Below are 43,039 nucleotides of genomic sequence, written 5' to 3' on the forward strand. Positions count from 1 at the left end.
TGCATTTGCTGTGAGTGCATCAGCAGTAGGCAAACCGCCCGTAGTCGACAGCCTGAAATGAAGGTTGCCAGGGCAGGTTGGTCATCAAGCGGGTTTGGATCTGGATTCGTATGCGCATTGCTTACTTCATCAATCAGTACCCGAAAGTCAGTCACAGTTTCATCCGTCGCGAAATCCTGGCGCTGGAGCGTCAGGGGGTAGAGGTGCAACGCATGGCGCTGCGCGGGTGGGACGCCGAGGTGCAGGATGCCGAGGACGCAACCGAACGGGACAAGACCCGCTACGTGCTGAAAGACGGGCTGAAGGGGTTGCTAGGGCCGACCTGGCAGGTGCTGCGCGCGCAGCCACGGCGCTTTGGCCAGGCTCTGTGGCTGGCGCTACGCCTGGGCCTGCGTGCCGACCGCCCCTGGCCCTACCACCTGGTCTACCTGGCTGAGGCCTGCCAGCTACTGCAGTGGCTGCAGGTCGCCCAGGCGGAGCACGTGCACGCGCACTTCGGCACCAATTCTACCGAAGTGGTCATGCTGGCCAACGTCCTGGGCGGGCCGGCGTACAGCTTTACCGTGCACGGGCCGGAGGAGTTCGACAAGCCGCAGTTCCTGCACATGGGGGAGAAGGTGCGGCGAGCCGCCTTTGTCGTCGCGGTAAGTTCGTACGGGCGCAGCCAGCTGTTTCGCTGGGTTGCGCACGAGCACTGGACCAAGGTGAAGGTAGTGCACTGCGGCCTGGAGCGGGGTTTTCATGAGGTGGCGCCGGTTGACGTGCCGTCGGTGCCAAGGCTGGTATGCGTCGGGCGCCTGTGCGAGCAGAAAGGCCAGCTTTTGTTGGTGGAAGCCGCGCGCCGCCTTGCTGCCCAGTCGGTTGGCTTCGAGCTGGTGCTGGCCGGTGATGGCGAAATGCGCGGGCAGATCGAGGCCCTGGTCGCCCGGCACGGTCTGCAGCAATGGGTGCGCATTACCGGCTGGATCAGCAGCGCGCAGGTACGCGAGGAAATCCTGGCGGCCCGCGCCCTGGTACTGCCTAGTTTTGCCGAAGGCCTGCCGGTGGTCATCATGGAGGCCATGGCCTTGCGCCGACCGGTACTCACCACGTATGTGGCAGGCATTCCTGAGCTGGTAAGGCCTGGTGAGAATGGCTGGCTGTTTCCCGCCGGGGCGGTCGACGAGCTGGTGACCGCCATGGCCGACTGCCTGGCGCAACCGGCCGAGGTGCTGCAACGCATGGGTGATGCGGCGTGCCAGCGGGTATTGCAACGGCACGATATAGACACCGAGGCGGCCAGGCTGGCCGACTACTTCAAGGCATTCGCATGATTAGTGTATTGGGTTGGCTATTGGGCCTGTTGACGGTCATCGTCCTGGTACCGGTGTTGGTGTTTTCGCTTCAGGTGCTAATGGCCTGTCTGCCTGCACGGGCGCCGCTGCCGGGCAGCGGTGCCCGGCCTCGGGTTGCGGTGCTGGTACCTGCTCACGATGAGGCCTCGATCATCCAGGCCACCTTGGCGACCATTACCCCGCAACTGCTCGAAGGCGACCGCCTGCTGGTGGTCGCCGACAACTGTTCTGACAACACGGCACAACTGGCGCGCGAGTCAGGCGCCGAGGTGGTCGAGCGGTACGATGCACAGTTGCGCGGCAAAGGCTACGCACTGGACTTCGGTGTACGCCACCTGGCGCGTCAGCCACCCGAGGTGGTGATCGTGGTGGATGCCGATTGCCAGGTGGGCGAGGGCGCGATCGACACCCTGGCACGCCGTTGCCATGCTGCCCAGCGCCCGGTGCAGTCGCTGTACCTGATGCGCGCACCCGCCGGTGCCGGGCTGAAAGTACAGGTTGCCGAGTTTGCCTGGCGGGTCAAGAACCTGGTGCGTCCACGGGGCTGGTCGCGGCTGGGCCTGCCTTGCCAGTTGATGGGGGCGGGCATGGCGTTCGGCTGGCACGATCTGAGCCTGATCAACCTCGCCAACGGCCACCTCGTAGAGGACGTAAAGCTGGGGCTGGACCTCTGTCAGCAGGGCAAGCCCCCGCTGTTCTGCCCCGAAGCGCTGGTTACCAGCCAGTTCCCGCTGAGCCAGCAAGGCCTTAACAGCCAGCGCACCCGCTGGGAGCATGGTCACCTGGGCCTGATGCTGGGCGATGCACCCAAGCGCGTACTGGCCGCCATTACCCAGCGCAACGGCAGCCTCGCGGCCATGACCCTGGACCTGGTGGTATCTCCCCTGGCATTGCTGACGTTGACCTTGCTCGGGCTCAACCTGGTGACGTGGCTGGCATTCCTGCTGTTCGACCTGTCGGCGCCTGCGTGGCTGGCCCTTGCCGGGCTGGCCTTGCTGGGCTCTGCGGTGGTGCTGGCCTGGGCGCGGTTCTGCCGTGAGCTGATACCGTTTTCGGTGTTGCTGTATGCGCCGTTCTACGCCGCGAGGAAGATTCCTTTGTACCTGGGCTTCCTGATCAGGCGCCAGGTCGAATGGGTGCGGTCAAAACGGGATGACGACTGATGGCTCAGTGGCTATGGCAGCAACGCTGGACGCGGATTATCGAGCAAATGGCAGTCGTCGAGAACGGCAGCGCAGCACAGCACCTGCTCGAACGCCTGGCCACTCCGGAAACAGCCACCGTACTGGGCTTTGTCAATGCCCATGCGATGAACCTGGTGGTGCGCGATGGTGCCTATTGCCAGGCACTGTCGGCCGCCGATGTGCTGCTGCGTGATGGCTCCGGCATGGCGATTCTCTATCGCCGCCTGGGCCTCGAACCTGGGTTGAACATGAACGGCACCGACTTCATTCCCCGGCTGTTGGCGGCCTACCGTGGGCGCAAGGTTGCTTTCTGGGGGACCCGGCAACCCTACCTGAACCACGCAGTCCGACGCTGTGAAAGCGCGTTCGGGGTAGTGCCAGTGTCCGTTCACGACGGTTTTGCCCGTGTCGAAACCTACCTGCAGCTGGCGCGCGAGCAGCAACCTGAGCTGATCGTGCTGGGCATGGGCATGCCCAAGCAGGAAGCCGTTGCGGCACAGCTTGCAGCCATAGGCGGGCCATGCCTGATCGTGTGTGGCGGGGCGATTCTCGACTTTCTGGGTGGCAAAGTCAGCCGCGCACCTGGCTGGTTGCGGCGTCTGGGAGGGGAGTGGTTGTACCGTCTGCTGCGTGAGCCCAAGCGCTTGTTCATACGGTACATCGTTGGCAATCCGTTATTCCTGCTGCGCACGCTGCTGTTACGGCGAGCGGCCGTTTCCACCAGCCGTACGGTGTGAATCGGCCAAAATCGCCGAGTGGAGTGATTGCGGGCACGTCGCTGGCGGGTGGCTGCTACAGTGATATCAACGGCTTGGGGGCTGAACGATTCTGCAGCACGGGCTTTGCATAAGCTTTTTCAAGACGTGTTGTTTGCTGGATGGCACTGGCTACGCTCTAACTGATGAGGCCTGAAATGGTTTTCGAACCCAGAAGCAGTCGTTCCTTGCTCCAGAGACGAAGCAGTGTCAGCAACGCCATCCAGGCCGGCCTCGATGGCATTGCCGTGACCGGTATCGCCTGGTACCTGATCTACGACCAGTTTGGCTACATCACCGCCGATTACGTGATCATGCTGCTGTTGCTGATTGGCGCACTGGCGGTCATTTACGATCATTACGCGATCTACCGCACCAACGTCGGGCTTTCGATCAAGGCCTTCCGCCTGTTCAAGGCTTGGTCGGCCACCTTCTGCTTCCTGGTGGTCATGGCCTTTCTGACCAAGCAAAGCGAAACCTATTCGCGCTTGCTGATGGGGCAGTTGTTCGTCATTGGTTATGTCGCGCAGTTGTTCTTGCACTTTGCCGTGCGTGAACTGCAAAAACGCTTTACCGCACACGCGCGGCTGGACAATGCCCTCATCATCGGCAACGGTGACCTGGCCAACTTCCTGTATCAGAAAATCAGCAACAACCCGTGGTTTGGCGAGCGGGTGCTTGGGTGCGTGCTGCTCGACAAGGATGATGAGCAGGGGCTGGAGACTGCCGAGGGCAAACAGCGCCTGCCGGTGCTCGGGCATATTGGCGACCTTGACGAGCTTGTCGCCCGGCACGCTATTCGCACGGTGTACCTGGTGACCCCGCTGGGGGGGTCCGAAGTCATCAACGATGTGTATTTCAAGTTGCTCGACAAGTGCATTGCCGTCAACTGGGTGCCTGACATCTTCTCCTTGCGCCTGATCAACCACAGTGTCCGGGAAATTGCCGGTATTCCAGTGCTGACCTTGTCGGAGACGCCGCTGACGGGCATGAGCCTGTTCCTGAAAAACCTTGAGGACCGGGTACTGGCAGCGTTGATCCTGCTCTGTGCGTCACCTGTGCTGTTGGCAGTGGCCTTGGCCATCAAGATCGACAGCCGTGGCCCGGTATTCTTCCGCCAGGAACGCACGGGCTGGACTGGCGAATCGTTTCGCATCTGGAAATTCCGCAGCATGCATGTGCACCAGCCGGAGCATGGCGTGGTGGTTCAGGCGCAGAAGAATGACCCGCGGTTGACCCGGGTTGGCGCCTTTATCCGGCGTACCAGCCTCGATGAGTTGCCACAGTTGTTCAATGTGCTGACGGGGGAGATGTCGCTGGTCGGGCCGCGGCCCCATGCCCTGCAACATGACACTTTGTATTCCCAGGACATCGTTGACTACTTTGCCCGCCACAATATCAAGCCGGGCATGACCGGTCTGGCCCAGGTACGCGGGTTCCGGGGCGAGACCAAGGACATCGAGCAGATGATCCAGCGGGTGGACTCGGATATCGAGTACATCAACAATTGGTCGCTGTGGCTGGACTTCGTGATCCTGGTGCGGACGCTGAATGCGTTTACCGGCAAGCAAGCCTATTGAAGATGCCTCGGCGCTGCGGGGCCTGTAGGCGAGTCCTTGATCAAAGGATGCAACTCCCTGAACCCGCGCGCTTCCTCCACCAGCCAGTCATGCACTGCTCGCGCCCCTGGCTGGTTCAGGCCACCCGGCGGGTAATGCACCACATAGCGTTTGTGGTTGGCGATGGGCACACCAAACGGCACGATCAGGGCGCCACGCTCCAGTTCGTCATTGAGCAGCGTGCGCCGGGCAATCGCCACGCCAATACCGGCAATCGCCGCCTCGATGGTCAGGTGGTTACGGTTGAAGGTGTGCCCACGGCGTACATCCAGCCCGGTGGCGCCGATGCCGTCCAGGTAGAATTCCCACTCGGCATACTCCGAACTGCCACGCCAGGCGGTGATGTCGTGCAGCAACGGGTAGTGCACCAGATCGCCTGGCCCGTGCAGGGGTGGGCGCCCACGTAGCAAGGCAGGGGAGCACACGGGGAAAATCTGCTCGTCCAGCAGCGGCGTCGAGAGCATGCCTGGGTAGCTGCCATCGTTCAGGTCGATGGCCAGGTCGAAGTCGCCCGGCGTCAGCGCCTGGGCACTGTCTTCAGCCACCAGGCGCAACTCGATGTCCGGGTAGCGTTGCTGAAAGCGCGGCAAGCGCGGCGTGAGCCATTTGGCCAGGAACGAGGGGATCGAGCGCACACGCAAGGTGCCGCGGATTTCACCGGCGTCCAGGCGCAGCAGTTCGGCTTCGATACTGCCGTAGGCCTCGGCCACCGTCTGCGCCAGGCGTTGGCCCTCGGCACTCAGCTCGACGCCGCGCGCCCGGCGCAGGAACAGCCGATAGCCCAGGCGTTCTTCCAGCTGGCGCATCTGTTGGCTGACTGCGCCCGGGGTAATGTGCAGCTCTTCGGCGCAGCGGGTAAAGGACAGGTGCCGGGCTGCACAGGCAAATACATGCAGCCAGACGAACATCTGCCCATTCAATTGTCGTCGCATCGTTTAGTACCGCTAAAGCCTTGCTTAGGAAGTTTCGTTGGTCATTCATGAGTCTGCGCGTCAGTATCGCGCAGAATCGCATCAGCGCTCAATTTCTTCAGATAACCGTGTGGCAGCGGTATTGCTGCTCACGGTCAGGCATTAGTATGGCTATCAGTGTTTTCGACCTTTTCAAAATCGGCATCGGCCCTTCGAGCTCCCACACCGTCGGCCCCATGCGGGCCGCTGCGAGCTTTGCCCAGGCCCTGCGCGAGCAAGGCCTGCTGGCGCGGGTAACACGTGTGGAGGTGCGGCTGTACGGCTCGTTGTCCGCTACCGGGGTAGGCCATGCCACTGACCGTGCTTGCCTGCTCGGGCTGATGGGCCAGTGGCCGGACCGTATCGACCCGGCCACCATTGAGTCGCGCATTGGCCAGGTGCTGCAGGAGCACTGCCTGATGCTCGATGGCAGCCACCCGCTGGCATTCGAATATACCCGTGACGTGCTGTTCCTCGACGAGAACCTGGCCTATCACCCTAATGCCATGAGCCTGGAAGCCATGGACGGGCAAGGTAGCCTGTTGTGCCAGACCTACTATTCGGTTGGCGGTGGCTTCATCGTCGAGCAAGCGCAGATCGATACGCCGACCCGTAGCGTGGATGAGGTGGTGCTGCCCTATGAGTTCGACAGTGGCGCCCAGTTGCTGGGCTTGTGCAAGGCCCACGGCTTGAGCGTGGCCCAACTGATGATGGCCAACGAATGTGCCTGGCGACCGGAGGCCGAGGTGCGTGAAGGTTTGCTGCGCATCTGGGCTGCTATGCGTGAGTGCGTGGAGAACGGTCTGCGCAACGAAGGCATTCTGCCTGGCGGCCTGCATGTCAAGCGACGCGCTGCGCGGCTGCACCGGAGCCTGCAGGAGTTGGGCAAGCCCAACGTGATCGGCTCAACCCTCAGCGCCATGGAGTGGGTGAACCTGTTCGCCCTGGCGGTCAACGAGGAGAACGCGGCGGGCGGGCGTATGGTCACCGCCCCTACCAACGGCGCTGCTGGCATTATCCCGGCTGTGCTGCATTACTACATGAAGTTCAACCCCACCGTTTGCGATGCCGATGTAGTCGATTTCCTGCTGGCGGCAGCGGCGGTGGGTATTCTGTGCAAAAAGAATGCGTCGATTTCGGGGGCTGAGGTAGGCTGCCAGGGCGAGGTGGGATCGGCCTGTTCGATGGCTGCCGCCGGCTTGGCTCAGGTGCTGGGAGCGACGCCGCCGCAACTGGAGAACGCGGCCGAGATTGCCCTGGAGCACAACCTCGGGCTCACTTGCGACCCCGTAGGCGGCCTGGTGCAGGTGCCCTGCATCGAGCGCAACGCCATTGCTGCGGTGAAAGCGATCAACGCCGTGCAAATGGCGTTGCGAGGGGATGGTGAGCACTTCATCTCGCTGGACCGGGTGATCCGCACCATGCGTGATACCGGAGCAGACATGCATGCCAACTACAAGGAAACCTCGCGCGGCGGTTTGGCAGTCGCTTTTGTCGAGTGCTGATGTTCAACGCGGTCAACTGGAGCGGCCTTGTGTCTCGATGGGCCGCTCCTTACCCAGGTTGCGTTGACCTGTTGGGTCAGCTGTGACTCAGCGGCCTTTCTGCTTCGCTGCCAGGAAGCTCGCACGCATGTCCTTGGCCCAGCCATCCAGCACCGGCTTGACGTCGTTCAAGGTCAGCTTCTGGGTGTCGTTCTCCAGTTCCTGACCAGCGCCTTTGCGCACCACCTGGGCCAGTACCTTCTGGTTGGCACCATCGAGGAAGGCCGCTTCCACGCCCACATCCACGTCCTGATCACGGCCGCCCGTGGCCGTGTTCACACCCGCAGCGATCAACGCGATGGGGATCACCTCATAGGGTTTGAGCCCCTCGTTACTGGTAGACACCGCCGTAATCGCCGGGCGCACCACGATCACGCCGGGGCCAGGCCCCTTGGCCAGCGGCATCACACCACCCATTTCACGCCGCAGCGCTTCGTTGAAGTAGCGGGTGATTTCCCCCAGGGTCTGCGCGGAGATGACCGGGGTCGGCTGCGGTTTGGGGTAGAACTGGCTGGGCTCGATGAACACCTGGCTGTACTGGTTGATGTTGACCTTGGGGTCGATCCAGCGCATTACCGGGTCGCCCGACGGGCTTTTCGCTTCTTGTAGCCGGCTGTAGTCCTTGAGGAAACCGGAATAGTCCTTAGGGTCCACGCGGTTGCTGGAGCAGGCGGCTACGGCCAGTAGCGCAGCGCACAACAAGGTAATGCGAGGCAATGATTTCATGATGGAGAGGCATCCATGATTGATCGGCTACAACAACGCTAGCAGCTGCGGGGCCATTGGCCAGTGGGTGAGTCGATCTGTCAAACGGATGGGCCAAGATTTCTACAGACTTGCTGGGTCTCGCCGAAAGCGCTCAACTGCAGCCCGCCCGTTTTTGCGGTCCACCTGCTTACCCGTGCGGCCACGGTACGTCAGTGGGAGTAGGGCGAAACCAGCCCTTCAGGTCCTGCGCTAAATCTGATAAACGCCATAAAATCCATAGCTTTGAGTGTTCTTCTTCAACCCGATTGTCAGGTTGCAAAAAGCAGCCGAGGGGCTGCTTTATACGCTGGGATCATCAGCTATCAATGTGTTCGCCCCGCTAGCCCAGCGCCTCACGCAACCGGTACCACAGCATCCCCAGCGCGAGCAGCGGTGAGCGCAGGGCCTTGCCGCCGGGGAAGGTCAGGTGGGGTACGGCGCTGAACACGTCCAGGCCTTGGCTGTGGCCGAGGGCGATGCTCTCGGCCAGCAGTTTCGCCGTCCAGTGCGTCACGTTCAGGCCATGGCCGGAATAGCCCTGGGCGTAATACACATTGGGGTGCTGGCTAAGGCGCCCCACCTGGGGGAAGCGATTGGCAGTGATGCCGATCATGCCGCCCCATTGGTAGTCGATGCGCACATTGGCCAGTTGTGGGAATACCTTCAGTACCTTGGGCCGCATGTAGCCGGCGATATCCTTGGGGTCGCGCCCGGAATAGTGGCAGGCACCGCCGAACAGCAGGCGTCGGTCGGCCGTGAGGCGATAGTAGTCCAGGCCGACCTTCTGGTCGCACAGCGCCATGTTCTGCGGGATCAGGCTGCTGGCCAGTGCTTCGGGCAAAGGCTCGGTGGCTACCACATAGCTGCCGGCCGGGAGCACCTTGCCGCTCAGCCGCGGCTCCAGTTCGTCGAGGTGGGCATTGCAGCCCAGTACCAGGCTGCTGGCGCGTACCTTGCCGCGCGCGGTGTGCAGCGTCACGCTGGGGCCGTGCTCGATGCGCAGTACCGGGCTTTGCTCGAAAATCCGCACGCCCAGGCTGTGGGCGGCGCGGGCTTCGCCCTGGACCAGGTCGAGCGGGTGCAGGTGGCCGGAGCCCATGTCGACCAAGCCGCCGGCATACTGGTCGCTGGCAACAATCTCATGCAGCTGCGCGGCGCCGACCAGGCGCGTTTCATGGCGATAGCCCAACGCTGCCAGGTCATCCTGTTCATCCTTGAAGGCGGCGAACTGGGCTGGCGTATTGGCCAGTTCACAGAAGCCCCAGCGCAGGTCGCAGGCAATGTCATGGCGGGCAATGCGGTTGGCCACCAGCGCCACTGAATCGATGCCGGCCTGTTTGAGGTAGCGCACGCCGTCCTGGCCGACATGCCGGGCGAAGCCGCTGACATCATGGCCAATGCCGCGTATCAGCTGGCCGCCGTTGCGACCGCTGGCACCCCAGCCAATGCGTCGGCCTTCCAGCAGGACCACCGACAAACCGCGCTCGGCCAGTTCCAGCGCGGTATTGACCCCGGTCAGCCCGCCGCCGACCACGCATACGTCGGCCGTCAGGTCGCCGTCCAGGCTGGGGTAGGGGGCTGCGTCGCGTGCCGTGGCGGCGTAGTACGAGGCGGTGTGTTGGGTATTCAAAGGCATGGGCGCTCTCGACTCAGCGGTTGGACTTGATCTTGCTCCAGGAGCGGGTCATGACGCGCATGATCTTCGGGCTCGGGGTGCTGGAGATGTACAGTTTGTCCAGCACGTCCTGGGGCGGGTAGATCTCGGGGTTGTTCACCAGTGATGCATCCATGTAGGCCTTGGCGTCCGGGTTGGCGTTGGCATAGCCGACCGTAGCGCTGACCTTGGCGATCACCTTGGGGTCGAGCAGGTAGTTGATGAACGCCAGGGCCTGCTCGGGGTTGTTGGCGTCCTTGGGGATGGCCAGCAGGTCGAACCACAGGTTGCTGCCTTCCTTGGGAATGCTGTAGGCGACCTTTACCCCGTTCTTCGCTTCCACGGCGCGATTGGCCGCCTGGAACACGTCGCCGGAGTAGCCGAAGGCCACGCAGACATCGCCGTTGGCAAGGTCGGAGACGTACTTGGAGGAGTGGAAGTAAGTGATATAGGGACGGAGCTCCAGCATGCGGGCCTCGGCCTTGGCGTAGTCGGCGGCTTTTTCGCTGCGCGGGTCCAGGCCCAGGTAGTTGAGCACGGCCGGGAACAGCTCATCTGGCGAGTCCATGAAGGCCACGCCGCATTGCTTGAGCTTTTTCAGGTTCTCGGGCTCGAACAGCACGGCCCAGGAATCGATATGGTCCACGCCCAGTGCCGCCTTGACCTTGTCGACGTTGTAGCCGATGCCATTGGTACCCCACAGGTAGGGCACGGCGTACCGGTTGCCGGGGTCGTTCTGTTCCAGCTGCTTGAGCAGCTTGGGGTCCAGATGCTGCCAGTTCGGCAGCTTGCTGCGGTCCAGCGGCAGGAACGCACCGGCCTGGGCCTGGCGGGCGAGGAAATGGTTGGAGGGCACCACCACGTCATAGCCGGTGCGCCCGGCCAGTAGCTTGCCTTCAAGGGTTTCGTTGGAGTCGAAAACGTCATAGACCACCTTGATGCCGCTGCTGGCCTGGAAGTCGGCCAGGGTGGTGTCACCGATGTAGTCGGTCCAGTTGTACACGCTGACAGTGGGGCTGGCGTGGCTTGTGGTGGCGAACAGCAGGGTGAATGCAGCGGGGATCAGGGCTTGCAGATGACGCATGGGGACACCTCGTTGGTCTTGTTCTTCGAGTTGGGTGCAGGCTTGCCTGTGCAGGGGGTGCAAAGCACCCCCGCGGTGGTTCAGACACTCAGCATCAGGAATTCACGCTCCCACGAGCTGATGACGCGCTTGTAGTTCTCGTGCTCGGCGCGCTTGACCGCCACGTAGCCCTGGACGAATTGCTTGCCCAGGTACTGCTGCACGGTTTCGCAGTCTTCCATGTGCTGCAACGCATCTTCGATGGTGATCGGCAGGCGCAGGTTGCGTCGTTCATAGGCGCGGCCCTGTACCGGTGCGCTAGGGTCGATCTCCTCGACCATGCCCAGGTAGCCGCACAACAGGCTGGCAGCGATGGCCAGGTACGGGTTGGCATCGGCACCCGGCAAGCGGTTTTCCACGCGCATGGCCTCCGGGCCGGAGGTGGGCACGCGCAGCCCGGCCGTGCGGTTCTCCTCACCCCACTCGACGTTGACCGGGGCCGAGGTGTCCGGCAGGAAACGGCGGAACGAGTTGACGTTGGGCGCGAACATCGGCAACAGCTTGGGGATGTACTTCTGCAAACCACCGATGTGGTGCAGGAACAGCTGGCTCATGCTGCCGTCTTCGTTGGCGAAGATTGGCTTGCCGGTGGCGATGTCGACCACGCTCTGGTGCAGGTGCATGGCACTGCCAGGTTCGTCGGTGATCGGCTTGGCCATGAACGTGGCGGCCACGTTGTGCTTGAGCGCGGCCTCACGCATGGTGCGCTTGAACACCGTGATCTGGTCGGCCAGGTCCAGCGCGTCGCCGTGACGGAAGTTGATTTCCATCTGCGCCGGGCCGTCTTCGTGGATCAGCGTATCCAGGTCCAGGCCCTGGATTTCGCACCAGTCATAGACGTCTTCGAACAACGGGTCGAATTCGTTGGCGGCATCGATCGAAAACGACTGACGGCCACTTTCGGCACGGCCGGAGCGCCCCAGCGGCACTTGCAGTGGCAAGTCCGGGTCTTCGCAGCGCTTGGTCAGGTAGAACTCCATCTCGGGCGCCACGATCGGCTGCCAGCCCTTGTCGGCGTAAAGCTTGAGCACCTTTTTCAGGACGTTGCGCGGCGACAGTTCGATGGGGTTGCCTTGCTTGTCGAAGGTATCGTGGATCACGATCGCGGTTGGCTCGATGGCCCACGGGATCTGGTACACCGCCGTGGGGTCAGGGCGGCAGACCATGTCGATGTCGGCGGCATCGAGCAGGTTGTAGTAGATGTCGTCGTCAACGTAGTCGCCGGTGACCGTCTGGAGTAGCACACTCTCGGGCAGGCGCATGCCACGCTCGTGGAGGAACTTGGCAGTCGGCGCGATCTTGCCGCGGGCGATGCCGGTCAGGTCGCTGATCACGCATTCGACTTCGGTGATCCGGTGTTCTTTCAGCCAGGTGGACAGCTGATCGAAGGGGGCGTTCATACAGACCTCTTGGTTGGGTTTTTGTGTGCGCGGCAGGTGCCGGTGACTTCCCAGGTGACGCGCTGGAGACTATCTTGGTCCGAGGCGAGCAACGCCATCTATCCACTTTCTTCGGCAAGCAATGCACCAAAAGAGTGCAACTAGGACACAGCGTGACAACGCCCAATGCCTTGCAGGTTCAGGCTTTCCACACGTCGGATGTAACCGAGCAAGTCCGCGCCACCCCGGGTTGGCAACAGCAATACCGGCAGATGTCGCCCGGGCACTTCAGTGGCCAGCTGCGCTGCCTGGGGCTTGGGGGGGTGGATGTTTACGAGGAACGGCTCAATACCCGCGTCGAGCAGTTCTTTCGCGCGCCCAGCGGTTCGCTGGCATTCTGCTTCGACCAGAGCGAGAACAGCCTTTATCTGCTGAATGAGCAGAGCCGCAACATCTGGATCACCCCAGAGAACTACCAGGAAGTGGCGGTCGTGTTCGACCAGGCCTTTCTCGCCAGCCATGGCCTGGACCCTCAGCGCCTTGAGGGGCTGTTCATGGTGCCACTGGGTAGCGGCCAGAATGCGCTGTTCGGCAGCTGGCTCAGCGCCACCTTGACCCGCCTGGGCGAGGCGGGTAGCCCATTGCAAGGGCAAGCCCTGGCTGAGCAACTGCTGGAGGACTGCCTGTTCATCCTCGACAACGCCAGCCAGCGTTTGCAAGGCGTGGCCCTGGGGCGGCGGGACGAGGAAAGGGCGATCATGCACCGGGTCAGCGAATGGGCGGCCGATTGCCCGGAAGAGACGCTGAACCTGCTTGAGCTGGCAGACGTGGCCGGGGTTTCCTTGCGCCAGTTGCAGCAGGCGTTCAAGGCGTTTACCGGCATGCCGCCGGCGCACTGGCTGCGCCTGCGCCGGCTCAACGGTGCCCGGCGTGATCTGCTGCGGGGTGGCGAGGTGACCGTGGCCGAGGTAGCGATGCGCTGGTCTTTCTGGCATTTGGGAAGGTTTTCAGAGAGTTACCGTCAGTTGTTCAAGGAGTTTCCTAGTGAAACGTTGAAGCGTCGCAAAGGGTGAGGTGCGAGCGCGCCAGCGCGTGAACAGAGCAGCCCAGGTCACACTGACCCCAGCATTGCACGCCAAAAGTTGCTATCGTGCCGCCCTGTTTCCACCCGAGGTGACGATGTTCTACCTGCCTTTGCCCAGCGACCAGGCCGACCGCCTCGCCAGCGCGCCCACCACCGACTTTTTCAGCAGCGCCAGCCTCCTCGAAGCCGCCGCCGTGCTGTTCGTGCAAAACCTGCCACGCCAGCCGGCAACGGCTTCGGCCGACGCGCAAGAACGCCGCTTCGCCGAAATCGTGCGCATCGCAACCGACGTTGAAAACGCCGCCCCGGGGCGCTTCCAGGGCCAGGTGGCACAGCATTTCGACCATGAAGCCTTCGCCATGGGCCTGGGTATGCTCGGCGAAAACGGTATCGCCTTGTTGACCAGCGAAGTGGAATACCAGGCCGATGAACTGCGGGATGCCGAAGGCCAGTGGAATTTCCAGTTTGCCGAAACCTACCGCCAGCGGGCCACGCCACTGCACCCGGTGTACCTGCCAGCGCTGGCCAGTGACCTGATGCTCAGCGACCAGCAGAACCGCCTGCTGCGCGAATTCCTCAGTGGCATTGACGAGTCGGTGGCCGTGCAGGGCTTCGCCGGCACTGGCAAGACTTTCCTGATTCACCAGTTCGCCCGCCTGCTGGAGCCCCAGCGCACCTTGCTGCTGGCCTTGACCGAAGGCCAGTTGCGCGCGTTGCAGGCGCGCGTGAAGGACGCAGCCGCCTACACCGCGCTGACGTTCGGCCAACTGGCGGACGAGCTGCTCAACCTCGACCTCACCAGCAATGGCTGGCGCCTGCGCGACGCGTACCGCACCAAACGTTCATGGCGCCCGCAAGATGCGCAGGTAGTGCGCTGGTTGGCGATCCCGGACATCGGCCCGCTTGCCGCCCGTGACGTGGTTGGCTTGTGCATCCGCGCTGTGCGTACCTTTTGCCACACTGCCGACACCCAACTGCAGCTGCACCACCTGCCCTGGGCCGGGCCTGGCACTTCGCCGCTCGACCAGGAAGTACTGCTGGAAAAGGCGCGACTGTACTGGCAAGAGCTGATTCGCCCGTCAGCACGGGAAATCCAGCTTCCGGTGCGCGATTACCACCGGGTCAAGTTGCTGTCGCTGACAGACTACGTGATCGGCAACCGCTACACCCATGTCATCGTCGACGAGGCGCACGAGCTGTCGGCACCGATGCTTGCCGTGCTCGACCGCAGCCCGCAATCGATCATTGCCCTGGGTGACGAGTTGCAGAACCTCAACGGTCTCAGCCCGCACCACGGCAGCTTCATCCGCCAGCGTTGCATCGACCATTCGTTGCGCGCCGGGCCAGCGATGGACAACGTGCTCAATCCGTTGATCCAGGCGCACCCGGCGTCGATCCAGGCAGCCTTCAGTGGCAGCGCCGAGCATTACACCCGGGTCAGCTTCTTCGATGCGGTCACGGTACCGGAACAGCCCACGGCGCTGATCGTCGATGACGAATGGGGGCTCTTCGGCTGGTTCCAGCGCCTGACGCACCAAGGTGTACCCTTCATATTGCTGAAAAGTGCACGCAAGGATTTCGAACTGTTCGTCGAGGACTGTATCGAGCTGTACCGCTACGGCACCCGGGCACGCCATCCGATGCTGTTTCGTTATGGCAGTTGGCAGGCGCTGGAGCAGGACAAGGGTGACGACAAGGCATTCCTCGCGGTGGCCAGCATGCTGCGCAAGGGCTACACGCCGGAGCATTTTGCCAAGGCCAAGAGCCGTTATCGCTGGGACAAGGCGCCGAAGCTGTTCCTCGGGCGGGTGCGGGATGTGAAGAACATGGAGTTCGCCCGGGTAATGGTTTCGCCGGAGCTGATGGTGGCGCCGCAGGTGGCGGGTAACCGCAATGAGCGGGCGCGCATGCTGGCGGGGTTGTACACCGCCTGTTCGCGGGCGCGGCATGAACTGATCGTGCCGGGGGGCATGCTCGACTGGGTCAAGGACCAGGTTCGGGATTGATCGTTGGGGGCTGCTTTGCAGCCCCTGGGCATCGGATCAGTTACGGTCCAGCCACACGGTCTGGGCATTGGTGAACTCACGCACACCAAAGTGCGACAGCTCACGGCCGAAGCCGCTCTTCTTCACGCCGCCGAACGCCACGCGGGGGTCGGAAGCGCAGTAGCCGTTGATGAACACGCCACCGGTATCCAGCGCTGCAGTCATGCGTTCGGCCAGCGCGTAGTCGGCCGTGTAGATGGTCGAGGCCAGGCCGAATTCGCTGTCGTTGGCCAGCTCTACCGCATGCTCGGCGTCACGTGCAGTGATGATTGCCGCTACCGGCCCGAACAGTTCCTGCTTGAACGCGGTCATGTCCGGGGTCACATTGGCGAACACAGTCGGCGCGTAGACGTTGGCCACGCCTTCAACCTTGTGGCCGCCCAGCAGCAGGGTAGCGCCTTCGGCCAGGGTTGCCTGAACCTGGCCGTCCAGCTCGTCCCGCAGGTCGTAGCGGGCCATCGGGCCGATGTAGGTGTCGTCTTCCAGCGGGTTGCCCACTTTCAGCTGGCGCGTGGCTTCGACGAACTTGCGGGTGAATTCATCGGCAATGCTTGCTTCCACGATCAGGCGCTTGGCGGCGGCGCAGACCTGACCGGTGTTCTGGTAACGGCCGATGACGGCAGCCTTGACGGCGGCGTCCAGGTCGGCGTCAGCCAGCACGATGAACGGGTCGGACCCCCCCAGTTCCAGCACGCATTTCTTCAGCGCGGCACCCGCCTGGGCACCAATGGCCATGCCGGCACGCACGCTGCCAGTCAGGGTGACGGCGGCGATGCGCGGGTCGTTGATGGCGCGGGTGACACCGTCCGGGGTCACGTTCAGGACTTCGAACACGCCTTCCGGCAGGCCGGCATCCTTGAACAGTTCAGCCATCAGGTAAGCACTGCCCATCACGTTCGGCGCGTGCTTGAGCACATAGGTGTTACCCGCCAGGATCGCCGGCACGGCGCCGCGCAATACCTGCCAAACCGGGAAGTTCCACGGCATCACCGCCAGGATCGGGCCCAGCGGGCGGTATTCGATGCGGGCTTTTTCCACCTGTGTCGGCTCGGCGGCGAGCATGGCCGGGCCGTGCTCGGCGTACCAGCGGCACAGGCCAACGCATTTGGCAACTTCACCACGGGCCTGGGCGATCGGCTTGCCGATTTCACGGCTGATCATGTGCGCGAAAGCTTCAGCCTTGGCTTCGAGGGTCCCGGCCAGGGCCAGCAGGTACTCGCTGCGCTGACCCAGCGACACCTGGCGCCACTGGCGGTAGCCAACCTTGGCGCGTTGCAGCGCCGCTTCCAGTGCGGCGTCGGTGTCGAACGGGTAGGCGCCGATCTGCTCGCCGCTGTACGGGTCGAGGGAGATGGCGTGTGTCAGGCTGCTGATCGCACTCATGGCGGGGCACTCTCGTCGTTGTTAGTCAGTCACGCCAGACTAGTGGGCTATGGCTTTAATGAAAACTGAATAATAATGAGCGAAACATTCACGTTTGGAGAAAGGCTGTGGACTTGGTGCAACTGGAGATCTTCAAGGCCGTGGCAGAGCAGGGCAGCATCAGTGCCGCTGCCCAGCACATCCATCGGGTGCCTTCGAACCTGACCACGCGTATCAAACAGCTGGAAGAAGACTTGGGCGTCGAGCTGTTCATCCGCGAGAAAAGCCGCCTGCGTCTGTCGCCGGCCGGCTGGAATTTTCTCGAGTACACACGGCGTATCCTCGAGCTGGTGCACGAAGCGCGGTTGACCGTGGCCGGGGAAGACCCCCAGGGCACTTTTGCCCTCGGGTCGCTGGAAAGCACGGCAGCGGTACGCATTCCGGCACTGCTGGCGGCCTACAACCAGCGCTACCCCAAGGTTGACCTGGACCTGTCCACTGGCCCCTCGGGCACCATGCTGGAAGGCGTGCTGGCCGGCCGCCTTGTCGCTGCGTTCGTCGATGGGCCGGTGCTGCACCCGACGCTGGAAGGCATGCCCGTGTTCGAGGAAGAGATGATGGTCATCGCGCCGCTGAACCACGCGCCGGTTACCCGTGCCCAGGACGTCAATGGCGAGAGCATCTACGCCTTCCGCGCCAACTGCTCGTACCGCCATCACTTCGAGCGCTGGTTCGTGCAGGACCAGGCAGTGCCCGGCAAGATCCACGAAATGGAGTCGTATCACGGCATGCTGGCCTGCGTCAGCGCCGGTGCCGGCCTGGCCATGCTGCCACGCAGCATGCTCGACAACATGCCAGGTTGCAGCACAGTCAGCGCCTGGCCCATGTCGGAGGATTTCCGCTACCTGAAAACCTGGCTGGTATGGCGCCGGGGTACGGTCTCGCGCAGCTTGAGCATGTTCGTGAAGTTGCTTGAAGAAGGCCGTGCAAGCTGATGTTTTGGCTGGATAAATGTAGTTCTCAAGTAAATTTCATCTACCTGACCGGGCGTCAGCACGAACGCCCCTTTGCGGGGAGGATCAAATAATAGGTAAGCCATCCTCGAAAGGAGGGTCGTACCATGCGTAACCATCACTATGCCCTCGGCGCTGCCTTGCTGATCACCCTGGCCCTGCCATGGACCCTGGCCGCCGCCGCCGACCTCAATGCCCCCATCGACATGCAGGCGGTGCAGTTGCAACCGCAGGAGCAAAATGGCGTGCGCTACCTGCAGGGCGGTATCGGCCAGGACGAGGCCAATGCCCTGCGCAAAACCACCGGTTATGACCTGCACGTAGAGCTTTCGACCGGCCCGGAAGGCAAGTTCCAGAGCGGGGCTTCAGTCGACATCCAGAATGCTCAAGGCCAGCCCGTGCTCAGCGTCAGCGATGCCGGGCCACTGCTTTACGTGCAACTGCCTCCCGGCAAATACAAGGTCATCGGCAATGCCCAGGGCCAGGCGGTGCAGCAATGGGTGGCCGTGTCAGGCAAGGCCCCCACGACCGTTAACCTCAATTGGCGTTGATGAATAGACGGGCAGGAGTACAGGTGTACTCCTGCCTGGGATAAGGTCACGCCTCGCGAATGCCTGTGCCCGGCAAGGCACATCTTTACCCAGTGTTTTAGCCAATAGTGGCATTCCACTTTCAACTTTCTGATTATCTGGACAATAATCAGAAAAGTATTACTTCGTATGACCGGTCTGGATGCACCGGTCAGCGCAAAACATCGAGGGGCCCAAGCCCCCGCTTGCCGTGTAGACCATCAGGAGAGTCGTTGATGAAAACCCGTCTAGCTGCTTCGCTGGCCGTTGCAGTGCTGGCCTTTGCCGGGGCCGATCTGGTCCAGGCTGCGCAGATATCCGGCGCCGTGGGCGCCACTAGCCAAGGTGACATGACCTACCGTATCGGCATGTCGTTCGACTGGGACAAGAAATGGCTGGAAAGCAGCACTGGCCATGTGAGCGGTTACTGGGATGCGGCCTACACCTATTGGGAAGGTGGCGATGCCAGCGGTGCCCATTCGCTGTCGTTCAGCCCGGTGTTCACGTATGAGTTCAGCGGCTTCACCTACACGCCTTACATCGAAGCCGGTATTGGGCTGGCCGCGTTTTCAAAGACCGACGTGGGCGACCAGCAACTGGGGTCGGCGGTCAACTTCGAAGACCGTATCGGCTTTGGCCTGAAGTTGCCGGGAGAACAGAAGGTAGGCATCCGCGCCATGCACTATTCCAACGCCGGGATAAAGCAGCCAAACGACGGCATCGAGTCGTACTCGCTGTTCTACAGCAGAGCTTTCTGACATGACGGGGCCGCAGCGCGGCCCCGGCAACTCAGAAGGTATAGGAAACGCCGGCCTGCACCGTGCGCGGTGCGCCGGGATAGGCGTACAGGTTGAACGCCCCTTCGTCATACGCTTCGTTGAACAGGTTCTTGACGTCCAGGTTCAACCGCACATGCTCGTTGACCTTGTAGAACGTCAGCAGGTCAACCACGGTGTACTGGTCCATGTTGTAGGTGACCGCCTCGGTCTGGCCATTACGGTCATCCACATACTTCACCCCTAGGCCTAGCCCAACGCCTTTGGCGAAACCGTCCTGAAACTCATAAGTGTTGAGCAGGCTGAAGCTGTTGCGCGGGATGTTGGCCAGGCGCGTTCCGGTCGGCAGGCGGTTGTCCTTGGTGACCTCGGCGTCGACATAAGCGTAGCCACCGATTACTCGCCACTCAGGCGTGATATTGCCGGCGATGTTGATATCCAGCCCGCGGCTGCGGACTTCCCCGGCGGCGAGGCTGTAGTTGGTGTTCACCGGATCGCGCGTCAGGACGTTCTCCTTGACGATGTGGTAGATCGCCGCGTCGACACTCAACTGGCGGTCGAGTGACTCCCATTTCACCCCCAGCTCATAGGATTTGCCCTTTTCCGGGTCAAAACCACCGCCACTGGCGGGCGTGCCCGTATTGGGTTTGAACGAACGTGCGGTGTTGGCGTACACCGCCAGGGTATCGGTCAGGTCGTAGATCAAGCCAAGGCGGGGTGTGACGCCGTTTTCGCCCTTGCTGAAATCGCCTGCATTGTTCAGCTTGTTGTCATAGTCATGCTCGAAACGCTCGAAGCGCACGCCTGCCAATGCCTTCAACCGCTCGGTCAGGGCCACTTGGTCCTGGATGAACACCGCCCAGGTCTGCAGGTTTTCCTTGTCCCAGGTGGTGGTACGGTTCAGGGCCGGACGCGGCTGGCCCAGTACCGGGTTGTAGATGTCGATCGGGTAGGCGGCCGAGGAACGCTGGATGATCGAGTTGTAGCCGTAGTTCTCGTATTCGACCCCGGTCAACAATGTATGGCTGAAGTTGCCGGTGTCGAAATGCCCGGTCAGGTTCAGCTGCCAGTCGCGGTCGGTCCACTCCAGCTTGCGGTAGTTGAAGTTGCGCTGCAGCGTGCGTCCATCTGCCGGTGCGCCGTCGGCTTCGACAGCGTTGCCCTTGAGCGAGCCATCGAGGAACTGGAACCCGCCAGCCAGCGACCAGTTGTCATTGAGCAGGTGCTCGAAACGCAGCTGCGCCATGTTGTTGTCGTTATGCAGCAGGTTGTCGCTGCCTTTTTCCCAGATGTAGGTGTCGCGCGAGGCGCTGCCGGTTTGGGTGGCGTAGCGGGTCAGGCCGCGGTCCAGCGGGTGGTTGTTGCGCATGAAGTCGCCTTCGAAGACGATCTTCGTGCTGTCGTTGACCTGCCAGCTGACCACTGGCGCCACATCATAGCGCTCGCTTTCGACATCATCGCGGAAGCTGTCACCGCCTTCGCCAAGCAGGTTCAGCCGGTAGGCCAGCGAGCCGTCCTGGTTGAGCGGCCCGGTGGCGTCGAGGGTAGCGCGGTGCATGCCCTGGTCATCGAACTGGCTGCCGAGGGTGACCTTGGACTCGGGCAGTGGCTGCTTGCTGACCACGTTGAACGTACCGCCCGGGTCACCCCGACCATACAGGCTGCTGGCCGGGCCACGGATCACTTCCAGGCGCTCGACGGTGTTGGCATCCGGTGCGTTGGGGTAGCCGCGGTTGATCGGGAAGCCGTTGCGGTAGAACTCACCGGTGGTGAAACCACGCACGGTGAAGGTGGTCAGGCCCTGGCCGCCGAAATTGTTGGCGCGGCCGACGCCACCGGCGTAATCCAGGCCGTCCTGCAGGCGTGTGGCACCGGTGTCTTCAAGTACGGTCTTGGGCACCACGCTGACCGATTGCGGTGTTTCGTGCAGCGCCGTGTCGGTGCGGGTTGCGCTGGCCGAGCGGCTGGCCTTGTAGCCCACTACCGGGCCATCGGCGCGCTCGCTGTCGGCTGTACTGGTGATGCTCAGGGCCTGGAGTTCGATCTGGGCGGGGTCGCCGAGCGTTTCAGGCTCGGCAAAGGCCAGCGGGGAGACAGCATGAAGCACACAAAGCGAAACGAACGTGCGACGCATCGACGGTACGATCCTGGAGTAGGGCGCTGAGGGATAGGGTGGAGACGCGCCGCGAAACTACTACGAATCATTATCAAATGCATTATTTTTAAGTAGAACTGGTGTACCAGATACCAGCCAGCCTCATCTGTTCAGGGTTCTTCACGGGCATGCCCGCGAAGAACCCGGACCATCAGCGGGCAGCCTTGATCGCCAGCACATTGCACAACGGATGGTCCAGCACATGCGCCGTGGTCCCGCCGAGGAACGTGCGCATGGCGTCATGCCGATGGCTGCCCATCACGATCACATCGGCCCGGCTGTGGCCGACGAACTCGGCAATTGCCCTGATCGCGGCCCCTTCGACGAAGTGCCGGCGCTCGAGCGGGATTTGATGGTGATCGCCCAAGCGGTTGAACGCCGCCCGCTGCGCGGTACGCACGCTGCTATCGAAGCCCGGCATGGTTACGGTGCCTGCGCCGAAATCGGCCATGTGGGTCTTGGCCGCGTCGCACACATGCAGCAGGTGCAGTTCGGCGTTGCACTGCAGGGCCAGGGCATGGGCGCAGTGGATCACCTGCTCGTCCAGGTGTTCGCCTGCACCCAGGCTGTTCAGGTCCACCGCAGCCGCAATTTGCCGAGGCAAGGGCAGGCGTATGTCGCTAACCAAGTGCACGGCGACCGGGCTGTCCTTGAGCAACTGCCAGTCCAGTGGCGTAACCAGCAGGCGCTTGAGTATAGGCTCGTGCTGCACGTCCTTGATGAGCAGGTCGCACCCCAACCGTTCGACGCGCTCCAGCACGCTGCCCAGCGGGTCGCGGGTCAGCAACAGCTCGGTGGATACGTCCAGGCCGGCATTGCCCAGCTGTTCGGCCTCATCGGCCAGCCATTGGCGGTTGTCGCTGAGCAGCCGCTCGCGCTCACGACCATCGCTCATCAGGCCAAAGGTGTCGACGTCGTCGACGAACACGTTGATATCCAGCAGGGCACCGCTGGATTCCGCCAACGCCGCAGCGCGTTGCAGCGCAGGCGTATGACGCATTTGCGGGCCGAGCATGACGAACAGACGTTTGAACTGGCTCATCGCACACCTCCACGTGTGGCAGCCCCCCGGTTACCTGGTTCTGTTCAGTCTAGTCCCCTGCGCGGCGGGTGCGCAGCCTGCATGCTCAGCGTCTGTGGTGTCACCGCATCCTCCTGCCACCCGCCACCCAATGCAGCGTACAGGTTCACCTCCGCCACCAGTTGCGCCAGGCGGTCGTTGATCAACCCCTGCTGGGCACTGAACAACGAGCGCTGCGCGTCAAGGAAGGTGAGGCTGCTGTCCACGCCAATCCGGTAGCGGTGGTCGGCCAGGTCGTAATAGCGATGGCTCGATGCCACCAACTCGCGCTGCGCCTGCAGTTGCCGCTGGTAGGTGCTGCGCGCGGCCAGGCCGTCGGCCACCTCCTGGAAGGCGCGCTGGATGGCCTTTTCGTACTGCGCCACCTGGACGTCCTTCTGTAACCGGGCATAGTCAAGGCTGGCTTGCAGGCCGCCAGCGGTAAAAATAGGCACACTGATCTGCGGCTGGAACAGCCATGTGCCAGAGCCGGCATCGAACAGGCCGTTGAGCTGCGGGCTGGTGCTGCCGGTATTGGCGGTCAGGCTGATGCTGGGGAAGAACGCTGCGCGCGCCGCGCCGATGTTGGCATTGGCCGCGCGCAGCTGGTACTCGGCCTGGAGAATGTCCGGCCGGCGTTGCAGCAGGTCGGAGGGCAACCCGGCGGGCAGCCCGGCAATCTGCTCGGCCGCCAGGGGCAGGGCGGCCAGGTCAGCGGAAACCGGCGCGCCTACCAGCAGCGTCAGCTGGTTGTGGTCCTGCGCCACCTGGCGTTTGTAGCGAGCCACTGCCGCACGGGTACTGTCGACACTGGTACGCGCCTGGATCTGGTCCAGGGCCGAAACCGTGCCAGCGCGGCGTTGGTTGCGGGTCAGACGCAGGCTGCGTTCATCCGCCGCCAGGGTCTCCTTGGCCAGGGTCAGCAGTTCCTGGTCGGCCCGCCAGGTCAGGTACACGCTGGCGACACTGGCCACCAGGCTCAGACGGGTACTCCGGCGTGCCTCTTCGCTGGCCAGGTAAGTCAGCAAGGCCTGGTCGCTAAGGCTGCGGACGCGGCCAAACAGGTCAAGCTCGTAGGCGCTCACCCCCAGCGTGGCGGCATAGGTCGAACTGATCACACCCTGGCCGGTGCCGGTCACGCCCCTTGGCAGATACTCGCGCTCCCCCTGGCCAGTAGCAGAAACCTTAGGCAGCAGGTCGGCGCGCTGGATGCGGTATTGCGCCTGGTAGGCCTGGACGTTCAGCACGGCAGTGCGCAGGTCGCGGTTGTTGACCAGGGCGTTACTGATCAGCTGACGCAACAGCGGATCGTGAAACACCTGCTGCCAGTCGTCTGCAGCCTGATGGATCTGCGAGTCGCCAGTGTAGGCCGGCCCCTGGGGGAACTGCCCAGGCACTGGGGGCGCAGGGGGTTGGTAGGCGGGGGTGAGCGAACAACCGCACAGCAGCGCGGCAAATACAGTAAGCGCATGTCGGGGCATTGCGGGTTCTCGCTTTCAGGCACTGGCCATCCATTTCGCCAGGCCATGCCGACCACTGACTCCCAGCTTGGCGGTGGCTCGCTTGAGGTAGGTTTCGACCGAGCTGGTTTTCACATTCAACCGCTGCGCCATCTCTGGCACGGTGCCGCCGGTCAACAGGCCCAGGCAAACCTCCTGTTCCCGGCTCGACAGCCGCACGGCTTCCTGCGCAAGGCGTTCGCCAAACGACTGGCGCAGCGAACCTGCTTCAATCTCCGCCAACGGCGATCCGCTACGCCGCATAGACCCTTGCTCCAGCAGTTGCCCATGGTGCTCGACCAAGGGCAGCAGGGTGTCGGACAAGCTCTTCAGTTGCGACAACTCGCTCAGGGAGAATGCCCGCTGGCTAGGTGAGCGATGAAAGCTGATCACCCAGCGCTTGCTGCCACTGCAGGACACCAGGTGGCATTGGTGAGCATTCTGGCGCGGATGCAGCGGGCCGGGCGGTGCCCTGAATTCGATCAGCAACGGGTCTTTCATTTGCATGATGCGCTGCAGCAGGGGTTGGCGCAGGCTTTGCGCAGCAGGCCGGGCATTGGCCGCACCGGCGCTGCCCAGCACTTCGATCTGACTGGCATGGGCCTGGTGTGGGTCGAGGGTCCATTCGCTGAGTTCAAGCCGGTGGATGGGCACTTGTGCTTCGACCAGGCGCAACATCTGATCGGCAAAACCCGCGGCGCCAGTCCTGGCAATCAGTTCGCCCAGTTGCAGATACAGCTGTGGATCAGGGCGGTACTCGCGGCTGTCGGTCAGCATCATTCCATGTATTCCTCGGTTCTGGTGATTGCAGCGGGTGGTCTCGCGGTCGAGTCCTCCATGGGCTTGGTGCCGTATTCAAGCCCGCTGCCGGGCAGGCGTCTGTAATGGAAAACCGGGACAGAAAATGGCATCGATTCGAAGCTGTCGGGTTGCCGTGGGGCGAGGGGGCAGTGGGGCCGAAGGATCAATAGCCAGCAAGTTGACGCCAGAAGCGTGGCGAATTCGCCCTGATCGTGGCGTATACCGTGTGCCGTAGGCCATCGGGGGTAGCACGCTGTGGCAAATGTCCTACACGTTTTTAAGCAGCATGCCCCCGGCGAGGATTGTCCGGGTTTATTGGGGCATACGGCCATGGGCAGCAATGCTTGAATCCGCGGATGATCAACCAGAAGGACCTGTCGAATCATGCCTGCCGTCGAAACCTTTGCCCTGACCGTTGCCCAGCGGGACATCTGGCTGGACCAGATCAGCCACGGCAACTCGCCGCTGTACAACATCGGCGCCTATGTCGAACTGCGGGGCAGGGTGGATGCCGAGCAGATCAGCCAAGCGATGCAGCACCTGATCACCGAGCATGATGGCCTGCGCACAGTGGTGGTGACTGACGGTGCGCTTGCCCGCCAGTATTTCGCCGCGCAGATGGACGTGCGCCTAGCAAGACACGACCTGCGCCATGCCGCCGAGCCCTTCGCTGCCGCGCTGGATCTGCTGCACGCGCAGATGCGCACGCCCTACAGCCTGGAGGCCGGCCCGCTGTGGGGGGCAACGCTGATTCGCCTGGCCGAACAACACTACTTGCTGGCGCTGCAGGCGCACCATCTGGTGCTTGACGGCTGGGGTGTGGACCAGTGGTTCAAGCAGCTCGCCGATCATTACCGCCTGTTGCAACGAGGCCTGCCTTTGCCACAGGGTGCGCCTTCCTACCATGCCTTCATCGAGGACGATGCCCAGTATCAGGGGGGCTCGCGCCGTGGGCGTGATCGTGAGTACTGGCTGGCGAGGTACCAGCAGTTGCCCGACGCTCTGTTGGCGCCGCGGGAGCGCCTGCTGGCAGGCGACGCTCTGCCCAGCGGTGCCTTGGAGCAATCATTCGATCGCCCCCTGCTGGCGCGCATGCGGCACCTCGCTGCAGAGCTGCATGCATCGCCGTTCCACGTATTACTGGCCGCGTTGCATGTGTGCGTGACGCGCACCTGGCAGCGCGACGACTGGGTGGTAGGGCTGCCGGTGCGCAACCGCGGCAATGCTCGCTTCAAGTCGACGCTGGGGCTGTTCACCCAGGTCAGCGCACTGCGCATGGGCTTTGGCCGCGCGTGTTCGTTCGCAGCACTGGTGCAGGGTATCCGCGATGCGCTGAAACAGGACTTTCGCCACCAGCGCTTTGCGCTGAGCGAACTCAACCGTAGCCTCGGGGTGCTGCGGGAAGAACGGCCGCAATTGTTCGAGCTGATGGTGTCGTTCGAAGAAGACAGCAATGCCCTGTGCTTCACTGACGCGCCTGCCCACACGGTAATGGTCTGCAACGGCCACGAACCGACGCCGCTGAGTATCCACCTACGTTGCAACCGCCACAGTGACGCGGCGACGCTGCACCTGGTGAACAACCGGGCGTGGTTCACCGATGATGAAGCGCGGGCGCTGGCCGATCGCCTGCTGCACGTGCTGGCGCAAGGGGTGCAGCAGCCGCAGACGCTGCTTGGCGCGTTCGATCTGCTGTCCCGCAGTGAACATGCGGCACTGGAACAGTGGAATGCCACGCGAACACCCTTGGCTGATACGGGCGTGATTCACCACCGCATCCAGGCCCAGGCCATGGCCCGGCCAACCGCAGTGGCTGCGCTGCACAACGGCCAGGCGCTGAGCTATGGCGAGCTCGAGCGGCGTGCCGAACTGCTGGCACAACACCTGGCTGGCCTGGGCGTGAAGCCCGAACGCCGAGTTGCGCTGATCGCCCAGCGCGGGCTCGACACCCTGGTGGGGCTGTTGGCGGTGCTCAAGGCCGGCGCCGCCTACGTGCCGATTGACCCGGCTCATCCACGCGAGCGCTTGGCCTACCTGCTGGAAGACAGCGCACCTGACGTGCTGTTGACCCTTTCCGGGCTGGTTGATCGCCTGCCGGCCCACGGCCTGCCGCAGATCGAGCTGGATCGCTTCGACTGGCACGCCACCTCCGCCCCGGCGTTCGTGTTTGCGGCACAATCCCCGGGCGACCTTGCCTATGTCATCTATACCTCCGGCTCCACCGGCTTGCCCAAGGGGGTGATGGTCGAGCAGGGGATGCTGGCCAATCTGGTCGACTGGCACTGCAGCACCTTCGACCTGGGCCCAGGGCGCCACCAGTCGTGCCTGGCCGGTTTCGGGTTCGACGCCATGGCCTGGGAGGTCTGGCCTGCCTTGTGCAGTGGGGCAACCCTGCACCTGGCGCCTGTGCGCGAGGGTGGCGAAGATATCGATGCCTTGCTCGACTGGTGGCGAGCCCAGCCGCTGGACGTCAGCTTCCTGCCGACGCCGGTGGCCGAGCATGCGTTTGCCCAGGGCGAGCTGCACCCGACCCTGCAAACCCTGCTGGTGGGCGGTGACCGCCTGCGCCGGCTGGCACGCGAGCGGCGCTATCGGGTGGTCAATAACTATGGCCCGACCGAAACCACGGTGGTGGCCAGCTCCGGGGAAGTGGCGGCTGGCGGGCCGTTGCATATCGGTGGCCCGGTGGCCAATACCCGGCTGTACGTGCTCGACGAGCAGCGTAAGCAGCTACCGATTGGTGCGGCGGGTGAACTCTATATTGGCGGCAGGGGGGTTGCCAGGGGCTACCTGAACCGTCCTGAACTGACCGCCGAGCGCTTTGTGCCAGACCCATTCAGCAGCGAGCCGGGCGCACGCATGTACCGCAGCGGTGACCTGGTGCGCTGGCTGGCCGACGGTACGCTGGAATACCTCGGGCGCAATGACGACCAGGTGAAGATCCGCGGTGTACGGGTTGAGCTGGCTGAGATCGAGGCTGCCCTGGCCAGCCATGCGGCGGTACGCGAGTGCGTGGTAATGCTGCGCGACGGCCAGTTGCAGGCTTGGTTCCTCGGTGACCAGCCGGTGACCCCGCGTGCGTTGCGCGAGCACCTTCGGCAACGCCTGCCGGTTGCCTTGCTGCCGGGGGCGTATGTGCGGCTTGGCAACTGGCCACTGACGGCCAATGGCAAGCTCGATCGTCGCGCCTTGCCGACGGCCGACGAAAGCGCCAAGGTGTGCCAGGAATACGAAGCGCCCAAGGGTGAAACCGAACAGCGGTTGGCCCGGCTATGGGCCGAGTTGCTGCATGTCGAGCGGGTTGGGCGCCAGGATCACTTCTTCGAGCTGGGTGGCCACTCGATGCTGGCCGTGCAACTGATCGAGCGCATGCGCCAGCAGGGGTTGCAGGCCAATGTGCAAGTGCTGTTCGGCCAGTCGACCCTGGCCACCGTCGCGGCCAGCGTGACGTTGGTCGATACCAGGGTGGTGCCGCAGAACCGTGTGCCACAGGGTTGCCAGCGGATCACCCCCGACCTGTTGGCGCTGACCGAGCTGGACCAGGCCGCGATCGACCATATCGTTGCCACGGTGCCGGGCGGGGCCGGCAACGTGCAGGAAATCTACCCGCTCGCGCCGTTGCAGCAAGGGCTGCTGTACCACCATGTCACCGATGCACGCGACCCATACCAGCAGCAGGCGTTGTTTACCTTTTCCAGCCGCGCGCAGTTGCACGCCTTTACCGAAGCGTTGCAGCAAGTGGTCGACCGCCACGACATCCTGCGTACCAGCCTTTGCTGGGAGGGGTTGGAGCAACCCCAGCAGGTGGTATGGCGCCATGCACGCCTGCCGGTCGAGCACTGGCCTGGCCCGGCCGAGCAACTGCGCAGCCATTTTGACCCGCAGCAAAGGCCATTGGACCTGCGTCGGGCACCGCTGATGGCGCTGGTGTGTACCGAAGACACCCGGCCCGGGTGCTGGCTGGGACTGCTGCGGTTCCATCATCTGGTAAACGACGCGGTTTCCCTGCAAGTACTCTTGGGCGAGCTGGACGCCTTCATGACCGGGCGCGGCGAACACTTGCCCAGGCCGGTCGCTTATCGCGACTACGTGGCGGCCAGCGCCAGTGCCGAACGTCAGGCCGGGCACGAGGTGTTTTTCCGTGCGCAGCTGGCCGGCATCGAGCCTCAGGCAGCCATCCCCGGCCTGGGTGGTGGCGCTACGTTCGACGACATCGACCTGGAGAGCCGTGAGCTGGGACTGGACCCCGAACGGGTCACCTGGTTGCGCCAGCAGGCACGGCACCACGGGGCTAGCCTGGCCAGCTTGCTGCACCTGGCCTGGGCGCAGGTGCTGGCCACCTTGGGCGGGCGCGACGAGGTGGTCCTCGGTACCGTGTTGCTGGGGCGTAGCCTGGCCGGCCTTGGGGCCGATCGTGCCATGGGCATGTTCATCAACAGCTTGCCGCTGCGGATCACGCTGGCGCAACGCACGCCACGCCAGGCCCTGAGCGAAACCCATGCCGGCCTGGCGGCCTTGCTCGGGCATGAGGATGCGCCGCTGATTCTCGCCCAGCGTTGCAGTGGTCTGCCGGCCGGGACGGCGTTGTTCGACAGCCTGATCAACTATCGCCAGGGGGCCGTGCCGTTCGGTCAGGTGTTGCCCGGCGTGACGCTGGCCGAGGCCAGCGAGGTTCAGAGCCACGGCCTGGTACTGACCGTGGACGAGCAGGCAACTGCGGTGCAACTGGCTGTGCGCGCACCGCGTGCAATCGGTGCGCAACGGGTACTGGACCATCTGTCGAACGCCTTGCAGCAGCTGGGCGAAGCGCTGGCCAGCCACAGCGATGCAGGGTTGCACACACTCTGCACCCTGCCCGAGGGCGAGTTGCGCCATTTGTTGCTAGGCCTCAATGCCAGCGCAGACCTGAGCAGCCCGCTCGGGCAGACCCTGCCCGGGTTGTTCGAGGCGCAGGTACGCCGCTCGCCGCAGGCCATCGCGCTGCAGGCAGATGGGGTCAGCCTCGATTACGCGACCCTGAACGCCCAGGCCAATCGCCTGGCTCACCGCCTGATCGCTCATGGCATAGGCCCAGACACCAAGGTGGCGGTGTGTATCGAGCGCGGTGTCTCGCTGATGATCGCGTTGCTTGGCGTGCTCAAGGCCGGCGGCGCCTACGTGCCGCTGGACCCCGGCTACCCGCAGGAGCGGCTGCGTTACGTGCTGCAGGATTGCGCACAGCTCATGGTGCTGGTGCACGGTGCTACGCAAGGCCTGTTTGCTGCCGGTCATTGCCCGTTGCTCGACCTTGACCACAGCGACTGGCAGGCCGGCCCGGCTAGCGACCCGCAAGTGCCGGGTTTGGGGCCACGGCAGTTGGCCTATGTGATGTACACCTCCGGCTCCACCGGTACGCCGAAGGGGGTGATGATCGAGCACCGCGGGTTGTGCAACCTGATGCACTGGGGCTCGCAGGTCTGCCCGCCACGCCCGGGCGATGCCTTGCTGCAGCGGGCACCGTTTACCTTCGACGGTTCGGTGTGGGAGTTGTTCTGGCCCTTGACGGCCGGTGTGCGCCTGGTACTGGCGCGGCCGGATGGGCACCGCGACCCGGCCTATCTGGTACAGCTGATTCAGGCGCAGCAGGTGAGTATCGTCAAGTTCGTGCCGGCGTTGCTGCATCAGTTTCTCGAACAGCCAGATGCCGAACGGTGCACCAGCTTGACCGACATCTTCTGTGGCGGTGGCGAGCTGACCCTGGCGCTGGTGCAACGGGTGCGACAGTGCTTGCCCAACGTGCGCCTGCACAATGTCTACGGCCCCACCGAGGCCACGGTGGACAGCACCGCCTGGACCTTGCCGCCACACGCACCGCTGCCCACGCAGGCCCCGCCGATTGGCCGGCCGATCGCCAACACGCGTTTGTATGTGCTCGATGCCCATGACCGGCCGGTGCCCCTGGGGGCTGTGGGGCAGCTGCACATTGGCGGCGTCGGCGTGGCGCGAGGCTACCTGGGTTTGCCGCAGCTGGAGGCCGAGCGCTTTATCCCCAGCCCGTTTGTCGAGGGCGACCGCTTGTACCGTACCGGCGACTTGGTACGTTACCGCGCCGACGGTGAACTGGACTTCATTGGCCGCAACGATTTCCAGGTCAAGTTGCGCGGCTTGCGGGTCGAACTGGGCGAAATCGAGGCCGCGCTAACCACGCACCCTGCGGTCGGGCAGGTGGTGGTGCTGATGCGCGAAGAGCGCCTGGTGGCCTATTTCACCTGCAACGATGGCCGGCAGGCGCCGGCACTGGAGGCACTACGCAGCCACCTGCTGGCACGTATGCCCGAGTACATGGTGCCGCAGGCGTTCGTGCGCCTGGTCGAACTGCCCTTGAGCCCGAACGGCAAGGTCGACCGCAAGGCGTTGCCGGCACCCGGTGCCGAGGCCGTTATCAGCCGTGAGTACCAGGCACCACAGGGTGAGCTGGAAACAGCCCTGGCCGGGATCTGGACCGAAGTGCTGAAGATCGAGCAGGTTGGCCGCGACGACAACTTCTTCGAACTGGGGGGGCATTCGCTGCTCGCTGTCAGCCTGGTAGCGCGCATGCGTCAGGCCGGCCTGCATGTGGATGCCCGGACGCTGTTCAGCCAGCCGACGCTCGCGGGGCTGGCGGCCAGCACCCGCCTTGAGCGGGTCGAAGTGGTGGTACCGCAAACGACGATTCCCAGTTTGGGCAAGCGCCGGCGGATCTGAAGGGTTTGGCGTGAGCGCGGGGCGGTGCAGGCATCCCGCATCGCCCGCACTGTTCGCGAGTGAAACACGCGCCCGACCCGGTCCGGGCGGGCCAGTTCTGCGGCATTCGCGTGCGGCCGCTTTCAGCGGTCGCATCGGTATTCGCCCCACCACAAACCCTCACGACCTACCTTCCAATTCCACCCCTGTCCCCGCTTCCCATGTCAGACCGCCCGGTCACGATCCATTAGCGTGTTCACCATCCCCATTTTCAGGCAAAGCAGGATGCTTACCGATGCACTTCAGCGAACTGATGGCTGCTCTTTCCACCCGTGCGATCCGACTCCAGCGTGAAGACCAGGACCTGATCGTCCTGGGTGACGACGAGACCCTGGACGACCATTTGTGGGAGGCACTGTCGCGGCACAAGCCGGCTTTGCTGGAAATGCTCGCCGAACAGGATGACGACTGGCTCAGCCCGGCATTTCGCATCACACCCGACATGCTGCCCCTGGTAACACTGGATCAACAGGCCATTGATCGTATCGTCGAGAGCGTGCCAGGTGGCGCGGCCAACGTGCAGGACATCTACCCGCTGGCCCCGTTGCAGCAGGGCATGCTCTACCACCACCTGTCCGCCAGCAACGGCGACCCGTACCTGTCGCAGGTGCAACTGCACTTTGCCAGCAAGGCCCACCTGGAAGCCTTCGCCCAGGCGCTGCAATGGGTCATTCAGCGTCACGACATTCTGCGCACCGCCTTGCACTGGGAGTGCCTGGATGCCCCCGTACAAGTGGTTTGGCGCGAAGCGGCACTGCTGCGCGAGGCCGTGCCGCTGAACGGGCGCAGCGCACTGGCTGGCCTGTGCCGGCGTTACGATCCGCGCCACTACCGCCTCGACCTGCGCCAGGCGCCGCTGATGCAGTTGATGCATGCCCAAGGGGAGGGCGACGAGTGGGTAGCCCTGCTGATGTTCCATCACGTGATCATGGACCACACTGCGCTGGATATCGTCCGCCGTGAAATCCAGGCGCACCTGGCTGGCACATCGGCACAGCTGGCGGCCCCCATGCCGTTTCGCAATGTGCTCGCGGCCGCCCGCCAGGCCCTCGACGAACAGGCACACCAGGCCTTTTTCAGCGAGATGCTGGCTGATATCGATGAGCCCACGCTTGCCTTCGGCTTGCAGGATATACCCGACATACCGCTGCAGCAGGCGCGTCTGACCCTTGAACCCGCGCTCAGCCAGCGCCTGCGCAAGCAGGCCCGGCTACTCGGGGTCAGCCCTGCCAGCGTGCTGCACCTCGGGTTCGCCCGGCTGATCGGCCAGCTTTCGGCGCGCCAGGCGGTCGTGTTCGGTAGCGTGCTGCTGGGGCGCATGACCACCGGTGACGGTGGCGAGCAGGCGCTGGGCATGTTCATCAACACCCTGCCGCTGCGCATCGACCTGGGCCAGTACAGTGTGCACGACGGGCTGCTGACCACACATCGCCGGCTCAGTGCCTTGCTCGGCCACGAGCAGGCATCGCTGGCCCTGGCCCAGCGGTGCAGTGGCGTGGCAGCCCCGGCGCCGCTGTTCAACAGCATGCTCAACTACCGCCACAGTGACGCCGGGGATGCCGCCGAAGTCATCCCCGTGGCCCCCGGCATCGATATCGTCGGCGCCGAGGAGCGTACCGATTACCCACTGACCGTCAGTGTCGATGACCTGGGAGAAGACCTGCGCCTGACCGTGCAGTGCCTGCCCGAATGGAATGCAGTACGCCTGTGCAACCAGTTCGAGCACGTGCTGGCAAGCCTGGTCGACGCCCTTGAGCAGGCACCCGGCACACCGTTGCAGGCCCTGGCGGTACTGCCGCCGGCAGAGCGCGAGCAGGTGCTGCAGCGGTTCAACGACAGCAGCCGGCAGTACCCGCAAGGCCAGACCGTGCATGCGCTGGTCGAAGCCCAGGTGGCCCGGGCACCCGAAGCACTGGCGGTGACGCAGGACGGCCAGGCGCTGAGCTACGCAGCGCTGAATCGCCAGGCCAACCGGCTGGCTCACCAGTTGATCGCGCGCGGCGTTCAGCCGGGTGACCGGGTCGCCCTGTGCCTGCCGCGCAACGCCAGCCGGGTGGTCGGCTTGCTGGGCGTGCTCAAGGCCGGCGCTGCCTACGTGCCGGTTGACCCGGGCTACCCGGCGGAACGCATCGCCTACCTGCTGAGCGACAGCGCCCCCGCGCTGGTATTGGCGGAAACGTCCATCGACGGCTTGCCGGACGAACGCCTGCGGCTGGACCTGGACCAGGCTGAGGCCTTTGCCGATGACGACAGCAACCCGCTGATACCTGGCCTGGATGCGCAGCAACTCGCCTACCTGGTTTACACCTCCGGGTCCACCGGCCAGCCCAAGGGCGTGATGATCGAACATCACGCCTTGGCCAACCTGGTGCATTGGCACTGCCAGGCCTTTGCCGTGGGGGCCGCCACACATGCCTCCACCGTCGCCGGTTTTGGCTTCGACGCCATGGCCTGGGAAGTGTGGCCAGCGCTGTGCGCTGGCGCCACGCTGCACCTGCCACCCCAGCCTATCGGCAATGAACATGTCGAAGAGTTGCTCGACTGGTGGCTGCAGCAACCCCTGACGGTGAGCTTCCTGCCTACCCCGGTCGCCGAGCAGGCGCTGCGCCGCGACCACCAGCACCCGACCCTGCGTACCTTGCTGGTCGGTGGCGACCGCCTGCGCCAGTTCGACCGTGATCCGGGCTTTGCCCTGGTCAACAACTATGGCCCGACCGAAACCACGGTGGTGGCAACCTCAGGGCAGATCACCCCCGGCGGTAGCCTGCATATCGGCCAGCCGGTTGCCAATACCCGGGCCTACGTGCTGGACGAAGGGCTGCAGCCCGTCCCCGTTGGCGTTACCGGCGAGCTGTATATCGGCGGGGCGCAGGTAGCACGCGGCTACTTCAATCGGCCGGAACTGACCGAACAACGCTTCCTGCCCGACCCGTTCAGCACCCAGGCCAACGCCCGCATGTACCGCAGCGGTGACCTGGTGCGCTGGAACGCGGAGGGTACCCTCGAGTACGTCGGCCGCAACGACGACCAGGTGAAGATCCGCGGTGTACGGGTGGAGCTTGGCGAGATCGAAGCGGCAATGACTGCGCAACCGGAAATTGCCGATGCGGTGGTGCTGGTGCGCGGCGAACGCCTGCTGGCCTGGTACACCGAAACTGCGCCGGTCGACCCGCTCACCCTGCGCGCAACCCTGCAGCGGAGCTTGCCGGCGCACCTGCTGCCGCTGGCGTTCACCCGCCTGGACAAGCTGCCGCTGACCGGCCACGGTAAACTGGACCGTAACGCACTCCCTGAGCCAGCGGCGGGCGCGCTGTTTGGCCAGCAGTACGAGGCGCCGCAGGGTGCAACCGAGACAGCCATGGCGCAGGTATGGGCCGACGTGCTCGGGGTAGACCGGGTAGGGCGACACGACAATTTCTTTGAACTGGGCGGCCATTCGCTGCTGGCCGTGACCCTGGTCGAGCGCCTGCGCAAGGCCGATCTGGTCATCGACGTGCGGGTACTGTTCGGCCAGCCGACCCTGGCAGCGCTGGCCGCCGCAGTGGGGGCTGGGCAGGCGGTCGAAGTGCCGGTCAACCGGGTACCCGCCGATGCTGCGCATATCACCCCGGACATGCTCAGCCTGATCCGGCTGGATCAGGCCGTGATCGACCGGGTGGTCGCCAGCGTACCCGGTGGTGCGGCCAACGTGCAGGAAATCTACCCATTGGCACCGCTGCAACAGGGGGTGCTCTACCACCACCTGAGCGCCGGGCAGGGCGACCCCTACCTGCTGCAGACCCGGCTGGCGTTCGACAGCGTCGAACGGCTGCTGGCCTGGGCGGGCGCCTTGCAACAGGTGATCGATCGCCACGACATCCTGCGTATCGCTGTGCACTGGGAAGGCCTGCCGCAGCCGGTGCAAGTGGTGTGGCGCAAGGCGCACCTGAGCGTCACCGAAGTCACTGACCTGCCCGAACAACCCGGTGTCGCCCGCATCGAGCAGTTGCACGCCCGTTATGACGCCCGTCATCACCGCATGGACCTTGGTCAGGCGCCGCTGACGCGGCTTTACTACAGCATGGACCCCGCCAACCACCAGGTGGTAGCGGTTCTGCTGTTCCATCATCTGACCCTCGACCACACCGCCATGGACGTGGTCGCCCGGGAAATGCGTGCGCTGTTGTTCGGTGAGGGGCACACCCTGCCGCCTGCGGTGCCGTATCGCAATTACGTGGCGCAGGCCTGCCTGAGCGACCAGGGCGGGCATGAAGCGTTCTTCCGCGAAATGCTCGCTGAGGTGGCGGAACCAACCTTGCCGCTGGGCCACGCCGATGTGCAAGGCGAGGGTCGAGATATCGAAAGCGCAAGCCAGGCGCTGGACCCGGCCCTGGCATTGCGCCTGCGCAACCAGGCCCGGCAACTGGGCGTCAGTGCCGCCAGCCTGATGCACCTGGCCTGGGCCCGTGTGCTTGGCGTGCTGGCCAGCCGCGATGACGTAGTGTTCGGCACCGTGCTGATGGGCCGTCTGCAAGGCGGCGAGGGCGCTGATCGGGCCTTGGGCATGTTCATCAACACCCTGCCGCTGCGGGTGGACACGACTGTGCAGGTACAGGCTGCCGTGCGCGCGACCCACCGCAGCCTGTCGGCGCTGCTGGCCCATGAACATGCGCCGCTGGCGCTAGCCCAGCGCTGCAGCAGCGTTCCGGCCTCGGTACCGCTGTTCAGCGCCTTGCTGAACTATCGCCACAGCGCCGACGATGCGCCGCGAGAAGGCGAGGGTATCTGGGCGGGGGTACGCCTGCTCGGAGGCGAAGAGCGCAGCAACTACCCGTTGACCCTCAGCGTCAACGACCTGGGCCGCGATTTCACCTTCAGCGTGCTGGCCCTGCCGGCGATCGGCGCGGCGCGGGTGGCCATGTGGATGGCCAACGCCGTGGCGCAGTTGGTCCAGGCGTTGGAACAAGGCCAGGCTACCTCCCTCGCCAGCCTGCCGGTTCTTGGTGATGAGGCCCTTCAACAGCTGGTTGGCCGCTTCAATGCAACCGCGCAGGCTTACCCGCAAGGGCACACCGTACATGCCCTGATCGAAGCCCGCGCCGCCAGTACGCCCGATGCCACTGCCGTGACCCAGGGCGACCGGGCGCTCAGCTACGGCGAGCTGAACCGACGCGCCAACCAGCTGGCACACCGGCTGATCGCCGATGGTGTGCAGTGTGGTGACCGGGTTGCCCTGTGCACGGGCCGCCACGCCGAACGCATCATCGGCCTGCTTGCAGTGCTCAAGACAGGTGCGGCGTATGTACCGGTCGACCCGGCGTATCCGGCCGATCGCATTGCCTACCTGCTGAGCGACAGTGCGCCGAAACTGGTGCTGGCCGATGCGCACATCATCGGCCTGCCAGGCGAAATCCCCCGGCTGGACCTCGATCAGCCAGAGGCATTCCACAGCCAGGCCGAGAACCCACAGGTACCCGGCCTGGATGCCCACCAACTGGCTTACCTGGTGTACACCTCCGGCTCCACGGGTCAGCCCAAAGGCGTCATGGTCGAGCACCATATGCTGGCCAACCTGGTGCACTGGCATTGCCAGGCTTTTGCCCTGGAAGCCGGTGCACGCACGTCGAGCGTGGCCGGCTTCGGTTTCGACGCCATGGCCTGGGAGGTGTGGCCGGCCTTGTGTGCCGGTGCCACCGTGCACCTGCCGCCCGCACACATCGGCAATGAACACGTCGAAGAGCTGCTGGACTGGTGGCTGGCGCAGCCATTGACAGTCAGTTTCCTGCCTACGCCGGTTGCCGAGCAGGCATTGCACCGTGCCCAGCAGCACCCGACCTTGCGCACCTTGCTGGTGGGAGGCGACCGGCTGCGCCAATTCGACCGCGACCTCGGGTTCGCCCTGGTCAACAACTACGGCCCGACCGAAACCACCGTCGTCGCCACCTCTGGCGTATTGCTGCCGGGCGGTGCACTGCACATTGGCAAACCCATCGCCAACACCCGTGCCTACGTACTGGACCAGCGGCTCCAGCCGGTGCCGGCAGGTGTCACTGGCGAGCTGTACATCGGCGGCGCCCAAGTGGCGCGCGGCTACTTCAACCGCCCCGAACTGACCGAGCAGCGGTTCCTTGCCGACCCGTTCAGCCGCCTGCCGGGCGCACGCATGTACCGCAGCGGCGACCTGGTGCGCTGGAATGCTGACGGCACCCTGGACTACCATGGCCGCAACGACGACCAGGTGAAGATCCGCGGCGTGCGCGTGGAGTTGGGTGAGATCGAGGCCGCCGTGGCTGCCCAGCCGGGCATCCGCGACGCTGTGGTACTGGTGCGCGACGACCGCCTGCTGGCCTGGTTCACCGCAACCGCACCGGTCGCGACCGAGGGCCTGCGCCAGGCGCTGCAGGCCAGCCTGCCGGCGCATATGGTGCCGCAAGCCTTTATCTGCCTGGAAGAACTGCCGCTGACCAGCCATGGCAAGCTGGACCGCCGCGCGCTACCCGAACCGGCCTCGGCCGACCTTGTCGGGCAGGGCTATGAGGCACCCCAGGGTGAAACCGAAGCCGCGATGGCCCTGACATGGGCCGACGTGCTGGGTGTGGAGCGGGTAGGGCGCCACGATAACTTCTTCGCGCTGGGCGGCCACTCGCTGCTGGCGGTCAGCCTGATCGAGCGCCTGCGTCAGCAGGGCCTGCCTACCGACGTGCGGGTGCTGTTCGGCCAGCCTACGGTAGCGTCCCTGGCGGCTGCGATGGGCCAAGGCCGGCAAGTGCTCGTGCCTGAAAACCGCATTCCACCGGGCTGCACGCAGATCACCGCCGACATGCTGACGTTGTTGGCGCTGGACCAGGCCGCCATCGAGCGCATCGTCGCAGCGGTACCGGGTGGCGCTGCCAATGTGCAGGACATCTACCCGCTGGCGCCCCTGCAGGAAGGTATTCTGTACCACCACCTGAGTGCCGCCGGTGAAGATCCCTATCTGCTGCAGTGGCCCATCGTTTTTGACAGCCAGGCACGCCTGCAGGCCTTCGCAGCTGCCTTGGACAACGTCATCGAACGCCACGATGTACTGCGCACGGCCGTGCTCTGGGAGGGCCTGGCGCAGCCCGTTCAGGTGGTACTGCGCAATGCGAGCCTGGCACTGCCTGCTGCAGGGGCAACCTTGTGCCGTGAAGAACCCGGCACCACGCTCGACCTCAGCCGACCGCCCCTGATCCGCCTGTGCTGTAGCGAATCCTCCGGCCCTGTCGAAGCCACGCTGCAATTCCACCACATCGTCCTGGACCACACCGCAATGAAAGTGGTGCTGGCCGAAATCCGCGACCACCTGCACGGCCTGCAGCCTGCCCGGGCGCCTGTGCCATACCGCAACTACGTGGCCCAGGCCCGCCTGGGCATCAGCGAAGCAGAACACGAAGCCTTCTTCCGCGCCCAACTTGCCGATATCGACGAAGCGACCTTGCCCTACGGCCTGACCGACCTGCAGGGCCAGGCCCAGCACTTTGAGCTGGCCAGCATGACGTTGCCCGCTACCCAGTACCAGCGCCTGCGCAGCCAGGCCCGGCAACTGGGTGTGAGTGCCGCCAGCCTGCTGCACCTGGCATGGGCCCGGCTGGTAGCCGCCACCAGCGGTAAATCCAGCGTAGTCTTCGGCACGGTACTGCTTGGCCGGCTGCAAGGCGGGGCCGGCGCCGAACGTGGCCTGGGCATGTTCATCAATACCTTGCCATTGCGCCTAGACCTGCACGGGGTGAGCGTGCTCGAAGGGGTCACCCAGGCCCATCAGCGCCTGGCTGCGCTGCTGGTGCATGAACACGCTTCGCTGGCCCTGGCCCAGCGTTGCAGTGGGGTGGCGGCACCAGCGCCGCTGTTCAGCGCCATGCTCAACTACCGCCACGGCGCCACCGCCAGCGAGCAGCAGGCGCGCGATCAAGCCCTGGCAGGCATCCAGGTGCTGCCCGCACGCGGGCATGGCAATTACCCCGTCAGCGTCAACGTCGATGACCTGGGCGACGGCCTGCGCATCAGCGCCCAGGTTACCCCGCAAGTGGGCGCCGAGCGCGTGTGCGGCCAGCTGCAGCAGGTGCTTGTAGGCCTGCTGGACGCACTCGAGCAGCAACCACAGCTGCCTGTGCAGCAGCTTTCGTTGCTTGCAGACGACGAGCGTCTAGCGTTGCTGGCCGGGCATCCGCCGCAGCCATATGTGGAACAGCCGTTGCACAGCCTGTTCGAGGCGCAGGTACGGCGCTCGCCAGACAGCATTGCCCTGGTGGCCGAAGACGGCCAGTTGAGCTATCGCCAGCTGAACGACCAGGCCAACCGCCTGGCGCACCACTTGATCGGCATGGGCGTCAAACCCGACGATCGTGTGGCGATCTGTGTCGAGCGCGGTTTGAGCCTGGTGGTCGGCCTGCTGGCGACCCTCAAGGCGGGGGCTGCCTATGTGCCGGTGGACCCGGGCTATCCCGCCGAACGCGTGCGCCATATGCTGGCCGACAGTGCCCCGCTGGCAGTGCTGGTACAGGCGGCCACCCGTGATGTGGCAGCTGTCGCAGCGCTGCCGCTGATCGACCTGGACCAGCCGTGCTGGCAGCAACAGCCAGTCATCAACCCGCGTATTGCCGGGCTCGGCGCACAGCACCTGGCCTATGTGATCTACACCTCCGGTTCCACCGGCCTGCCCAAGGGGGTGATGGTCGAGCACCGCAACGTGGTCAACCTGGTGCAGTGGAGCCGCCGGCTGTGCCCGGCAGCGGCCGCGGGCGGCGTGCTGCACAAGACGCCGATCAGTTTCGACGCCTCGGTCTGGGAGCTGTTCTGGCCGCTGTGCAGCGGGTTGCGCCTGGTACTGGCGCGGCCGAACGGCCAGCACGACCCTGCCTACCTGGCACAGTTGATCCAGGCGCAGCAGGTAGGCGTGGTGCAGTTCGTGCCGGCGTTGCTCCAGCAATTCATCGAACAGCCCCAGAGCAGCCACTGCACGTCGCTGACCGACATCGTGTGCGGCGGCGGCGAGCTGAGCGCAGCGTTGGCGGCCCAGGTGCGCCAACAGTTGCCGCAGGTGCGCCTGCACAACGTCTACGGCCCTACCGAGGCCACGGTCGATTGCAGCGTGTGGACACTGGAGCCCGGCGCCGCCTTGGCCCAAGGTCCGTTGCCGATCGGCCAGGCAATCGACAATACCCGGCTTTATGTGCTGGATGCCTATGACCAGCTTGTGCCGTGGGGTGTCGCCGGGCAACTGCACATCGGCGGCGCGGGGGTGACGCGTGGTTACCTGGGCCTGCCCGAGCTGCAGGCCGAGCGCTTCATTGCCAGCCCCTTTGTCGCGGGCGAACGGCTGTACCGCAGCGGCGACCTGGTGCGGCTGACCCAGGACGGCGACCTGATGTTCCTTGGCCGTATCGACCAGCAGATCAAGCTGCGTGGCTTGCGTATCGAGCCGGGCGAAATCGAAGCCTGCCTAAGCCGGGTAGCGGGTGTCCGCCAGGCGGTTGTGCTAGCGGTCGAGGACGCCCGGCTGGTGGCCTACTACACCGGCACTGCGCAGCCCGCAGACGACCTGCGCCAGGCATTGCAGGCACACCTGCCCGACTACATGGTGCCGGCCCTGTACATCCACCTCGAGCAATTGCCTCTTACGCCGAATGGCAAGCTCGACCGCAAGGCGCTGCCAGCACCGGATGCGGCCCTGCACGGGCGGCCCTACGCGGCGCCGTCAGGCCCGACCGAAACCTTGCTGGCCCGGCTGTGGAGCGAATTGCTGGGTATCGGACAGGTCGGCCGGCACGACAACTTTTTCGAACTGGGCGGCCATTCATTGCTGGCCGTGAGCCTGACCGCACGTTTGCGCCTTGAAGGCCTGCAGGCCGATGTGCGCACGCTGTTCGGCCAGCCGACCATTGCTGCGCTTGCCGCCACCCTGGGCGCCGACCAGCAGGTAGATGTACCCGAAAACCGAATCCCGCCAGGCTGCACGCAAATTACCCCGCAGTTGCTCACCCTGATCGAGCTCGACCAGCCTGCCATTGAGCGCATCGTCGCCCAGATACCGGGCGGTGTTACCAACGTACAAGACATTTATCCACTGGCGCCGCTACAGGAGGGCATCCTCTATCACCACCTGAGCGCCGAGCATGACCCTTACGTGCTGTACTCCAGGCTACGTTTCGCCAGCCGTGAGCGCCTGCAAGCGTTTGCTGACGCGCTGGACCACGTCATCGCCCGCCACGATGTGCTGCGCACTGCCGTGCTCTGGGAAGGCCTGCCGCAACCTGTGCAGGTGGTCCTGCGCGCAGTCGCACCGGTTGTGCAAGCGCCCCGTGCTCGCGCGGAGTCCGACGCAGGTCTCGATCTGACCCAGGCCCCACTGATCCGCCTGCTGTACACGGACGCGGACGGCCCGATCGAAGCTACCCTGCAGTTCCACCACATCGTTCTCGATCACACCGCCCTGGAAGTGGTCGGCGAGGAGCTGAGCGCCTATCTGCAAGGCGGCCCGGCACCCATCCATAAGCCGGTGCCATACCGCAACTACGTGGCCCAGGCCCGGCTGGGCATCAGCCAGGCCGATCACGAGGCGTTTTTCCGCGCGCAACTGGCGGATATCGACGCACCCACCCTGCCGTTCGGCCTGGGTGACGTACAAGGCGACGGCCGCGACCTGCAAGAGGCCAAGCGGCCGCTCTCGGGCGAACTTGCCACGCGCCTGCGGCAGCAGGCCAGGCAGCTGGGCATCAGCGTCGCCAGCCTGTTCCACTTGGCCTGGGCGCGTTTGCTGGCGGCTGCCAGCGGCCAGGAGCGGGTGGTGTTCGGCACCGTGCTGCTCGGCCGCCTCCAGGGCGGTGAGGGTGCGGAGCGGGCATTGGGTATGTTCATCAACACCTTGCCGCTGCGCGTCGACCTCGCCAACTGTGGCCTGCGCAGCGCGGCCCGGGACGTGCACCAGCGCCTGAGCGCACTGCTGGTCCACGAACATGCCTCGCTGGCCTTGGCCCAGCGTTGCAGTGGCGTTGCTGCACCGTTGCCGCTGTTCAGCGCCATGCTCAACTACCGCCACGGCGCCGAGCCCGATGCCACGCAGCGTCGGGGCTGGGAAGGCATCGAAGTGCTGGAAGGGCAGGAGCGCACCAACTACCCGTTGAGCCTGAACGTGGATGACTTGGGGGACGGCTTCCGCCTGGTTGCCATGACCCCGGCCGAGATTGGCGCAGCGCGCATCTGCGGGCAGATGGCGCAGTTGCTGCAAGCCATGGTCGAGGCACTGGAGCACGAACCGGACCTGCCAGTGCAGCGCTTGCCGGTGTTGCCGGCTGAGGAACGCCAGCGGGTGCTGGTTGACTTCAACGCCACGGCCGTTGACTACGACCTTGAACAAACCTTGCACGGCATGATCGAGGCGCAGGTTGCGCGCACGCCGCATGCCGTGGCCGTGCGGGCTGAGGAAGGTGAGCTGACCTATCGCCAGCTCAACGAGCAGGCCAACCGCCTGGCGCATCATCTGATCGGGCTGGGCGTGCAGCCGGATGATCGGGTGGCGATCTGCGTCGAACGTGGGCTGTCGATGGTGGTTGGCCTGCTGGCCATCCTCAAGGCTGGCGGTGCTTATGTGCCGGTAGACCCGGACTACCCGGCCGAGCGCGTGCGCC

At 64.4% G+C, this 43,039-nt stretch carries 23 protein-coding genes (1 of these 23 cut by a window edge); 13 read left to right on the forward strand and 10 right to left on the reverse strand.

Annotation, left to right across the window (positions count from 1 at the left end):
* The 5 genes from OO258_RS07910 to OO258_RS07930 form a co-directional block, all read left to right on the forward strand.
* Nucleotides 1-61: the end of a VirK/YbjX family protein gene (locus OO258_RS07910; protein ID WP_266029628.1), read on the forward strand. 944 nt of this gene lie to the left of the window's left edge; the window shows 61 of its 1,005 coding nt (coding positions 945-1,005); its start codon lies beyond the left edge, outside the window; its stop codon occupies nucleotides 59-61.
* A 49-nt stretch (nucleotides 62-110) separates the two neighbouring features.
* Nucleotides 111-1,313 (forward strand): glycosyltransferase family 4 protein, encoded by a 1,203-nt coding sequence (locus OO258_RS07915; RefSeq protein WP_266029629.1) that lies wholly within the window; start codon nucleotides 111-113, stop codon nucleotides 1,311-1,313.
* Nucleotides 1,310-2,497 (forward strand): glycosyltransferase family 2 protein, encoded by a 1,188-nt coding sequence (locus OO258_RS07920; RefSeq protein WP_266029630.1) that lies wholly within the window; start codon nucleotides 1,310-1,312, stop codon nucleotides 2,495-2,497. The genes OO258_RS07915 and OO258_RS07920 overlap by 4 nt, the downstream gene beginning before the upstream one ends.
* Entirely contained in the window at nucleotides 2,497-3,255 is a 759-nt protein-coding gene (locus OO258_RS07925) for a WecB/TagA/CpsF family glycosyltransferase (RefSeq protein ID WP_266029631.1), read from the forward strand. Before OO258_RS07920 ends, OO258_RS07925 begins: the two co-directional genes overlap by 1 nt.
* A gap of 176 nt (nucleotides 3,256-3,431) precedes the next feature.
* A complete protein-coding gene (locus tag OO258_RS07930; protein ID WP_266029632.1) occupies nucleotides 3,432-4,853 on the forward strand; it encodes an undecaprenyl-phosphate glucose phosphotransferase in 1,422 nt (473 codons plus the stop codon).
* On the opposite strand, the gene OO258_RS07935 is transcribed toward OO258_RS07930, so the two are convergent.
* A complete protein-coding gene (locus tag OO258_RS07935) occupies nucleotides 4,847-5,824 on the reverse strand; it encodes a LysR substrate-binding domain-containing protein (RefSeq protein ID WP_266029633.1) in 978 nt (325 codons plus the stop codon). The two genes, OO258_RS07930 and OO258_RS07935, sit on opposite strands and share 7 nt — an antisense overlap.
* A 146-nt stretch (nucleotides 5,825-5,970) precedes the next feature.
* Between OO258_RS07935 and OO258_RS07940 the strand changes: the two genes are divergently transcribed.
* The gene (locus tag OO258_RS07940) at nucleotides 5,971-7,347 is read left to right on the forward strand and encodes an L-serine ammonia-lyase (RefSeq protein WP_266029634.1); all 1,377 of its coding nucleotides are present in this window, start codon (nucleotides 5,971-5,973) and stop codon (nucleotides 7,345-7,347) included.
* Nucleotides 7,348-7,434: 87 nt separating this feature from the next.
* Here the strand turns inward: OO258_RS07940 and OO258_RS07945 are convergent, their stop codons facing one another.
* From OO258_RS07945 to OO258_RS07960, 4 genes are all read right to left on the reverse strand, one after another.
* Nucleotides 7,435-8,112, reverse strand: coding sequence for a DUF3313 domain-containing protein (locus tag OO258_RS07945; RefSeq protein WP_110745283.1), 678 nt, complete (start codon nucleotides 8,110-8,112; stop codon nucleotides 7,435-7,437).
* Nucleotides 8,113-8,473: 361 nt separating this feature from the next.
* Nucleotides 8,474-9,769: an NAD(P)/FAD-dependent oxidoreductase gene (locus OO258_RS07950; RefSeq protein WP_266029635.1), complete on the reverse strand. Its 1,296-nt coding sequence runs from the start codon at nucleotides 9,767-9,769 to the stop codon at nucleotides 8,474-8,476.
* Between the two features lie 13 nt (nucleotides 9,770-9,782).
* Nucleotides 9,783-10,871, reverse strand: a complete 1,089-nt coding sequence (locus OO258_RS07955) for a polyamine ABC transporter substrate-binding protein (RefSeq protein ID WP_110745281.1) — start codon at nucleotides 10,869-10,871, stop codon at nucleotides 9,783-9,785.
* 80 nt (nucleotides 10,872-10,951) lie between these two features.
* The gene (locus tag OO258_RS07960; protein WP_266029636.1) at nucleotides 10,952-12,310 is read right to left on the reverse strand and encodes a glutamine synthetase family protein; all 1,359 of its coding nucleotides are present in this window, start codon (nucleotides 12,308-12,310) and stop codon (nucleotides 10,952-10,954) included.
* A 152-nt stretch (nucleotides 12,311-12,462) separates the two neighbouring features.
* Between OO258_RS07960 and OO258_RS07965 the strand changes: the two genes are divergently transcribed.
* Nucleotides 12,463-13,362 (forward strand): helix-turn-helix domain-containing protein, encoded by a 900-nt coding sequence (locus OO258_RS07965; RefSeq protein ID WP_266029637.1) that lies wholly within the window; start codon nucleotides 12,463-12,465, stop codon nucleotides 13,360-13,362.
* A gap of 106 nt (nucleotides 13,363-13,468) precedes the next feature.
* Nucleotides 13,469-15,379, forward strand: a complete 1,911-nt coding sequence (locus OO258_RS07970; RefSeq protein WP_266029638.1) for an AAA family ATPase — start codon at nucleotides 13,469-13,471, stop codon at nucleotides 15,377-15,379.
* Nucleotides 15,380-15,415: 36 nt separating this feature from the next.
* Here OO258_RS07970 and OO258_RS07975 read toward each other — a convergent pair whose 3' ends face one another.
* Nucleotides 15,416-16,801 (reverse strand): aldehyde dehydrogenase family protein, encoded by a 1,386-nt coding sequence (locus tag OO258_RS07975; protein WP_266029640.1) that lies wholly within the window; start codon nucleotides 16,799-16,801, stop codon nucleotides 15,416-15,418.
* 107 nt (nucleotides 16,802-16,908) lie between these two features.
* Between OO258_RS07975 and ptrR the strand changes: the two genes are divergently transcribed.
* From ptrR to OO258_RS07990, 3 genes are all read left to right on the forward strand, one after another.
* Nucleotides 16,909-17,775, forward strand: a complete 867-nt coding sequence (ptrR, locus tag OO258_RS07980) for a putrescine utilization regulator PtrR (protein WP_110745276.1) — start codon at nucleotides 16,909-16,911, stop codon at nucleotides 17,773-17,775.
* A gap of 125 nt (nucleotides 17,776-17,900) precedes the next feature.
* Nucleotides 17,901-18,344 (forward strand): carboxypeptidase regulatory-like domain-containing protein, encoded by a 444-nt coding sequence (locus tag OO258_RS07985; protein ID WP_266029642.1) that lies wholly within the window; start codon nucleotides 17,901-17,903, stop codon nucleotides 18,342-18,344.
* A gap of 254 nt (nucleotides 18,345-18,598) precedes the next feature.
* Entirely contained in the window at nucleotides 18,599-19,120 is a 522-nt protein-coding gene (locus OO258_RS07990; protein WP_110745274.1) for an acyloxyacyl hydrolase, read from the forward strand.
* A gap of 31 nt (nucleotides 19,121-19,151) precedes the next feature.
* Here the strand turns inward: OO258_RS07990 and OO258_RS07995 are convergent, their stop codons facing one another.
* The 4 genes from OO258_RS07995 to OO258_RS08010 form a co-directional block, all read right to left on the reverse strand.
* Nucleotides 19,152-21,272, reverse strand: coding sequence for a TonB-dependent siderophore receptor (locus tag OO258_RS07995; RefSeq protein ID WP_266029644.1), 2,121 nt, complete (start codon nucleotides 21,270-21,272; stop codon nucleotides 19,152-19,154).
* A gap of 172 nt (nucleotides 21,273-21,444) precedes the next feature.
* Nucleotides 21,445-22,335, reverse strand: a complete 891-nt coding sequence (locus OO258_RS08000) for a universal stress protein (RefSeq protein WP_266029646.1) — start codon at nucleotides 22,333-22,335, stop codon at nucleotides 21,445-21,447.
* Between the two features lie 44 nt (nucleotides 22,336-22,379).
* On the reverse strand, nucleotides 22,380-23,834 hold the full coding sequence (locus tag OO258_RS08005) for an efflux transporter outer membrane subunit (protein ID WP_266029647.1): 1,455 nt from the start codon (nucleotides 23,832-23,834) through the stop codon (nucleotides 22,380-22,382).
* Nucleotides 23,835-23,849: 15 nt separating this feature from the next.
* Entirely contained in the window at nucleotides 23,850-24,632 is a 783-nt protein-coding gene (locus OO258_RS08010) for a helix-turn-helix transcriptional regulator (protein WP_266029648.1), read from the reverse strand.
* 405 nt (nucleotides 24,633-25,037) lie between these two features.
* Between OO258_RS08010 and OO258_RS08015 the strand changes: the two genes are divergently transcribed.
* Both OO258_RS08015 and OO258_RS08020 read left to right on the forward strand, forming a co-directional pair.
* Complete coding sequence (locus OO258_RS08015) at nucleotides 25,038-31,376, forward strand: non-ribosomal peptide synthetase (RefSeq protein ID WP_266029649.1); 6,339 nt, start codon at nucleotides 25,038-25,040, stop codon at nucleotides 31,374-31,376.
* Nucleotides 31,377-31,650: 274 nt separating this feature from the next.
* Nucleotides 31,651-43,039 (forward strand): non-ribosomal peptide synthetase (locus OO258_RS08020; protein WP_266029650.1); only part of this gene is annotated, 11,389 nt, incomplete at its 3' end.

Source organism: Pseudomonas sp. DCB_BI, from assembly GCF_026240995.1.
Taxonomy (GTDB): Bacteria; Pseudomonadota; Gammaproteobacteria; order Pseudomonadales; family Pseudomonadaceae; genus Aquipseudomonas.

Bases quoted from the DNA above. Each gene is read 5' to 3' on its own strand.
- OO258_RS07915 (WP_266029629.1), top strand. From the start codon at position 111: ATGCGCATTGCTTACTTCATCAATCAGTACCCGAAAGTCAGTCACAGT.
- OO258_RS07920 (WP_266029630.1), top strand. From the start codon at position 1,310: ATGATTAGTGTATTGGGTTGGCTATTGGGCCTGTTGACGGTCATCGTC.
- OO258_RS07925 (WP_266029631.1), top strand. From the start codon at position 2,497: ATGGCTCAGTGGCTATGGCAGCAACGCTGGACGCGGATTATCGAGCAA.
- OO258_RS07930 (WP_266029632.1), top strand. From the start codon at position 3,432: ATGGTTTTCGAACCCAGAAGCAGTCGTTCCTTGCTCCAGAGACGAAGC.
- OO258_RS07935 (WP_266029633.1), bottom strand. From the start codon at position 5,824: ATGCGACGACAATTGAATGGGCAGATGTTCGTCTGGCTGCATGTATTT.
- OO258_RS07940 (WP_266029634.1), top strand. From the start codon at position 5,971: ATGGCTATCAGTGTTTTCGACCTTTTCAAAATCGGCATCGGCCCTTCG.
- OO258_RS07945 (WP_110745283.1), bottom strand. From the start codon at position 8,112: ATGAAATCATTGCCTCGCATTACCTTGTTGTGCGCTGCGCTACTGGCC.
- OO258_RS07950 (WP_266029635.1), bottom strand. From the start codon at position 9,769: ATGCCTTTGAATACCCAACACACCGCCTCGTACTACGCCGCCACGGCA.
- OO258_RS07955 (WP_110745281.1), bottom strand. From the start codon at position 10,871: ATGCGTCATCTGCAAGCCCTGATCCCCGCTGCATTCACCCTGCTGTTC.
- OO258_RS07960 (WP_266029636.1), bottom strand. From the start codon at position 12,310: ATGAACGCCCCCTTCGATCAGCTGTCCACCTGGCTGAAAGAACACCGG.
- OO258_RS07970 (WP_266029638.1), top strand. From the start codon at position 13,469: ATGTTCTACCTGCCTTTGCCCAGCGACCAGGCCGACCGCCTCGCCAGC.
- OO258_RS07975 (WP_266029640.1), bottom strand. From the start codon at position 16,801: ATGAGTGCGATCAGCAGCCTGACACACGCCATCTCCCTCGACCCGTAC.
- OO258_RS07985 (WP_266029642.1), top strand. From the start codon at position 17,901: ATGCGTAACCATCACTATGCCCTCGGCGCTGCCTTGCTGATCACCCTG.
- OO258_RS07990 (WP_110745274.1), top strand. From the start codon at position 18,599: ATGAAAACCCGTCTAGCTGCTTCGCTGGCCGTTGCAGTGCTGGCCTTT.
- OO258_RS07995 (WP_266029644.1), bottom strand. From the start codon at position 21,272: ATGCGTCGCACGTTCGTTTCGCTTTGTGTGCTTCATGCTGTCTCCCCG.
- OO258_RS08000 (WP_266029646.1), bottom strand. From the start codon at position 22,335: ATGAGCCAGTTCAAACGTCTGTTCGTCATGCTCGGCCCGCAAATGCGT.
- OO258_RS08005 (WP_266029647.1), bottom strand. From the start codon at position 23,834: ATGCCCCGACATGCGCTTACTGTATTTGCCGCGCTGCTGTGCGGTTGT.
- OO258_RS08010 (WP_266029648.1), bottom strand. From the start codon at position 24,632: ATGATGCTGACCGACAGCCGCGAGTACCGCCCTGATCCACAGCTGTAT.
- OO258_RS08015 (WP_266029649.1), top strand. From the start codon at position 25,038: ATGCCTGCCGTCGAAACCTTTGCCCTGACCGTTGCCCAGCGGGACATC.